64 protein-coding genes, 1 pseudogene and 3 riboswitches (2 of these 68 only partly in view) are annotated in these 57,671 nt (G+C 46.4%); of the genes and pseudogenes, 14 read left to right on the plus strand and 51 right to left on the minus strand.

The features are described 5' to 3' along the window. From MHI54_RS06245 to ddlA, 16 genes are all read right to left on the minus strand, one after another. Positions 1–139, minus strand: partial view of a VanZ family protein gene (locus tag MHI54_RS06245; protein WP_095217042.1) — the beginning only. 434 nt of this gene lie to the left of the window's left edge; 139 of the gene's 573 nt are visible here — the first part of the coding sequence; its start codon is at positions 137–139; the stop codon falls past the left edge of the window. Between the two features lie 148 nt (positions 140–287). Next, positions 288–1,238, minus strand: a complete 951-nt coding sequence (gene argF / locus MHI54_RS06250; protein WP_095217041.1) for an ornithine carbamoyltransferase — start codon at positions 1,236–1,238, stop codon at positions 288–290. Beyond that, positions 1,235–4,438, minus strand: coding sequence for a carbamoyl-phosphate synthase (glutamine-hydrolyzing) large subunit (gene carB / locus MHI54_RS06255; protein WP_340082648.1), 3,204 nt, complete (start codon positions 4,436–4,438; stop codon positions 1,235–1,237). Before carB ends, argF begins: the two co-directional genes overlap by 4 nt. Further along, positions 4,431–5,516, minus strand: coding sequence for a carbamoyl phosphate synthase small subunit (locus MHI54_RS06260; RefSeq protein ID WP_340082649.1), 1,086 nt, complete (start codon positions 5,514–5,516; stop codon positions 4,431–4,433). The genes carB and MHI54_RS06260 overlap by 8 nt, the downstream gene beginning before the upstream one ends. 89 nt (positions 5,517–5,605) lie before the next feature. Beyond that, positions 5,606–7,021 carry an argininosuccinate lyase gene (gene argH / locus MHI54_RS06265; protein WP_340082650.1) on the minus strand — a complete coding sequence of 472 codons (1,416 nt, stop codon included), beginning with the start codon at positions 7,019–7,021 and terminating at the stop codon, positions 5,606–5,608. After that, the gene (locus tag MHI54_RS06270; RefSeq protein ID WP_340082651.1) at positions 7,018–8,277 is read right to left on the minus strand and encodes an argininosuccinate synthase; all 1,260 of its coding nucleotides are present in this window, start codon (positions 8,275–8,277) and stop codon (positions 7,018–7,020) included. The genes argH and MHI54_RS06270 overlap by 4 nt, the downstream gene beginning before the upstream one ends. 185 nt (positions 8,278–8,462) lie before the next feature. Next, positions 8,463–9,194, minus strand: coding sequence for a 7-carboxy-7-deazaguanine synthase QueE (gene queE / locus MHI54_RS06275; RefSeq protein WP_095217036.1), 732 nt, complete (start codon positions 9,192–9,194; stop codon positions 8,463–8,465). Beyond that, positions 9,184–9,621: a 6-carboxytetrahydropterin synthase QueD gene (queD, locus tag MHI54_RS06280; protein WP_095217035.1), complete on the minus strand. Its 438-nt coding sequence runs from the start codon at positions 9,619–9,621 to the stop codon at positions 9,184–9,186. The genes queE and queD overlap by 11 nt, the downstream gene beginning before the upstream one ends. Next, positions 9,618–10,277 carry a 7-cyano-7-deazaguanine synthase QueC gene (queC, locus tag MHI54_RS06285; RefSeq protein WP_340082653.1) on the minus strand — a complete coding sequence of 220 codons (660 nt, stop codon included), beginning with the start codon at positions 10,275–10,277 and terminating at the stop codon, positions 9,618–9,620. The genes queD and queC overlap by 4 nt, the downstream gene beginning before the upstream one ends. A 105-nt stretch (positions 10,278–10,382) precedes the next feature. Continuing rightward, positions 10,383–10,427: riboswitch (PreQ1 riboswitch) on the minus strand. 226 nt (positions 10,428–10,653) lie between these two features. After that, complete coding sequence (locus tag MHI54_RS06290) at positions 10,654–11,370, minus strand: hypothetical protein (protein ID WP_340082655.1); 717 nt, start codon at positions 11,368–11,370, stop codon at positions 10,654–10,656. Next, complete coding sequence (locus tag MHI54_RS06295) at positions 11,363–12,091, minus strand: ATP-binding cassette domain-containing protein (protein ID WP_340082656.1); 729 nt, start codon at positions 12,089–12,091, stop codon at positions 11,363–11,365. The genes MHI54_RS06290 and MHI54_RS06295 overlap by 8 nt, the downstream gene beginning before the upstream one ends. Positions 12,092–12,096: 5 nt before the next feature. Then, the gene (locus tag MHI54_RS06300; RefSeq protein WP_340082658.1) at positions 12,097–12,873 is read right to left on the minus strand and encodes an ABC transporter permease; all 777 of its coding nucleotides are present in this window, start codon (positions 12,871–12,873) and stop codon (positions 12,097–12,099) included. Beyond that, positions 12,860–13,804, minus strand: coding sequence for an ABC transporter ATP-binding protein (locus MHI54_RS06305; protein WP_095217031.1), 945 nt, complete (start codon positions 13,802–13,804; stop codon positions 12,860–12,862). Before MHI54_RS06305 ends, MHI54_RS06300 begins: the two co-directional genes overlap by 14 nt. A gap of 37 nt (positions 13,805–13,841) precedes the next feature. After that, the gene (locus MHI54_RS06310; RefSeq protein ID WP_340082659.1) at positions 13,842–14,744 is read right to left on the minus strand and encodes a hypothetical protein; all 903 of its coding nucleotides are present in this window, start codon (positions 14,742–14,744) and stop codon (positions 13,842–13,844) included. Between the two features lie 6 nt (positions 14,745–14,750). Beyond that, positions 14,751–15,896: a ThiF family adenylyltransferase gene (locus MHI54_RS06315; RefSeq protein WP_095217029.1), complete on the minus strand. Its 1,146-nt coding sequence runs from the start codon at positions 15,894–15,896 to the stop codon at positions 14,751–14,753. 874 nt (positions 15,897–16,770) lie between these two features. After that, positions 16,771–17,877: a D-alanine--D-alanine ligase gene (gene ddlA / locus MHI54_RS06320; RefSeq protein WP_095217028.1), complete on the minus strand. Its 1,107-nt coding sequence runs from the start codon at positions 17,875–17,877 to the stop codon at positions 16,771–16,773. Between the two features lie 284 nt (positions 17,878–18,161). On the opposite strand from ddlA, the gene MHI54_RS06325 reads away from it, so the two are divergent. Next, positions 18,162–18,788: a metal-dependent hydrolase gene (locus MHI54_RS06325; protein WP_095217027.1), complete on the plus strand. Its 627-nt coding sequence runs from the start codon at positions 18,162–18,164 to the stop codon at positions 18,786–18,788. Between the two features lie 13 nt (positions 18,789–18,801). Beyond that, complete coding sequence (locus MHI54_RS06330) at positions 18,802–19,932, plus strand: MBL fold metallo-hydrolase (RefSeq protein WP_340082663.1); 1,131 nt, start codon at positions 18,802–18,804, stop codon at positions 19,930–19,932. Between the two features lie 34 nt (positions 19,933–19,966). Here the strand turns inward: MHI54_RS06330 and MHI54_RS06335 are convergent, their stop codons facing one another. Next, entirely contained in the window at positions 19,967–21,145 is a 1,179-nt protein-coding gene (locus MHI54_RS06335) for a pyridoxal phosphate-dependent aminotransferase (RefSeq protein ID WP_340082664.1), read from the minus strand. A 107-nt stretch (positions 21,146–21,252) separates the two neighbouring features. Then, a riboswitch (SAM riboswitch) is annotated at positions 21,253–21,355 on the plus strand. A 78-nt stretch (positions 21,356–21,433) separates the two neighbouring features. Between MHI54_RS06335 and MHI54_RS06340 the strand changes: the two genes are divergently transcribed. The 3 genes from MHI54_RS06340 (at position 21,434) to MHI54_RS06350 (ending at position 23,695) form a co-directional block, all read left to right on the plus strand. Further along, on the plus strand, positions 21,434–22,528 hold the full coding sequence (locus tag MHI54_RS06340) for an iron-containing alcohol dehydrogenase family protein (RefSeq protein ID WP_095217024.1): 1,095 nt from the start codon (positions 21,434–21,436) through the stop codon (positions 22,526–22,528). Further along, positions 22,525–23,307, plus strand: a complete 783-nt coding sequence (locus MHI54_RS06345) for a carbon-nitrogen family hydrolase (RefSeq protein ID WP_095217023.1) — start codon at positions 22,525–22,527, stop codon at positions 23,305–23,307. Before MHI54_RS06340 ends, MHI54_RS06345 begins: the two co-directional genes overlap by 4 nt. 94 nt (positions 23,308–23,401) lie before the next feature. Further along, positions 23,402–23,695, plus strand: coding sequence for a DUF3817 domain-containing protein (locus tag MHI54_RS06350; RefSeq protein ID WP_095217022.1), 294 nt, complete (start codon positions 23,402–23,404; stop codon positions 23,693–23,695). 113 nt (positions 23,696–23,808) lie between these two features. Here MHI54_RS06350 and MHI54_RS06355 read toward each other — a convergent pair whose 3' ends face one another. The 3 genes and pseudogenes from MHI54_RS06355 to MHI54_RS06365 all read right to left on the minus strand — a co-directional run bounded on the left by MHI54_RS06355 (position 23,809) and on the right by MHI54_RS06365 (position 26,085). Next, entirely contained in the window at positions 23,809–24,291 is a 483-nt protein-coding gene (locus tag MHI54_RS06355; RefSeq protein ID WP_095217054.1) for a DUF456 family protein, read from the minus strand. A 69-nt stretch (positions 24,292–24,360) separates the two neighbouring features. Beyond that, positions 24,361–25,379, minus strand: a pseudogene (locus MHI54_RS06360) (glycosyltransferase family 2 protein). Positions 25,380–25,596: 217 nt separating this feature from the next. Continuing rightward, complete coding sequence (locus MHI54_RS06365) at positions 25,597–26,085, minus strand: NUDIX hydrolase (RefSeq protein WP_095217020.1); 489 nt, start codon at positions 26,083–26,085, stop codon at positions 25,597–25,599. Between the two features lie 70 nt (positions 26,086–26,155). Here MHI54_RS06365 and MHI54_RS06370 point away from each other — a divergent pair, with 70 nt between their 5' ends. Beyond that, positions 26,156–27,199 (plus strand): metalloregulator ArsR/SmtB family transcription factor, encoded by a 1,044-nt coding sequence (locus tag MHI54_RS06370; protein WP_158221582.1) that lies wholly within the window; start codon positions 26,156–26,158, stop codon positions 27,197–27,199. Positions 27,200–27,203: 4 nt separating this feature from the next. Beyond that, positions 27,204–28,400: an MFS transporter gene (locus MHI54_RS06375; protein WP_340082667.1), complete on the plus strand. Its 1,197-nt coding sequence runs from the start codon at positions 27,204–27,206 to the stop codon at positions 28,398–28,400. A gap of 54 nt (positions 28,401–28,454) precedes the next feature. Here the strand turns inward: MHI54_RS06375 and MHI54_RS06380 are convergent, their stop codons facing one another. The 3 genes from MHI54_RS06380 to thiE all read right to left on the minus strand — a co-directional run bounded on the left by MHI54_RS06380 (position 28,455) and on the right by thiE (position 31,994). Beyond that, entirely contained in the window at positions 28,455–29,717 is a 1,263-nt protein-coding gene (locus MHI54_RS06380) for a S8 family peptidase (RefSeq protein WP_095217017.1), read from the minus strand. A 241-nt stretch (positions 29,718–29,958) separates the two neighbouring features. Continuing rightward, a complete protein-coding gene (locus tag MHI54_RS06385) occupies positions 29,959–31,023 on the minus strand; it encodes a CopD family protein (protein ID WP_095217016.1) in 1,065 nt (354 codons plus the stop codon). A 332-nt stretch (positions 31,024–31,355) separates the two neighbouring features. Further along, entirely contained in the window at positions 31,356–31,994 is a 639-nt protein-coding gene (thiE, locus tag MHI54_RS06390; RefSeq protein WP_095217015.1) for a thiamine phosphate synthase, read from the minus strand. A 173-nt stretch (positions 31,995–32,167) separates the two neighbouring features. Here thiE and MHI54_RS06395 point away from each other — a divergent pair, with 173 nt between their 5' ends. Continuing rightward, positions 32,168–32,491 (plus strand): YckD family protein, encoded by a 324-nt coding sequence (locus MHI54_RS06395; RefSeq protein ID WP_158221581.1) that lies wholly within the window; start codon positions 32,168–32,170, stop codon positions 32,489–32,491. Between the two features lie 41 nt (positions 32,492–32,532). Here MHI54_RS06395 and thiM read toward each other — a convergent pair whose 3' ends face one another. From thiM to MHI54_RS06445, 10 genes are all read right to left on the minus strand, one after another. Next, positions 32,533–33,351, minus strand: a complete 819-nt coding sequence (gene thiM, locus MHI54_RS06400) for a hydroxyethylthiazole kinase (RefSeq protein ID WP_304442501.1) — start codon at positions 33,349–33,351, stop codon at positions 32,533–32,535. Next, positions 33,317–34,153, minus strand: coding sequence for a bifunctional hydroxymethylpyrimidine kinase/phosphomethylpyrimidine kinase (thiD, locus tag MHI54_RS06405; protein WP_095217012.1), 837 nt, complete (start codon positions 34,151–34,153; stop codon positions 33,317–33,319). The genes thiM and thiD overlap by 35 nt, the downstream gene beginning before the upstream one ends. Beyond that, the gene (gene tenA, locus MHI54_RS06410) at positions 34,146–34,844 is read right to left on the minus strand and encodes a thiaminase II (RefSeq protein WP_095217011.1); all 699 of its coding nucleotides are present in this window, start codon (positions 34,842–34,844) and stop codon (positions 34,146–34,148) included. The genes thiD and tenA overlap by 8 nt, the downstream gene beginning before the upstream one ends. A 120-nt stretch (positions 34,845–34,964) precedes the next feature. Beyond that, a riboswitch (TPP riboswitch) is annotated at positions 34,965–35,065 on the minus strand. Between the two features lie 59 nt (positions 35,066–35,124). Then, entirely contained in the window at positions 35,125–36,153 is a 1,029-nt protein-coding gene (splB, locus tag MHI54_RS06415; RefSeq protein ID WP_095217010.1) for a spore photoproduct lyase, read from the minus strand. Continuing rightward, positions 36,146–36,388, minus strand: a complete 243-nt coding sequence (locus MHI54_RS06420) for a transcriptional regulator SplA domain-containing protein (RefSeq protein ID WP_095217009.1) — start codon at positions 36,386–36,388, stop codon at positions 36,146–36,148. Before MHI54_RS06420 ends, splB begins: the two co-directional genes overlap by 8 nt. Before the next feature lie 193 nt (positions 36,389–36,581). Continuing rightward, positions 36,582–36,776, minus strand: a complete 195-nt coding sequence (locus tag MHI54_RS06425; RefSeq protein ID WP_143594506.1) for a hypothetical protein — start codon at positions 36,774–36,776, stop codon at positions 36,582–36,584. Between the two features lie 104 nt (positions 36,777–36,880). Further along, the gene (locus MHI54_RS06430; protein WP_233135111.1) at positions 36,881–37,912 is read right to left on the minus strand and encodes an EAL domain-containing protein; all 1,032 of its coding nucleotides are present in this window, start codon (positions 37,910–37,912) and stop codon (positions 36,881–36,883) included. Continuing rightward, positions 37,912–38,325 carry a secondary thiamine-phosphate synthase enzyme YjbQ gene (locus MHI54_RS06435; protein ID WP_095216725.1) on the minus strand — a complete coding sequence of 138 codons (414 nt, stop codon included), beginning with the start codon at positions 38,323–38,325 and terminating at the stop codon, positions 37,912–37,914. Before MHI54_RS06435 ends, MHI54_RS06430 begins: the two co-directional genes overlap by 1 nt. Positions 38,326–38,602: 277 nt before the next feature. After that, positions 38,603–39,064 carry a flavodoxin gene (locus MHI54_RS06440; protein WP_095216788.1) on the minus strand — a complete coding sequence of 154 codons (462 nt, stop codon included), beginning with the start codon at positions 39,062–39,064 and terminating at the stop codon, positions 38,603–38,605. 78 nt (positions 39,065–39,142) lie between these two features. Further along, a complete protein-coding gene (locus MHI54_RS06445) occupies positions 39,143–39,343 on the minus strand; it encodes a hypothetical protein (protein WP_095216726.1) in 201 nt (66 codons plus the stop codon). A gap of 97 nt (positions 39,344–39,440) precedes the next feature. On the opposite strand from MHI54_RS06445, the gene MHI54_RS06450 reads away from it, so the two are divergent. Together MHI54_RS06450 and crcB are read left to right on the plus strand one after the other, a co-directional pair. After that, positions 39,441–39,833: a CrcB family protein gene (locus MHI54_RS06450; protein ID WP_095216727.1), complete on the plus strand. Its 393-nt coding sequence runs from the start codon at positions 39,441–39,443 to the stop codon at positions 39,831–39,833. After that, on the plus strand, positions 39,830–40,174 hold the full coding sequence (gene crcB / locus MHI54_RS06455) for a fluoride efflux transporter CrcB (protein WP_158221567.1): 345 nt from the start codon (positions 39,830–39,832) through the stop codon (positions 40,172–40,174). The genes MHI54_RS06450 and crcB overlap by 4 nt, the downstream gene beginning before the upstream one ends. Before the next feature lie 37 nt (positions 40,175–40,211). On the opposite strand, the gene MHI54_RS06460 is transcribed toward crcB, so the two are convergent. The 7 genes from MHI54_RS06460 to MHI54_RS06490 all read right to left on the minus strand — a co-directional run bounded on the left by MHI54_RS06460 (position 40,212) and on the right by MHI54_RS06490 (position 45,516). Then, complete coding sequence (locus tag MHI54_RS06460; RefSeq protein ID WP_095216729.1) at positions 40,212–40,637, minus strand: DUF4064 domain-containing protein; 426 nt, start codon at positions 40,635–40,637, stop codon at positions 40,212–40,214. A gap of 21 nt (positions 40,638–40,658) precedes the next feature. After that, positions 40,659–41,072 carry a DUF4064 domain-containing protein gene (locus MHI54_RS06465; RefSeq protein ID WP_095216730.1) on the minus strand — a complete coding sequence of 138 codons (414 nt, stop codon included), beginning with the start codon at positions 41,070–41,072 and terminating at the stop codon, positions 40,659–40,661. A 26-nt stretch (positions 41,073–41,098) separates the two neighbouring features. Next, positions 41,099–41,524, minus strand: a complete 426-nt coding sequence (locus MHI54_RS06470) for a DUF4064 domain-containing protein (RefSeq protein ID WP_095216731.1) — start codon at positions 41,522–41,524, stop codon at positions 41,099–41,101. Between the two features lie 17 nt (positions 41,525–41,541). Continuing rightward, complete coding sequence (locus MHI54_RS06475; protein ID WP_095216732.1) at positions 41,542–42,462, minus strand: ABC transporter permease subunit; 921 nt, start codon at positions 42,460–42,462, stop codon at positions 41,542–41,544. Then, positions 42,455–43,381, minus strand: coding sequence for an ABC transporter ATP-binding protein (locus MHI54_RS06480; protein WP_340082673.1), 927 nt, complete (start codon positions 43,379–43,381; stop codon positions 42,455–42,457). Before MHI54_RS06480 ends, MHI54_RS06475 begins: the two co-directional genes overlap by 8 nt. A 125-nt stretch (positions 43,382–43,506) precedes the next feature. Next, positions 43,507–44,859, minus strand: coding sequence for a processed acidic surface protein (locus MHI54_RS06485; protein WP_340082675.1), 1,353 nt, complete (start codon positions 44,857–44,859; stop codon positions 43,507–43,509). A gap of 150 nt (positions 44,860–45,009) precedes the next feature. After that, positions 45,010–45,516, minus strand: a complete 507-nt coding sequence (locus MHI54_RS06490; RefSeq protein ID WP_095216735.1) for a GNAT family N-acetyltransferase — start codon at positions 45,514–45,516, stop codon at positions 45,010–45,012. 160 nt (positions 45,517–45,676) lie between these two features. Here MHI54_RS06490 and MHI54_RS06495 point away from each other — a divergent pair, with 160 nt between their 5' ends. Further along, the gene (locus MHI54_RS06495) at positions 45,677–46,057 is read left to right on the plus strand and encodes a hypothetical protein (protein ID WP_340082677.1); all 381 of its coding nucleotides are present in this window, start codon (positions 45,677–45,679) and stop codon (positions 46,055–46,057) included. Continuing rightward, positions 46,006–46,788 carry a membrane protein insertase YidC gene (gene yidC, locus MHI54_RS06500; RefSeq protein ID WP_340082678.1) on the plus strand — a complete coding sequence of 261 codons (783 nt, stop codon included), beginning with the start codon at positions 46,006–46,008 and terminating at the stop codon, positions 46,786–46,788. The genes MHI54_RS06495 and yidC overlap by 52 nt, the downstream gene beginning before the upstream one ends. 44 nt (positions 46,789–46,832) lie before the next feature. Here yidC and MHI54_RS06505 read toward each other — a convergent pair whose 3' ends face one another. The 7 genes from MHI54_RS06505 to MHI54_RS06535 form a co-directional block, all read right to left on the minus strand. Further along, on the minus strand, positions 46,833–47,249 hold the full coding sequence (locus MHI54_RS06505; protein ID WP_095216737.1) for an organic hydroperoxide resistance protein: 417 nt from the start codon (positions 47,247–47,249) through the stop codon (positions 46,833–46,835). Positions 47,250–47,348: 99 nt separating this feature from the next. After that, positions 47,349–48,293 carry an ABC transporter permease gene (locus tag MHI54_RS06510; RefSeq protein ID WP_340082681.1) on the minus strand — a complete coding sequence of 315 codons (945 nt, stop codon included), beginning with the start codon at positions 48,291–48,293 and terminating at the stop codon, positions 47,349–47,351. Then, positions 48,286–49,206 carry an ABC transporter ATP-binding protein gene (locus MHI54_RS06515; RefSeq protein WP_095216789.1) on the minus strand — a complete coding sequence of 307 codons (921 nt, stop codon included), beginning with the start codon at positions 49,204–49,206 and terminating at the stop codon, positions 48,286–48,288. The genes MHI54_RS06510 and MHI54_RS06515 overlap by 8 nt, the downstream gene beginning before the upstream one ends. Before the next feature lie 43 nt (positions 49,207–49,249). Next, complete coding sequence (locus MHI54_RS06520; protein WP_095216739.1) at positions 49,250–49,939, minus strand: ABC transporter ATP-binding protein; 690 nt, start codon at positions 49,937–49,939, stop codon at positions 49,250–49,252. Continuing rightward, positions 49,932–50,309 carry a GntR family transcriptional regulator gene (locus tag MHI54_RS06525; protein WP_095216740.1) on the minus strand — a complete coding sequence of 126 codons (378 nt, stop codon included), beginning with the start codon at positions 50,307–50,309 and terminating at the stop codon, positions 49,932–49,934. Before MHI54_RS06525 ends, MHI54_RS06520 begins: the two co-directional genes overlap by 8 nt. Positions 50,310–50,312: 3 nt before the next feature. Further along, on the minus strand, positions 50,313–51,098 hold the full coding sequence (locus tag MHI54_RS06530) for a hypothetical protein (protein ID WP_340082682.1): 786 nt from the start codon (positions 51,096–51,098) through the stop codon (positions 50,313–50,315). Between the two features lie 123 nt (positions 51,099–51,221). After that, positions 51,222–52,331 (minus strand): glycerol dehydrogenase, encoded by a 1,110-nt coding sequence (locus MHI54_RS06535; RefSeq protein ID WP_095216742.1) that lies wholly within the window; start codon positions 52,329–52,331, stop codon positions 51,222–51,224. Between the two features lie 155 nt (positions 52,332–52,486). Between MHI54_RS06535 and MHI54_RS06540 the strand changes: the two genes are divergently transcribed. Further along, positions 52,487–53,389, plus strand: a complete 903-nt coding sequence (locus tag MHI54_RS06540) for an SDR family oxidoreductase (RefSeq protein WP_198946056.1) — start codon at positions 52,487–52,489, stop codon at positions 53,387–53,389. A 42-nt stretch (positions 53,390–53,431) separates the two neighbouring features. On the opposite strand, the gene MHI54_RS06545 is transcribed toward MHI54_RS06540, so the two are convergent. Both MHI54_RS06545 and MHI54_RS06550 read right to left on the minus strand, forming a co-directional pair. Continuing rightward, positions 53,432–54,598, minus strand: coding sequence for an iron-containing alcohol dehydrogenase (locus MHI54_RS06545; RefSeq protein ID WP_095216744.1), 1,167 nt, complete (start codon positions 54,596–54,598; stop codon positions 53,432–53,434). Positions 54,599–54,700: 102 nt separating this feature from the next. Further along, positions 54,701–55,558: a dimethylarginine dimethylaminohydrolase family protein gene (locus MHI54_RS06550; RefSeq protein ID WP_340082687.1), complete on the minus strand. Its 858-nt coding sequence runs from the start codon at positions 55,556–55,558 to the stop codon at positions 54,701–54,703. Positions 55,559–55,680: 122 nt separating this feature from the next. Here MHI54_RS06550 and MHI54_RS06555 point away from each other — a divergent pair, with 122 nt between their 5' ends. After that, on the plus strand, positions 55,681–56,106 hold the full coding sequence (locus MHI54_RS06555) for a pyridoxamine 5'-phosphate oxidase family protein (RefSeq protein WP_340082688.1): 426 nt from the start codon (positions 55,681–55,683) through the stop codon (positions 56,104–56,106). 298 nt (positions 56,107–56,404) lie between these two features. Here MHI54_RS06555 and MHI54_RS06560 read toward each other — a convergent pair whose 3' ends face one another. Continuing rightward, entirely contained in the window at positions 56,405–57,643 is a 1,239-nt protein-coding gene (locus MHI54_RS06560) for an MFS transporter (protein ID WP_095216746.1), read from the minus strand. Positions 57,644–57,661: 18 nt separating this feature from the next. Beyond that, positions 57,662–57,671: the 3' end of a MarR family transcriptional regulator gene (locus MHI54_RS06565; protein ID WP_095216747.1), read on the minus strand. The gene runs 395 nt beyond the window's last position; only the last 10 of its 405 coding nucleotides appear in the window; its start codon lies off the right edge, out of view; its stop codon occupies positions 57,662–57,664.

The raw sequence follows: 57,671 nt of genomic DNA on the forward strand, positions 1-57,671 counted from the left end.
TGACGGCAATCACATAAATGGCAAAGGATGCCATCAATAAATGCTGTTTCTTGGTAATACCGAACGTCTGATGAAACGGAATGATGGACAATAGATAAACAAACGCCAGGAAAATAGCCGGCGCTACGTAAGTTAACATAGTAATTACTCTCTCCTGTTTGCTAGAAGTCCCTTACGTAGAGTAAGTGGACATATACCCTTTAGTCTACATGATTTTTCCTATATTGTGAACGCATAGACGCAGAAAAGAAACCGCCTTTTTATTGGCGGTTTCTTTGTCATTCCCTTTATTTTCCCATGACAGCAAGCATAAGTGCTTTTTGGGCATGTAATCGGTTTTCGGCTTCCTGGAAGACGGCCGATTGCGGACCGTCAATGACAGCAGCAGTGACTTCTTCTCCCCGATGTGCAGGCAAGCAGTGCAAGAAGATGGCATCGGCAGCTGCTGAATCCATGAGTGCTTCATTCACCTGATAGCCTTGGAAAGCCGCAAGCCTCGCTTGTGTCTCCTGTTCCTGTCCCATGCTGGTCCAGACATCTGTATAAATGACATCCGCTCCGGCGCAGGCGACTTCCGGACTCTCCGTAATAAGCAGGAATCCCGGATCATTGCTGATCGCTTTTGCCTTCTTCACAATTTCTGGCAGCGGCTGATAACCGGCAGGGGATGCAATCCGGATTTGCATACCTGTTTTTGCAGCAGCAATCATCAAGCTGTTGGCTACATTGTTGGCATCTCCGATATAGGCAAGCTTCACGCCTTCCAATGTTCCTTTATATTCCAAAATCGTCTGCATATCAGCCAATGCTTGACAGGGATGGAACAAATCTGTCAAACCGTTGATCACCGGAATCTCGGCATGGGCTGCCAGCTCCTCGACCATCTTATGTGAATTGGCACGAATCATGATTGCATCCAGGTAGCCGGACAGCACCTTGGCAGTATCTGCAACCGGCTCGCCGCGGCCGAGCTGCAGGTCTTTCGCATTCAGGTACAGCCCCATACCGCCAAGCTGGTAGATGCCGGTTTCGAATGAAACTCGTGTCCGTGTGGAAGATTTCTCAAAAATCATCCCCAGGGTTTTCCCATTCAGCGGCTGGATCAGCTCGCCTTTTTGTTGCTGACCTTTCAGCTCAGACGCCAAGTCCAGCACATAAAGAATCTCTTCCTTCGTCAAATCCTGCAGGGATAAGAGGCTTTTTCCTGCCAGGGATTGCTCTTGTGTCAATTGTCTCATTGCACATGCTCCTTTTCCGCTTCTTCCAGATAATCTGACATGGACAGGCTGTTTGCCAGCTTCTCCTGCCCGGCCAGCCAGTAGCTCTGCATCGTTGGCAGACTCGTCATACACGGGGTCTCCGTCTTCCAAGCTGCTTCACGGATGGCTTGGAATCCTTTTCTTGTGCTGCATACTGCTGTCATCTCTTGATCTTCAATCAAATCGACTGCTTCTTCATCAGAAACAATCCGGAATGAACCAGGATCCGGCAGCAATGCCGCGGTCCCCTCTGTCAGGACAGCGTTCGATCGCAGCTTGCCAAGTAACGCTTCCAGCTGGGATAGGTCGGAAGCTTCGACATCCAAAAGAATCTGCGAATCCTCCGTCAGAGATCTAAGCGTCTTTTCCTTCCAGCCAAATGCTTTATTCAGTGCTTCCGGCACCGTTCTCCCCAATCCGATTGCTTCTCCTGTCGATTGCATATCCGGGCCGAGGAGCGGATCGACACCTGCCAATTTTGTTGTGGAAAAGACAGGCAGCTTCACAGCATAGAATGGTATCTCTTTTTGCAATCCGAGCGGGTAACCTGATTGCCGCAGTGATTCCCCCATCTGGATCCTGGTTGCCAGATCCACCAATGGAATACCTGTCACCTTACTGGAAATAGGCACTGTGCGGGAGGCCCTTGGATTGACTTCCAGGACATACAGGATCGATCGGTCCTCACTGAAGACAAATTGAATGTTCATGATGCCTTTCACCTGGAGCGCATCAGAAATCCTGCTCGCATAGGAGACGATCGACTCCTTCTCCGACTCACTTAAACCAGGGGACGGGAAGATCGCCGTACTATCTCCGCTATGGACTCCGGCTGGTTCGATATGTTCATAGATGCCCGGGATAAGGATGTCTGCACCATCACATACAACATCCACCTCTACCTCCATGCCCGGAACATATTTATCCAGCAGCAGCGGGAATAGGCGGGAGCTATGGATCTGATGCTGCAGTCCTTCCAGATAAGACTCCAGCCTATCTTCGGAATGGAGGATGACCATCCCTTGCCCTCCAATCACGTAGGATGGACGGATGAGGATCGGATAGCCGATACGGCGGGCTTCGTCTTTCAAAGAAGCTGTATCCATCACCGTCGTGCCTGGAATATGCGGGATGTTCAAAGAATGCAGCAAATCATAGAAGGCTTCCCTATTCTCTACCCGATCTATCGAGGCCGTGCTGGTTCCGGCAATGGTCACGCCAGCCGCCTCCAAATCCGCAGCTAAATTGATTGCCGTCTGCCCTCCGAACTGGACGAGCACTTCATCGGCTTGCTCCTTTTCGATGATGTGCAGTACATCTTCTTTTGTCAGCGGCTCGAAGTATAAATGATCGGCTGTATTGAAATCGGTACTGACCGTTTCTGGATTATTATTGATGACGACCGATCGGATCCCTTGATTCCGTAAAGACAAAGCGGATTGGACAGAGCAGAAATCGAATTCCACTCCTTGCCCGATCCGAATCGGACCAGAGCCGAGCACCACGACTTTTTTTGCTGCCTCCGGCAATGGCTCGACCTCATCTTCTTCCTGCCAGCTCGAATAGAAATATGGCGTTTGTGCAGAAAACTCTGCTGCACATGTATCCACCATCTTATAGGATGGTTTGGCTCCCAGCTCCCTGATCAGTCCTTCGACTGCAGCCAATGGCTGATCGAAAATCCTGGCCAGGGCCACATTGCTGAATCCAAGTGTCTTTGCTTTTCGAAGCAGCACTTCGTCCGGCTGCCAACCTCCATCTTTTAATTCCTGCTCGATATCGATTATCCGTTTCATCTCATGGAGGAAAAAGGTCGTGATTTCTGTCCATTCATGAATGGTTTCAATCGTCATCCCGCGGCGCAATGCTTCTGCCAGCAGGAACAGCCGGCGATCATCCGCAGCTTTGAGGCCCTGTTCCAGCTCGCTATCCGACAGCGCTTCAGCAGCTGGCAGACGGAATTCCTCCAGCCCCACCTCCAAGGAACGGATCGCTTTATGCAAACCTGCCGGCAGGTTGCGGGAAAGCGCCATCACTTCCCCTGTCGCTTTCATTTGCGTACCGAGCAAGCGATCGGCCTGCGTGAACTTATCGAATGGCCAGCGCGGAATTTTCACCGCCACATAGTCGATGGCCGGCTCAAAGCTGGCAAATGTATCACCAGTGATCGGATTCGGCACCTCATGCAGATGGTAGCCAAGCGCAAGCTTTGCAGCAATCCGGGCTATCGGATAGCCTGTCGCTTTGGAAGCCAGTGCACTGGAGCGGCTTACCCGGGGGTTCACCTCGATGATGACGTACTCGTCGCTATCCGGATTCAGTGCAAACTGGATATTACAGCCCCCAACGACACCAAGTTCACGGATGACCTTGCAAGATACCGTCCGCAGCATTTGATACTGTCTGTCTGTCAGTGTCTGGGAAGGAGCGACAACGATACTGTCTCCTGTATGTATGCCGACAGGGTCGATATTTTCCATATTGCAGACGATGATGCAGGTATCATTGGCATCGCGCATCACTTCATATTCGATCTCCTTCCAGCCTTTCACGCTTTGTTCGATCAATACTTGATTGATCGGGCTTGCCTGGATTCCGCTTTTCACGTATCGCAGCAGCTCGGATAGGTCATTGGCGATTCCCCCGCCGGCTCCGCCTAGTGTGTAAGCTGGACGGATGATGATGGGAAATCCTGTTTTTTCAGCGAAAGCTTTCGCTTCCTCGATGGAAGTGATCGGCAGGCTTTCCGGGACTGGCTCATTGATATCCTGCATCATCTGCTTGAACAATTCACGGTCTTCCCCACGCTGGATGGCATCCAATGGAGTGCCTAGGAGCGTGACATTGTATTCTTCCAATACCCCGGCTTGGTCCAGACTTACAGCAAGGTTAAGACCCGTCTGACCGCCCAGGGTGGGCAGCAGGCCATCCGGTCTTTCCTTATCGATGATGTTCGTCAAGGATTCACAAGTGAGCGGCTCCAAATACACTTGATCGGCAAAAGCCTGATCCGTCATGATGGTCGCAGGATTATTATTGACGAGGATGACCTCTATTCCCTCCTCCTTCAAGGCAAGACATGCTTGTGTACCTGCATAATCGAACTCTGCCGCCTGCCCGATGACAATCGGACCAGAACCGATGACTAGGACTTTCTTGATGTGCGGGTGTTTAGGCATATGCTGTCACTCCTCTGTTCCGTACCGATTTCAAGAATTGTTCGAACACATCATACGTATCGCTCGGACCGGGATGCGCTTCCGGATGGAATTGGACACTCATGATCGGTTTGGAGCAGTGCTGCAGCCCTTCGATCGAACCATCATTCACATTGCTATATAGGATATTCCAAAGCTCCTGGGAAATAGAAGCTCCATCGACGACATATCCATGATTCTGGGAAGTAATCGATACCTTCCCGCTAGGCAAGTGCTGAACCGGATGATTGCTCCCCCGGTGTCCATAAGGAAGCCGCATCGTATTCCCCCCGAACGCAAGGGCCAGCAGCTGATGACCGAGACAGATTCCCAAAGTCGGGTAAAATTCCGCAATCCGTTTTACTTCTCCCGCTAAATACTCCAGGGATTTCGGATCTCCAGGACCGTTGGACAGCAATACACCATCCACTTTTGCTTCCTGCAGTTCTTCCAGCGTCACATCGAAAGGAAAGATGGTTACGTCACAGTCATTTTCCAGCAGCATATCCCGGATCGAATGCTTATAGCCATAATCTATGAGTGCTACGTGGGCCGCTGATGGGCCATCTGCCTGGTGGAACTGTGCTTTTTTAACGGAGACCTTCTCCACAATTTTCTCGGACACTTTTGCTTTTTTCGGGATGGATCCCGGCGTCTTAGTCATTTTTCCATAAACGTCACCATGCTGACGGATTATTTTCGTCAGTTTCCGTGTATCCACCTGTGCCAATATCGGAAAATCATATGCTTGGGCAATATCCTGCAGTGTCTGGGTTGCCTGATAGTGAGCTGGTGTTTCACAAGGTGTCGAAATGACAAGTCCATGGATCGCGGGTGTGTGGCTTTCCTTATCCTGCGCATTGAAGCCATAATTTCCGATCAGCGGATACGTCATCGTGACAATCTGACCAGCATAGGAAGGATCCGTCATCACTTCCTGGTAGCCAGTCATCGCTGTATTGAACACCATTTCCCCCTCTGATTCCGTGATCTTCCCGAGCCAGATGCCTTCCAAGACATCTCCTGTGCTGAGCATCAAATAACCCTTTGTCTCTTCCATTCATGCTGCTCCTTTCCGAAACGAGTTTATCTTTATTCTGATAAACTAATAATTATGCATCCGTAATAAAAAGAAAGGTGAGCAGCTGCTCACCCCTCCAGTTTGGCAGCCTGCTCCTCTGTCCACTTTCTATTCGTTTCCAGCAAGGCTTCTATATTGTCGACTTGTTCCCGGACCCGCGCTTTTGCCGTACCTCCCGGGATATTCCTTGCTGCTACGACGGTTTCCGGTGCAAGTGCCTCGTAGATATCTTCCTTTATCAGACCCGAAAACTGCTGAAACTCTTCCAGGCCGAGATCCAGCAAATATTTTCCCTGTTCGATACTATACAGGACTGCCTGACCGACAACTGCATGTGATTCCCGGAAAGCCATGCCCTTTGCCACCAGGTAATCAGCAAGATCTGTCGCATTGGAGAAATCATTGCGGACAGCCTGATACATATTATCCTGCTTCACATACATCGTCTCGATCATCGGCGCAAAGAGCCCAAGCGCCCCCTTCAATGTCTCCACTGTATCGAACATGCCCTCCTTGTCTTCCTGCATATCCTTATTGTACGCAAGCGGCAGGCCTTTCAAGGTCGTCAGCATTCCCATCAGATGACCGAAGACCCGGCCGGATTTACCCCGGACAAGCTCTGCCACGTCAGGGTTCTTCTTCTGGGGCATCATGCTGCTGCCAGTCGAAAAGGCATCATCCAATTCGATGAAATCGAACTCGGCACTGGACCATTGCACCAATTCCTCTGATAGACGGGACAAGTGCACACTGATCAGGCTGGCTGCCGACAAGAATTCCACGACGAAATCACGATCACTGACGCTGTCCAGACTGTTTTCGGTAATCCCGTCGAAATGCAGCTGCTCCGCCACAAAATGACGATCAATCGGGAATGTCGTGCCGGCCAAGGCACCTGCTCCGAGCGGCATTTTATTCACTCGCTTCCAGCTATCCTGCAGACGCTCGACATCCCGCTGCAGCATATAAGCATATGCCATGAGATGATGGCCGAACAATACGGGCTGAGCCCGCTGCAGGTGGGTATAGCCAGGAAGGATCGTATCCAGATGCTGCTTCGCCTGTTCCGTCAATGCGGTCTGTACGGCTCCCAGCAATCCGATAATGTCCACGATTGCCTCACGCAAATACAAACGCATATCCAGTGCCACTTGATCATTACGGCTTCTTCCGGTATGCAGCTTGCCGCCTACCGGGCCGATATGGTCGATCAGCAGCCGCTCTACATTCATATGGATATCCTCGTCTGCTTGCGTGAGTGTTGCTTCCCCTGCCTGGATTTTGTGCAGCACCTGCTTCAATCCCTCAGCAATCGTTTCCGCTTCATCCCGTTCGATGATGCCGCATTTACCAAGCATCGCCACATGCGCGAGGCTGCCTTGGATATCGTATTCAGCCAGTTTCTGATCAAATCCGATGGAGGAAGTGTAGGCGTCTACTAATTCATTGGTCGGCTTCGTGAATCTTCCTCCCCAGAGCTTCATTGTTTTACAGCTTCTTTTTTATTTATTTTCAAAAGTGACGGCACTTCCGTTTGCACTGTCTGCTGACGGGCAACTTCAGCCTGCACCTTCGTTGGCAGACCCCAAAGCTGGATGAAGCCAAGCGCTGCATCATGATCGAATTTATCCTCTGGCTTATACGTTGCCAAATCAAAGCTGTATAGCGATTCAGCTGATTCTCTGCCGACGACGAGTGCATGTCCTTTATACAGCTTCACTTTCACATTGCCGGAAACCGTCTGCTGTGTCTCTTCAATGAATGCCTGCAGCGCTTTTGTAAGCGGGGAATACCATAGACCATCATAAATTGTCTGTGCCAGTTTTTGCTCGATGATCGGTTTGAACTGGGAAATTTCACGTGTCATCGTCAAAGCTTCCAATTCCTGATGCGCAGCAATCAGTGTCACTGCAGCCGGGCATTCATAGATTTCACGCGATTTGATCCCTACCAATCTATTTTCGACATGATCGATACGTCCGACACCATGCTTGCCTGCGATTTCATTCAATTTCAGGATGAGCGCGTCCAGTGGATAAGCTTCGCCATCGATTGCGACCGGTTTTCCTTTTTCGAAAGTGATAGTCACGATCTGTGCTTCCTCAGGTGCCTCTTCGGGATCAACAGTCAAACCAAAAGCATCACTTGGCGGCTGCTCCCATGGATCTTCCAAAATACCGCACTCATTGGAACGTCCCCATAGATTCTGATCGACACTGTATGGGCTCTCCTTCCCTACCGGGACCGGAATGCCATGCTGCTGTGCATATTCGATTTCTTCATCACGGCTCATTGCCCATTCACGGACAGGCGCTACAATTTTCAAATCCGGATTCAAAGCTGTGAAACTCACGTCAAAACGAACCTGATCATTACCTTTTCCAGTACAGCCATGCGCTACTGCCACGGCTCCTTCTTCTTTCGCAATATCGACCAGCACCTTGGCAATCAATGGACGGCTAAGTGCAGAAACGAGCGGATATTTGCCTTCATAAAGCAAGTTTGCTTTCAAAGCCGGAAGCACATATTCCTCTGCATACGCAGCTTTTGCATCCACTGTATAGGATTTGATTGCACCTACCTGCAATGCTTTCTCCTGAACGAAATCCAAGTCCTTTCCTTCCCCAACATCCAAACCAACTGCGATGACATCATAATTATATTTATCCTGCAGCCACTTGATTGCCACAGAAGTATCCAAACCACCAGAGTATGCGAGTACGATTTTATCCTTTGCCATTATGAATCTCCCTCTCCGTGCTGAATGCTCGATTTATTTATGTGAATTATTATGCATTATAACTAATATAAATTCAAGCACTTTTTATTAATTCATCGACTAGGTATCCTATTAATCTGGCAAATATATAGTGCCTGCCTACTTTCAAGCATGAAAAAAGACGAGCCCTTGGACTCGTCTTCCTTTTATACACCGCGTTTATTTCCCCATACAAGCGTATGAAGCTGCGGCAGGACACGCACATGATTCAATTCGCTGGAAAGAGATACCTGATCGATCAGCCACTCATACTTGGCAAGCAGCGCATCCCTCAATTGCGCATCATCCAACGTAGCTGTATCATGATTGCCGACTTGTACGTAGAAACTTACATCCGGGTAGCGTTTATGGACATTCGTCGCATACTGCAAGTCTTCTTCATCAAAGATGACAACCTTCAGGCTGACATTGGCAAGGCGTCCTGCATTCTTTAGGTTATCGATGATTTCATCCAGCCGATGAAAATCGGTTTTCATCATGGAGCTCGGTGGCTTCGGGGAAATCGTCAAATCATCGATTTCCAGGAACCACGGCTGGTAGCGGCTGCCTTGCGTTTCAAGTGCAATCCGGATACCTTTCTGCTTAAGGAACTGGGTGAATTCCCCCAGATTCTTAAGCAGTGCCGGGTTCCCGCCAGAAATGGTAACGTGACCAAATCGATCTCCGCCCACTTCCACCAAGCGATCCCATATCTCTTCGGCAGTCAGCTGCCGGATGTCTTCCTTGGCCGATCCATCCCATGTAAAGGCTGAATCACACCAGCTGCAGCTGTAGTCGCAGCCGGCGGTACGGACAAACATCGTCTTCTGTCCGACAACCATCCCTTCTCCCTGCACGGTGGGACCGAATACTTCTAAAACCGGAAATTTACTTGCCATTTTCTGTTCCTCGCTTTGGTCGATACACACAGTAGCTGGTCGGTGTCTCACGCAAGAAAACTTGCAGGCATTTCGGCTTGTGAGGCAGCTGATCCAGTTCCTGCTGAATCAATTCATAGATTTTTCGGGCCATCACTTCCGTCGTTGGAAAATCATCTTTTCCAAGTACATCGGTATGGTCATTTAAAAGCGTGTGATCGAATTTTTTATGAATCAATGCTTTGATTGTGGAGAAATTGAATAAAAATCCACTGTCATCCAATTCATCCCCCGCAATCGTTATATTGGCGAAATACGTATGACCATGCACCTGCTGGCATTTGCCCGCATCCGGATGCTGGATGCTGTGTGCCGCTGCAAAATGCAGATCCTTGTTCAATTCATAGCAGTAGTCATGCTGCACTTGCGGGTAAATTTGCTGTATCATGCTCGCTCCGCCTTTTTCGCTTCATATTGATCAAGCCCGTTTTTACGCAGCTTACAAGCTGGGCATTCTCCGCATCCATCGGCAATGATCCCGTTATAGCAAGTAAGTGTCTTTTCTTTCACATAATCAAGCTGCCCGAGCTGATCCGCCAATTCCCATGTCTCGGCTTTATCCAGCCACATCAGCGGTGTATGAATGACAAATTCTTTGTCCATTGATAGGTTGAGAGATACATTCAGCGATTTCACAAAGATATCCCGGCAATCCGGATAGCCGCTGAAGTCTGTTTCACATACCCCCGTCACAAGGTGCTTGGCACCTACTTGATGTGCCAAAATTGCTGCAAAGGAAAGGAATACCAGATTACGTCCTGGAACGAACGTGGACGGCAGCTCCCCTTCCTGCTGCTCGATTTCGATATCATCTCTCGTCAATGCGTTTGGAGCAAGCTGATTCAATAAAGACATATCCAATACATGGTGTCTGATTCCTTGCTCTTTCGCGATTTGCTCTGCCACTTCAATTTCCAGACTGTGACGCTGATTATAATTGAATGTGACAGCTTCCACTTCCTCGAACTGCTCCATTGCCCAAAATAAACAAGTTGTACTATCTTGGCCGCCGCTGAATACGACGATGGCTTTATCCTTCTTCATTATGCTTCTCCTTTTATCCAGACTATCCCGATAAAAAAGCCCCTTCCCAAAGGAAGAGGCTGCCAATTATCCATAAAAAATAAAAAAGACTATACCCAAGGATATAGTTCCTTAGTTTTTTATAGAGGGTTGTGCTAGAACCTCTCCCAGGATGGCCTGGATTTTTTTATACTTTTCTGCAGTCCATTGTATCACAGCTGGGCGCTTTTGCATACGATAAGACGAGTCATTACATGCCAAGGATGGAGAAAACTCAAAAAATAGATATCACAAACCCTCCTTCCTGTACAAAATGCTCGTTTTTAACATCACTCATTTGGGTCAAGGGACTCAAGTATTAACACCCAAGTCTTTTTGAATACAATAAAATATCTTCTCACTTCGAAAGCACTTCATCCTTCTCAATCTTCGCCCCGGTAATTTTAATGCAGATTAAAGTTATGAGGAGGATAAAAATAGCTGAACTTAATGTAACTAATAACTGACTGGCAAAAGCCATCGCTACTATATTACCGAACACAGCTATTAGGATAATTCCCGTTACAATGGTTGCCACTGTTGAGTTTAAATATATACCCGCCATTCCCGAAAAAAATATCAAAGAAATAGTTAATATTACTGTGGCTATAGAGGTGACCAAAAAATGCCCGATGGAATATAGTGCCGTATTGGATGTAACAAGGATGGGAGCAACTGACTCCATCAGTAAATAGAGGATGTTCGCTACAGACATCCCCAACAGTTGGACGCCAAAGAACATACCACAGAATGACATCACTTTATCATAAAATAATTGTGATCTTCCATTAGGGTATAAATATGTCCTCAGCTTATCTTCTCCGATATAATTCTTGACCAAGCACCTATTGATTATGATAGATCCATATATAACCAAAATACACATACAAATAGTAGAAGCCAATCCTGAAAGGCTTACGTAATTCTTAAGGATATTATCCGATTCAGCAGTATCGAATCGTCCAATGACAGTAAAAAAATAAAGTGTAAGGAGCTGTCCGAGAAAAGCCATTGAAAAAATGACTTTTCTATACTTTTTTAGCTTGGATGATTCAAACTCATAATTTTCACCCAATGTTTTCACCCTCCATCTTTAGAACCTTATAGTATTCTTTAAGACCTCCTGAATAAGCTCTAACAATATCTTTAACTGGCTTTTTTTCATAAGTCTCACCGTTAAACATAAATACTACACTAGTCACAAAGTTTTCGAGCTCTGACAATGAGTGACTTGTAATTACTACACAAACCCCTTCTTTTTTCAAGTCGGTAAGGATACGCTTCATTAAGTCTATACCATCAAAGTCAAGCCCATTAAATGGTTCATCCAAGATAAGTATTTTAGGCCGGTGAGATAAAGCTATTGCCAGCTGAAGGCGCTGTTTCATCCCTAAAGATAATTTTTTTATCTTTGTTGTCAATGGCACATTTAATTCGAGCAATTCCAACATTCCGGTATATGATTCACTGTTTTTTAATTGCATGTAATGATAGTGTTCATCAAACAATTCAGAGATTGTCATATCAGAAACACTTGGTGGAAATTGAATTACAGCTCCGATCAGCTTTAATATTTCTGGACGTGTTGATTCAGACAATATTTTATTATTTATTTTGATGGACCCTTGCTCCGGAAAAACCAGGCCTAGTAAACATTTCAATAAAGTGGTTTTCCCCACCCCATTCGGTCCAATGAATGCACAGATTTCCCCTTCATGCATGGTTACATTTGCGAGCCTTATAATTTCTTTTTCATTCACAGATTTACTTAATTTATCTATCGATATTAGGCTCATGATACTCATTCCCTTCTTGAAAGTACAATAAGAGATATAAAAAATGAAAAAGCTCCCCAGAATAACACTATAAACAAATCGGTCACGGAAAATGTTCCGAATTCAAATAGTGTTGAACGTAATAAATTTGTTGTTGGAACGAATGGCAGTGTTTGATGGATGAAAGATGTCCACTCCGGCAATCTATCCATAGGATAAGTAATAGGAGAAAATAGTAATCCACCAATCATTATCAACTGTGTAACTAATGCCATAACGTTCGGCGGGAAAGTATAGGCAATAGCAAACCCTATGCAAATCATCGTTACCTGAGCTATCAATATAATCAAAAAGCTCCAAGGTGTTATATGTAGAGTGATATCGAATCGAAGCATCGCAGCTAGGCATCCCATAAATACACCGGGCAATGATGCAACACACCAGATGATAATATCCGCAAATATTATCGAGCTGCGCGAAACTGGTAATGTTCTTTGGTATTTAAAAATACCGTCTTGTTTTGCAGTACTGACTATTTGTGGAGCCAATACACACCCTACGGCAATTACCCCTAGTGAAACTGCCCCTGATGAAAGATATAAAGCTAGTGTTTCATTTATATCCGGAATCAACAGCGCAAGACCATAGACAATAGCTAAAGCAAAAGCCACTTGCACAATACTGAATACCGGTAGAAGATATTTATGTCTCACAAGGCTCCAACGAACCAATCCCCAAAACTTTCTTATACTAAGTCCCACCTCACTGTACTTACTGATTGATTTACCTTCATACATTTCCATCCGTCAATCCTCCGTATGACGCTTCCAGTGATGCTGAAGTAAGTCTGTAATTAGCGACTCTTCTTTCCTCAATTTGTTTTAGCACCCAATTAATCGCATCAGGTACTTGTTCGGCCGAAAGATCAAAGATAACTTGCATCTCTTCTTCAATATATCTAGTTTTCAGTGATTCAGGCGCATCAGAAAATGAATTCCAATCGCTGACGGCCACGTAAAGTACATTGGTTGAAAATTGTTTTTGCTGACCCGTGGTTAATTCATCTTGAATTAGCTTGCCATGATTAAATAATAAAAAACGATCAGCGTATTGCTCAACTTCCAGTAAATTATGAGTAACCACAATAACTATATGACCTTTATTAGCGAGTTTCCTCATATAATTCCACACCAACTTCCTTCTAACGGGGTCTACGTCGTTTGTTGGCTCATCTAAAAGAATTATAGGCGGAGGGCATATCACTGCCATGGCAAACGAAGCCAACCGTTGCAACCCTCCGGAAAGTTTTTCACCCGGTCTGTCTGCCCATTGCTCAACCTTCAATTCTGCTAATATTTCTTTGCTCAACTCTTTGTTCTGACTACCGGAAATACCGCGTATATGTAAAATTGATTCTATGGACTGACGTAATGTAACACCCGATAATGGAGCATGGAACTGCGGCATCATGGATACAAGATTTCTAGCAAATTTTGTGTCATCAATCAACGATTTACCTTGATAATCAATCTGACCTTGATCTGGCTTAACTATGCCAATGATTTGATTTAATAGCGTGGTTTTGCCAGCACCATTATGTCCTATAATTGCTACTATCTCTCCTGCATATAGTTCGACTGAAATATCACAGTTTGCTTTTACACTTCCATTTTTATAGGACTTGGATATAGAGCTAATTTGCAAACTCCCTTTAGATTCTTTTATATCCTTCATAGTCAAACTCTCCATTTACTTAATCTAATCTGATGAATCATTCAAAAAAATTAAAATACACATTCGAGAATAACATCCATAGAAAAGGTAAAAACCAGTATGCAATTAAGATCAGATTAACAACGTAACCCACTTTTTTCAATATAGACCATGTTCTTACATTCGCAACATTGCTATTTCCTTCATCTACTGCAAGCATTGGATTATCTAATAGACTCAATACAATAAAATGTCCATCGCAATTCTTATGAAATCTAAATTGCCAAGCAATTCTTAACCATAAGATTGAAATAGCTGCTGCTAACATCCAATCTGTTATGAAGATATTGAAAATCAACAAGCAAGACAGCAGAAAAAAATCAAATATCAAACCGGCTGATAAAGCTGCTAATCTGGGGAAGAAAGACCAGACCCATATATGGGTCATGGATACAGTCGCATTGGCTTGCAAAATATTTAATCGAAGTCCTCCTGTCCTTAGCTTATAAGACCGTGCAAATATGATATGCATCAATTCATGAATTAAAGTTGTTATCAAAGCGAAACCTATGAGTAGGGATATATTGAGTGGCAGGGAGATTGAATTGTTAATGAGAATGCTGCCATTAGGCACTCCATTAAACAATGTTAATATAACGACAGACAATATAGAGAGTCCGCCCATTATGAAGAGAAACATCCTCTTAATATTCCATTTTAAATTATTTTCCTCGTCCGGAAGGGACTTAATTTTATCAGATGAAGAATTACAGAAGTCATTATCTTTAAGTATATTCGCTATTTCCTCATCATAATCCTTTAAAGAACTATTATTATAAATTAAAGATTTAGCTAATTCCTCATTTACCACAAGAGGATCTGCATCCCTCGCTACAACTATCCAATCTCCACTCCTCAATTTTCTTCCTTGTATGGATTTAAGGCAACCTTCCATTGTCATTAACAATCACACCTTATTGGTCCTTTCGTAATAACGAAATATTTCCCAATCCTCTGTGCGTCCCTTACCACAAGTTGGACACTCATCATATCTATCCCAGCTTGGGTGAGTAAAGGAAGACCCGTCTTCAAAATTAATTTCATATTGGGTGCTTAAACTTCTTGGTTGCGCGTAACCTGTTATGACTCTAACCGCTTCGTCCACAATGGCAGATGTTAATTGATAAATTGCAGGTGCATAGGCAATTGAAGGAGGGGCAAAGTTTATATTCCTAAAGCCAACGAATTGCTCTATAAATTTTGGATCATTCACACTAAAATGCAGATTCAAACAATCGAAACAGCCTGTTTTTCCCGGTATTACAGTAAAGACTCTTCCGCGACTTACTTGGTGAGCCCCGAAAACACAAGGGATATTGGCTTTAATTACGGCCTGATTAACAGTTCTTTGTGCTTCAAATGGGGGCTCATCTATAGCACAGATTACTAAATCAACCCCCTCTGTAAACTGTAAAACGTCTTCAGTCGTTTCAATTTTCTTATTATGTGCCTCAATTATTATATGAGAATTCATCTCAGAAATTGCCTTTGCAGCCACCTCACATTTAGGTAACCCTATATCGGATTCTTTATATAACAACTGTCTTCCTAAATTACTCTCTTCTACATTGTCATAATCAACTATAATGATTTTCTTTGGACCCAATCCCGATAACAGAGTGAGTATGTTTGATCCACCCCCACCAAGCCCTAAAAGAAGAATTGTTGTTTCGTTAATTTTCTTCTGGTAATCATATCTATTACCATCCGTTCCAGTGTATCTACTAAAATAATTAACATTTGCTATGTAACGTTCTTGAATAGTGCTTTCATGCCCATTAAGAGTTTCTTCAAGAAATTCTTCGTTATCTAATATACTGATCCCTTCTAACACGTCTTCTTCAGATAACTCCGGAAATATTTCTACCATCTCTTTTATAACATCCTCAACTTTTCTTCCATCTAAACGCGAAGCCAGTTCCCATAGGTAACCATCGGGATCACCAAGCTCAGCGGTGATACCTAGTTGCGCGCCAATTCTAAACTCATTCTTATTAAGTTTATATAGCGGATATATAGCTTTAATTCGAGGTCTATCGTACTTATTGATCATATTAATCTCCTCCATAATTTTAGCTTTATAGAGCAAAGCCGAGACTGTATAAAAGAAGTCTCGACTTTGCTTGTTTAAAAGAAATCAAACAATAATCCACCATGCTGTAGCATCAACTTTTACTGCTCTACGAACTGTAACGTTTTTCATATTGTCACCTCCTTGAACAGCAAACAATGACAGAATATAAAATATAGTCTGATTATTTGCCTTTTATTGAATCAATTGCAATTACCATTTTGTTAGTAATAAGTTTCTAATATGTAATTTAATTACAATTAATTCTATCAATAGTATACTTATGATTCCGACGAATACGATACGTTCGAACTATTTTTATGTAAAAAACAATCAATTTTACGATTTATTTACAGAAAAACAGTCACTATGTATTACACGCAGTTTATTGAATTAGAGTCAGATAAATTCATATATGCGTAGCTGCTCTGATTTGTCTCTCCGCTAAAAAACTAATCAAATGATTACAACATTCATGCATAATGGCTTTGTGAAAGGAAAAAACGTTGCAGCCAATACCATTATGTCTAGTAGTACGATGTTATAGTTCGGACTGTAAAAGGAATCTATTATGTAATCAATGAGTTAAAAAAGGAACAATCCTATAACCATGCCATAGGCGTGTCCGGAACACTTCTAAGTGGAGAATGAATCCATGATCCAGCAAGGGGACATAAATGACGTACTCAAAGTACATGAGCCTTGAATATCGACCAGTCCTTTGTTTTTTACAAGGAGACAACAGGACTGGGCACAGAAGGATGTCTGGGGGCTTATGAATAAAATTAAAAATCCGAACCAGGAAATCATTCCTGGTTCGGATTTCTTTTTGGTTAAACAACTACAATCCGAGTAATCAGAACTGCTCAAAAGCTGCGTTGCTTAGTTCGTTATCTCGTTTATGACGTTCAATGGCAAGCTGGATCAAACGATCGATCAACTCCGGATAGGAGATGCCAGTGATATCCCATAGCTTCGGATACATGCTGATTTTTGTGAAGCCTGGCAATGTGTTCACTTCATTCACAACGAATTCCCCTTCCTCTGTCAAGAAGAAGTCTACCCGGGCAAGTCCCTCGACATCCAGTGTCTGGAATACTTCTACCGCAAGCTTTCTCACTTGTTCCGTGACAGACTCGGAAAGCTGGGCCGGGATGGCGAGATCCGCACCAGATTCGTCGATATACTTGGACTCATAAGAGTAGAATTCCGTTTTTGGCAGGATTTCTCCAGGCAAGGACGCCATCGGCTCTTCATTGCCAAGCACCGCCACTTCGATCTCGCGGCCTGCGATGGCTTCCTCCACAAGTACTTTCGTGTCATAACGGAATGCTTCTACCAATCCTTTGTAGAACTCTTCTTCTGTCTTTGCTTTGCTGACGCCGACAGAGGATCCTTGATTGGCAGGCTTAATGAATACTGTGCTGCCCAGCACTTTTGCCACCTCTTCATATCGAATGGATCCAAGCTGACGCTTTTTGAAGGTGAATCCATTCGCTACCCGGATGCCCGCTTCCTTCAGTAGACGCTTTGCAATATCCTTATCCATGCAGACTGCCGAGCTGAGAACATTCGGGCCGACATACGGAAGATTGGCGATGCGCAGCATGCCTTGCATACTGCCATCCTCCCCGAGTGTACCGTGAAGGATGCTGAAAATGACATCCACTTGATCGAGGACAGCACCTTGACCAGGGCTGACAAGCTGCCTCTCCTTCACACCAGGTACAACGGCAATGCCTTGCTCGGATGGTTTCAATTCAATATGCTTCGGATCATGTGCATTCAGCAGATAATCCGCTTTATCATTAAGCTGCCATTTTCCATCTTTGTCGATCCCGATCAGGACAACATCGTATTTATCTTTATCAATTGCATCGGCAATATTTTTTGCTGATTGTAAGGATACTTCATGCTCCGCGGATTTTCCGCCGAAGATGATGCCTACTTTTGTTTTACCCACCTGTAACCATTCCTTTCTGACGTGAAACCATTACTTTCATTTTATCACAAACGAATGCGGCTGCCCCCATGTCCATAAGAAAAAATCGTGTTTCACAGGCAATGCATTCGGTAACTATATAAATTAACAACAAAGGCAGGATGATGGATATGGGCTATTTCGGTCATTTTTGGGAAATGAAGATTATCCATCCTGCAAGAAAGCACATCCTAAGCAATACGGATAGCCATGACATAAAGATTCTAGTATGCTTTTAAAGACTAACTTTTGGAGGCACAGCTAGAATGAAAGGGATCACACATTTATTAATTGGAGCAGGAGCTGGATTCGCCAGCGCAACCGCCTTGGATGCAGAAGGTGCCGTCACCGTCACGATGACCTGTACAGCAGCAGTCGCAAGCTTGGTACCCGATTTGGATACAGGGGGCATCCTCTCCAACCGCATCACTTTTTCACACAAAGCTATCCGCAATATTACAATTTTCATCGGATTATTGCTCATCCTGTATAGTATGTGGAATTTATTTGGCCAAGATCGTTATATCGGGTTGGCGATCGGAGCAGGAATTATGGTTCTCTCCCGCGTAATCAATAAGAAGTTCATGCTGCTGATCACCGGCATCGCTGTGCTGCTGACAGGGTTGTATGCCGGGCATACATGGGTTGTCATGAGCGGATGCTATATCGGGATCGCATCCTTCCTTGCTCATAGAAGTTACACGCATTCCTTGATCGGGCTGATCTATTTCTACATATTGATGACATTCTTCGAACAAGAGACAGCCCTTTTCGGAACCCAGCTTGCCGGCACAGCCGGCTATGCTAGCCATCTGCTTGCTGACAGCAGGATATTCCCTGTCAATAAGAAAGGAGTCAAATTACTCCTTCCTATAATAAAAAAAGATTTCTAAAGGAGACGATTGCATGAATCCATTGCACACAGCAGAGCTGGCAGAAAAAATCAAAAAGAAAGAAACCGTCCATCTGCTGGATATCCGGCAAACGGCGGATGTACAAGATTGGGCCATTGATGCCGGCAGCGTCAAAAGATACGCCATTCCATTTGCCGACATCAAAGCTGACCCGAATAAAGCCCGCAGACAGCTGCCAGAACAAGAGCCTGTCTATGTGATGTGCTATCGGGGCAAATCAGCCCAGACAGCTGTCTCTCTTTTAGAGTCGGCTGGCATGGATAATGGTGTCCATGTGGTCGGCGGTATGCAAGCATGGGGAGAAACAATCAGTCCAGCGAAGATCGGTGACCTTACGTATGGCGGATCGATTTACCAGTTTATGCGCATCGGGAAAGGCTGCCTATCCTATATGATCGTCTCTGGAGGCGAAGCAGCCGTAGTGGACCCGGCCAGATTCACGGAAGCCTATGTTTCTTTCGCAAAGGAGAATGGATGGGAAATCAAACATGTATTGGATACCCACCTCCACGCAGATCATTTATCCGGCGGACAAAAGCTCGCAGAGGAAACCGGGGCGACCTATTGGTTCCCTGCCAATGATGGAAAAGAAGCAAAGTTCAGCTTTTCCCCGTTACAAGACGGGACCAAAATACCCTTGGGCAAGCCCGAGGAAGGCATTCGCTGTGTTGCCTCACCAGGTCATACAGAGGGAAGCATCAGTTTTGTCGTTGATGACACATACCTGTTATCCGGGGATACGCTCTTTACCGAGTCGATCGGACGCCCGGATCTGGCAGGTCAGGCAGAACAATGGGTACAAGATTTGTACAGCACCTTATATGAAAAATATCCATTATTGTCGCTGGACTTGATCGTCCTGCCTGCCCATTTCTCGGAGCTTTCGGAAATCGGACCAGATGGAACGGTACAAGCACGAATGGAAGATCTATACCGAAAGAACCCTCGTCTGCAGATGAAAGATTCGAGCGAGTTCACTGCTTCCGTTTTAAACAGCATCCCTGCGCGTCAGCCCAATAGCTATCAGCTGATCCGGGAAGCGAATCAAGGAAACACAACCATAGATGAAACAGAGGCAGCAGACATCGAATCCGGTCCTAACCGCTGTGCAGTCACCAACTGACCAAGAAGAGCCAGTCCCCTTGACTGGCTCTTTTCTATGCCTTCGAGAAGATGCCGAGCCTTTCGATTCGCTTTGCAGCCTCCAGCAATCTTTCTTCCGTATCCAATAGACCGGCTCGAACGTATCCTTCACCATGCTTCCCGAAACCATTGCCGGGAGCAACCGCCACATGGGCCTTTTCAAGCAGCAAATCCGCAAATTCCTCCGATGTGAATCCGTTCGGAACAGGCAGCCAAACAAAGAAAGTCCCCTTTGGTTCAGGTACATCCCAGCCGATTGCACGCAAATGGCCGATAAAGGCATCCCTTCTGGCTTCATATGTGTGAATCAGCTCTTCCACACAGGTTTGATCTGACGTCAGGGCATACGCTGCCGCTTCCTGCATGGCTCCGAACAAGCTCACATAAAGATGATCTTGAATCAAATTCAGGCTTTCTATCACGGAAGCATTGCCGACAGCAAAAGCGATGCGCCAGCCTGCCATATTATAGGTTTTGGATAAGGTGTACATCTCGATGCCGACTTCCTTGCTGCCCTCGGATTGCAGGAAGCTCTGCGGTTTTTCTCCATCAAACCCAAGTGCACCATAAGCGAAATCATGCAGGACACAAATTTTATGTTCCTTTGCCAGTTCCACTGTTTTATCGAAGAACTCCCGATCTGCTGTAGCAGCAGTCGGGTTGTTCGGATAATTCAGGAACATTAGCTTTGCTTCTTCCAGATCACCCGCAGAAATAGCATCATACTCAGGCAGGAATCCATTCTCAGCAGTCAATGGCATGAGCGATGTCCGTGCTTGTGCAAGTTCGATTCCGGACATATAATCGGGATACCCCGGATCCGGAAGCAATGCCAAATCACCCGGATTCAAAAGACATTGACTGATCTCCACCAAACCTGTCTTAGAGCCGAACATGATGGCCACTTCTGTTTCGGGATCTAGTTTCACGCCGTATTCCCGGTCATAAAAGTCACAGACTGCCTGTTTAAGAAAATCAAAGCCTCTGAATGGTGAATATTTATGATAAGCCGGATTATCAGAGGCTTCTTTCAATTTATCTACGATATGCTGCGGTGTCGGCAAATCAGGGTTCCCCTGCCCGAGCTTGATGATATCGTGCCCCTGTTGCTCCAGCAAACCCACCTTGTGTACCAAGCCGGCAAAAAACTGTTCCGGCAATTGTTTCAGCGCATCTGAAAACGGAAAATCCATTTGACTCACTCTCCTGTCACCTTGCATCCATCCATTCTGACTATTGACAATCTTGACAGTCTTGGAAATACAATGTAATAATGAACAAATCATACATGATTCACTCACTCTTATCAAGAGAAGGCGGAGGGACTTGGCCCGATGAAGCCCGGCAACCGGTGCGTAATGCACACGGTGCTAATTCCAACAGCAAATGCTGAGGGATAAGGGGACGGATGCGTTGGCCTTTCCCTCTTCCAATTTCGCTTGGAAGAGTTTTTTTGTATAAAAAATCAATGAGGTGACAGCATGACGATCAACATTAAAGGTGCACCAAACTATTATGCGTGCGAAGAAAATATATTGGACAGCCTTCCCGCAAGGCTTGCAGGATTGAATTGGACAAACGGCTTGCTTATTCACGGTGATGCATCCTGGAAAGCCGCTTCTCCATTCCTGGACCACATCGATCTGCCGGTTAAACGTGTTGCCTATAATGGTCAATGCACACATGCGGAAGCAGCTAGATTAGCAAATATCGCAACAGGAGAAGCTGCTCAATTCATAATCGGCGTAGGCGGCGGAAAAGTGTTGGATACCGCCAAAGCCGCTGCTGATGAGGCAGGGCTTCCCGTCATATTGATTCCTACAATCATATCCAACTGCTCCCCATGGGCTTCCCTTAGCGTCTTCTATGATGAGGCAGGCAATTTTGTCGAATATACAATCTTCCCTCGCAGTACATTCATGCTCCTGGTCGAGCCAAGGCTGCTGCTCACGACACCAGCACCTTATCTGATTGCCGGCATTGGCGATACATTGGCAAAATGGTATGAGGCAGATGTGCTGACCGAAAATATGACCGATCAGCCGCTAGCTGTCCAAATCGCTCGCAATGCTGCCAAATTATGCCGTGATATCCTTATTGCTGAAGGTGATGCAGCGATTTGTTCTTTACAGGATAAGCGAGCAGACAGTTCATTCCTCAGAGTTGCGGAAACCATCATCATGGCAGGCGGTATGGTAGGCGGATTCGGGGACGAGTACGGCCGTATCGCCGGTGCTCATTCCATTCACAACGGATTGACCAGATTGCCAGAAACACATGAGCAGCTGCATGGGAATAAAGTGGCTTACGGCATTCTTATCCAGCTTGCGTTGGAGGGGAAATTTGACGAGATTCTCACTTTGCTGCCATTCTACCGTAAGCTCGGCCTACCTACCGTATTGAAAGAGCTTGGCGTGAAAGGGGATCTTGATAGAGCAATGAAAATCACCGCAGACGGCGCAGTAGCTCCAGGGGAATCGATTCATTTCATGCATGTTTCCTCTTCGGATCGAGTAGTGGAGGCAATGCACCGTGTAGAAACATTCGTTGCGGCAAATCAGGGAGTGACACAATGAAGCTTGCATTGATTCAGCATGATATCATTTTTGGCGATCCAGAAGCCAATTATGGAAAAATGGAAGCATTGATAAATGAGGCACAGGAAAATGCTGATGTCATTGTGCTGCCCGAGCTTTGGACCACTGGTTATGATCTGACAAGGCTTGATGCCATCAGCGATGATGAGGGAGAAACGACGAAGCGGTTCATCAGCAGGCTGGCCAAGGCCCATCAGGTATATATCGTCGCTGGTTCCATCGCCAAGCAAACGGAAGCAGGCATCCATAACACGATGCTTGTCTTCGGGCCAGCAGGCGAATTGCTGCATGAATATGACAAGGCACATCTATTCCGGCTGATGGATGAAGAGAAGTTCCTCACCCAAGGCGACAGGTCTGCCTCTTTCTCCATCGGAAACAAGCAAGCGGCCGGGGTCATCTGCTATGATATCCGTTTTCCGGAATTCATCCGCACGCATATGATACATGATCAGCAAGTATTATTCGTCGTCGCTGAGTGGCCGAAGCAGCGGCTGGACCACTGGCGCGCACTCCTGCTCAGCAGGGCCATCGAAAATCAATGTTTTGTAGTCGCTTGTAATCGCGCAGGAAGTGATCCAGCTAATGAATTCGCCGGGCACAGCCTGATCATCGGGCCGTGGGGTGAAGTAATTGCTGAAGCAGGCGAAGAAGCGACCATTCTATATGGGGAAGCGGATCTGGGCCAAGTGGACGACGTACGCAGCCGTATTCCGGTCTTCCAGGATAGACGGCCTGCCATCTATGATGTGAAATGATATTTTGACAATGTTATGACAAGTTATCCCGAGTTGTGGTAAAGATAGGCTGGCTTGCTTATACTATTTACAAACGGTTTCTGGGAGGGCTTTCATGCAAGCGACACTGAAATGGTTCCGAACGATCGGATTTCTCGAAGGGACTTCTTTGCTTTTGCTGTTAATCATAGCGATGCCGCTGAAATACATGATGGATATACCGATTTTCGTCACCTATATAGGTGCCATCCACGGCGGCCTGTTCGTCCTGTATGTGATTTGGACTGGCTACACAACATTGAAAGTCGGCTGGGGATTGAAATGGGCGATCTTTGCCTTACTCGCATCCGTCATTCCATTCGGCTATTACATCTTCGATATGAAATTGCAGAAAACACAATATGCTTAAACAATATTATCTCAAACTCAAACCAACACCCTGTTCCTGCAGGGTGTTTTTGATTTCTATATAAACGGGAAAGAGTGACCTCACACATGGAGATCACCCTTGGTTGTTCCATTTTATACGAAGGCTGCTATGAAGAACCAAACGATCATGATCAATTGAATGACGATTTTAGCTATCGATCCGCCAAGGAAACCAAGCAGTGAGCCAATGGAGGAATAGATAGCCTCCCTTGGTGTCCTTTTTTGAACCAACTCCGTCACAAGCACAGCAACAAACGGCACGATGATGATACCAAAAGGCGGTATGATGAAGGAACCTACGATTACGCCGATTGCCGCAATTCGCTCTCCCCATTTACTGCCGCCGAACTTCTTGACAAAGTAACTGTTCGCGATGATATCCGAGATGATCAGAATCACCGTCAGGATGACCATCGCAATCCAGAAGAAGACAGATAAATCTCCATCGCTCAGCATGAACTGAAAAACCAAAAATCCAATCCAGAGCATAAGCGGCGATGGGATGACAGGATAGATGATCCCCGCAAAACTTGCGATGAATGCCACCGCAATGATAATCCAAGCTATTATATCCAGTGCCACAACCAATCCTCCATATCTTTCCTTGATAGTACGTATTATGACACAGGAAGCAGGAAAAGGAAATCAAAGCGTAAGCTTCTCAAAGAATGCTGTGTTATGGAGGATACTCGGGTGATCCGGGTGATAAGACACAGCTTTTTCATGAGCGGATTTTGCCTCCTTCAGCAAGCCTAGTCTGGAATAACAAAGTGTCAGCTGCAAATAAGGATACCATGTCGTATAAGCAGGTACACTGAAGCCCGGCAGCTCCTTGCCTTCATAGTCCAAAGCCTGCCGATACCAATAGGCAGCCGCCTCATAATTCCGCTCCTCCGTCAGCAGGTCCCCGATCAAACAGCAAAATTCAGGGCGCGGGCGATCATATCGGAATGATCGGAACAAGTGCATCCGATACCCTTCCATATCTCCTTCTGCTTTGCAGCATTCCGCCAGATATTGACATGCACGGATATTATCCTCCACCCACCCTTGTTCTGATTGAAGGAATCCCGTGTACCAGATTTTGGCACGTTCGAATTGTCCATGATCTCTCAGCTCGTTCGCATAGTAAAACATATCGCGCGGCGTCAGCTGTCTTCCCGAGGCAATGTAAGACTCATAGATATTTCCGAGGCCACGATATTGCCGCCGAATTCCAAGTATTCATGAACGGCACCATGCCAGCGGAAATTTTTGCTGCGCCTCACAATGCGATTGCGCCGATAAAGATATAACGGGCGACCTTTCTCATCCAGTGCAGTATGATAATACATCGAAATAACATCCACATCTCCCGCCAGATTTCCCCACAAATCCCGGAAGGCCTGCTGATCCTTCGGCAGCAGCACATCATCCGCGTCTAGCCACATGATATACTCACTGGTTGCTTTACTGAAGCTGTAATTCCTGGCAGCCGAAAAATCATCTATCCAGTCAAAATCGTAGATATGTGATGTATACTTTGCTGCGATTGCCTTCGTTTGATCAGTCGATCCAGTATCCACAATCACGATTTCATCAACCAGATCCCTAACACTTTCCAGACAGCCAGCCAATACCTCTTCCTCATTTTTAACAATCATGCATAGACTGATGGTACGCATACGTCACCTCGACATACATTGTTGTACTCAAACCTATGCAAGCGGAGCTTGAATATGCCAGAACAAGCTTATGGATGAATTCATCCCATAACCCTCTCCGCACCGGATAAGGATGGATCGCTTGGTTTCTCCCACCCCCGCGGAGACGCTTGCCAGGAGACAGACGGCAGCATCTCATGCAAAATCCAGCCATGCAATACAGCAACTCCTAATCCCCTCACTCGAAAATTCCCTTCCTAATTTCCCAATGCGGATAGACAACAGTCTCAAGGGGCAATTCGGATGAAGATAGCCACTTGATTGCCTGCATGACCAAAGGCGAGCTGTTCTTACTGGATAGACTTTCAATGGGAACCCATTCAGCCGCAGATGCATCCTGCCCCGCAAATTGTATAGGAAGTTTCAATTGCCCCGTTACCTCCCCTGTATAAAAAACAGCAGTATGGTGCAAGTCGGTAAATTGCTTCCACTGCCAGGGAAGCTTGAAATCAATCACGCCAATCTGTTTTTCAACTTCCGCGGTCAGGCCCGTCTCTTCTTTCACCTCACGGATGACAGCTTCCAGTAACCCCTCCCCATTTTCCGGACTTCCCCCTGGTAAGTCATAGCGATTGATATATGGACCGCGGCTTTTATGGATGACAAGCAGTTTGCTGTCGTTCTGTATGACGGCATACACACCGAATGCTTGATGATGATTAGTCATGCTTTCACTCCATTCTACTTTTATTGAATTATATATTCTATTATTATAGAATTACAGTGAGGTGATGAATATGCAGATAATTCAGACTGGATTTAAGGCAAAACATGATTATACCATTTTGTTCGAAACATCGTTATTATGGGAAGCTGCCTTAGGAATAGCCGCAGTTACAAACAAATCACTGAAAGGGACACTCGAGCATGTGGATAAGATGTGGGATAACCCGGAAAACGGCTTTTCGCCGGCGCTTCAGCACGATTTACAAATTGTTCATGAGCATAATACATGGAAAGCACTGCTTCAATTGCTCCATCATTCCAATGTCCGTACCTTGACAGAGTGGATAGGTGAAATTTCTGACATGTCTGAACAGACAATGCGGGAGCGTTGCCTTCCTTACATCGGCAGCACATTCGAAAAGCATCGGACCATGGCTGCCCAGGGAAATGCCAGCTCTTTGGCCTTGCTGCAAGAAGTTACCGCGGACAACCCTTTCTTCCCGGATTATATCGATTATATGGTGACAGCAGATATTTCCTTCCTGAAAAACCACTTGATCTCGACTATGACCAATTGGTTCGCATCGGTGATTGAGCCGAACAAAAAGCGATTAGAGGATATGTTGAAACGGGATATCGCCGAAAAAAAACAAAGACTAGCGGCAATGGATAAACTTGCTTTCATTCGATGGGTAACCAACAGCACCAGCTATAAACCGGATGAGTCTATCCACACCATTCTCTTCATTCCGCATTACCATTACAGACCGTGGACAATCCTCGCTGATTTGCCTGGTACTAAGGTGTTTTATTATCCAATCCATGCAGGCAGCATCGATCCCGAAAACAAATATAATCCGGATACGATGCTTGTAAGAAAGTATAAAGCATTGGGGGATGCAACGCGGCTTAATTTATTGAAGCGTTTGATGGAGGGGGAACATGCGCTCCAGGAATTAGCCGAACAGCTTCCCGCTGCAAAATCCACTCTTCATCATCATTTGAAAATGCTCAAATCAGCCGGGCTTATCGGTTCAAATAAACAAATCTACTATGCAAACAAGGATATGATTGCCTCTTTGGATCATGAACTGCAGACCTATCTGGAAGGATGATTAAATGCCCGCTCAAAAAATCACTCTGACCCATCCGTTATCGCGCCTGATGATGAGTACGACAATGGCGGCCATGGCCGGCCAAGTGTACAGCATCCTGCTGCCATTGCTCGTATTGGAAGTGACCTCTTCGGCTATCGCCGTTACGATTGCCTTGGCTGCAGAGCGGGCGACAATGCTGCTGCAGCCTCTCATCGGCCCTTTGCTTGATCGCGCGAACTGGAAGCACGTTCTGTTGGCGGCCGATTTGGCACGCTTTCTTTGCTTTCTTCTGTTAAGTGTCCTTGCCATGAATGGACAGTTTAGTCTAGCCCTCATCTGCTTCCTATCTGTATGTATCGGTTTTGCCGGGCAATTCTACCAAGGCGCACAATTCACTGCCATACCTTATCTGGTTTCCGAACGTCAGCTTCACTATGCCAATAGCTTGGAAAGCGCCTTATATCAGCTTACTATAGTGATTGGCCCAAGCCTTGGCGGCACTATTCTTTTGTTTTTCAGCATCTACAACAGCTTGATAGCCGTAAGCATTTTATCCTTACTCGCTGTATGGCTAGTCCTCATGCTGCCATATGAGCAGCATACTGCCAGCGCACGCACATTTTCCATTTCCACCTACATACAAGAGCTGAAGGAAGGTTTCACATTCTTATATCATCAGAAAGAAATTTGGTACACTAATCTCGTTTTACTTATTTCCAATTTCGGCATTCAATTTCTCATTGTCTTACTGGTCATCCATGTAGACAACCTCACAACTGACCCCGTGCTTATCGGCGTCGTCCTATCCTCAGGGGGGATTGGAGCCATTCTGGGAACTTCGCTAGGTTTTCTTGCAGATCGCTTCTCCACATATAGACAGATACTATTCGCTGCCAAAGTGATTGGCGGATTATCCATCATCCTGGTCGGCCTAACAGATACCATATGGCTGGCAGCCTGCTTCAATATGATCGGCACAGCAGCTGCCGGGGCTGTGAATCCAATCATCAAAACAATTCGACAGCGTCATACACCTCGCCATTTATTAGGACGAGTCCAATCCACATCCCGCTTCATCACATTCACTTTACTACCGGCAGCCTCAATATTTGCCGGCTTCCTATCAGAGTGGATCGGCATCGGAACTACGATAGTGCTCGGCGGATGTATTGCCAGCTTAGCCAGTCTTCTAGTGTGGAGATTGCCTCGAAAACTATAAAAAAGAAGGCTCCTCGAAAAAGGAGCCTTCTTCCTTCCATCCATTACCTTTGCATCATTGAACCAGTGGGAATCCGAAACCGGAGGCATAATCATCTCCGCGTGCTGCACCATAGCCTCCAAGGATATCATTTGCTCGTGCACGCGACTGCAGCGTCTGTCTTACTTGAGAGCTGCTGAGGCTTGTATTTTCAGACCATATTTTTGCTGCCAGACCGGAGATATGCGGTGTAGCCATGGATGTACCAGTAAGTGTTGCATACGTATTTCCCGGGTATGTGGATAGGATTGCTGATCCAGGAGCTGACACTTCCACATCACCCTGCTGGATGTAGTAGTCGCCATCCGTACGGCTGTAGCCCCTGGAAGAAGAATCGGCGACACGGTATGTTCCATTTTGCTGACGGTTCTCTAAGTTGGCGACTGCCACGGCTTCCGGCAGTGCAGCAGGATAGCCGATGGAGCCTTCATATGGACCTGAATTCCCGCTGGCTGCAATCACTAGTGCCCCGCTGCTGTTTGCATATCGCACCGCACTGGAGATGAGGGAATCCTGTCCGCCGCCAAGCGACATACTGATAACCACTCTTTCCCCGCGATTGGCTCCCTCGTCGGCAGCTTTCCGGATTGCGTTGGCAATATCATCGGAATAACCGCGGCCATCATCACCAAGTACCTTGTACGCCCAAAGGTCAGCTTCCGGCGCTACACCATAGATGCCCGAGCCATTACCGCCATTGGCAAGTGCAGATCCGGAAACATGCGTACCATGTCCATCACGGTCGACACAAGTGCCATTCACCTGTCCGCTGGATGCTTGTGTAAAGTCGATGCATTGCTCCACATTGGCAGCCAGATCAGGGTGATTGACAGATGTTCCTGTATCGAGAACGGCAATGTTGATATTATCCCCGCCGCTTGTCCTCGTTATGGATGGATTGTCATAGATTGCTTGTATCCCCCATGGTGTCCGATCGGATACCGCTTGGGTCGAAACATCTCGTTTGGCTGACACTTCCTGCTTCGAATACACCGTTACTTCGGTTACTTCCAAGTCCTTATCAGCTTTCAATTCCTTAAGCTCTTCTTTCGATACTTCGGTAGTGAAGCCCTCGTTGCCAAAGCTGTTACGTACACCATGCTCTTCCTTGACCTCGTCAGTGGCTTGTGTGGAGAAGACCCCATCCTTCTGCTTGACAAGAACACGGACTTCCCCATTTTTTGCCGTTTCATCAGGAGCAGCTGAAGCTTGCAGTGGCTGGAATGCAGATAATCCTATCATTGCGACAGCAGCGACACTTACCAGTTTTCTTTTCATTCGATCACCTCGCTGGTTTTTATAGTCACTGAGGTGGTGTCCAATCCTCTGCTCGAGACTCTCAGAAACTATTAAAGTAAATCTAGCATAGGCTTCCAGCAAAATGTATTGGGAAAACAGCCGACAGCAGCATACAAAAAAAGACATCATTCCAATTTCTTTTTCCTTTTTCCAGCAGAATATTTGCGCAGGTGAAAATTTCTGTGAGAAAAGTCGGAATAATGTCTTTCTGTCTAAGCTATCAGAATTGCAAACTGGTCATTATGGCTGTGTACAAAAGACCCGAAGCAGCGAATGCTGCCGCCAATGCAAAGCTTGCTGCTGCTCTTTTTTTGAAAAAATATACAATACTGGCCAAAAACAAGCCAAATCCGATGAAGCAAACAACTCCAAGTCCACTTAAATGCCAGGTTGCGACACTTTCAGCCGTCACTTTAGGAAATATGCTGCCGAAAATCAGCGCAGAGCCTTCATTGCTTAACGCGCTCTTTATGTTGTCCGGCGGGGCAGATGTATTGAGTATCGCGGTGCAAATGAAGACAATCGCCAGCAAGACGGCTTGGGCACGTATCCAATTAATCGGGCGGAATCCAGGATCGCGCTGGGCCTTCTTTGCCAGAAATCCATTGATGACAGCAAAAACAAGTACCGGAATGAACACGATATGCTTCACGAACAGCATTTGTCCATATGTGAGCATCAAAGCATTTCCGTAATCCCGTATGTCCATTGCAAACAGCATAACGACGATGCCGCTGGCTGTCACTGTGATGACGAGCAGGATTGCAAATGGTGTGAACCACTTCAGGAAACTTTCCCAACTGAAGTACTTGGGAGCATAAAAACAAACATGAATCAGCACACCAACCCAGAGGACAGCGGCACTTACATGTATGAAATAGGCGAATGCCCCCATCAAATCCCTCTCTGTGTGGCCGCCATACACATGAAGAAACAGCATACCAAGGAACAAGAGGAGTGTCAGAACCGGAAGTTTATCGAAATAAAGCAGCACCCAGACAGTGATGGCCAGGATAAAGATGCCTATCCAGACTCTTCCGGCTGTAAACTGGAAGAGCACCTGCCCCAATGCTTGTCCATATCCATCCTGTGCACCATGCAGCGAGACAAGATTAATGACCGGTCCGCTCGTGACCAGCGCCGCCGATGCCGCAGCTGCCAAGACATCACTTCGCGGCGTCCGGATAGCTGCTTCTTCCTTGCGCACAAATCGGAAAACAAGATGACCGGCAACAAAAGAGAAAGCGATATACGACAGCAACTCCAATAATGGAATGAGAATCACGGATATGCCCTTCTATATTTACAAAATGCCAGCATAACCAACATCGTTTCTTTCATTACTCTACAACTCCATTTTTTCCTTTATCTTTCTTCCATCGTATAAAAGAAATGTACTAGCGTATAGAAGAAAATGTGACCAAATCCGTACACTTAAGCATGAGAAACAAAAGATATGCATTGACTGGGATATGTCTCCATCCATATATTTTCCCATGCCGCATTGCTGTCAGCTGTGCAGGATTTTCTGTCCGCTATCAGGAGTTTTTCGTAGTGAAGCAGGTGTCTTGAAGCGGGAATCTTATTTCAGGGTGGCATTATAACAAAAAGGCGCACTCATCCGTGCACCTTCCCCGCTTTCAGCATATTCACTGCCTCTTGGATATCGCTCGCTTTGGTCAAAACCGAGATGAACGAGATTCCATCCGCACCAGCCTGACGGACAGCTTCTGCATTTTTCTGATTGATGCCGCCAATTGCGACTATCGGAAATTCACCGACTTGTTTCCGGATTTCCCGCAGTCCCGTGAGTCCGATCGGGAACTTGGCATCTATTTTTGTCCGTGTGGCAGCAATGGGACCGACACCAATGTAATGTGCCCCGTCCTGGATTGCCTTTTTGGCTTCTTCGGCATTTTGGGCACTTACACCGATGATGAAATGCTCTGGACAGCGTGCCTTCACCAGCTGCATCGCTTCATCCGTCTGTCCGATATGCACACCATCTGCGCCAATCGCAATGGCAAGATCGACATCGTCATTCACGATGAAAGGAATACTATGCGCACGGCACCTAGCCTGGAGCCGTTCCGCCAGCTGTCGTTTTGCTTTTCCAGTCCTTGCCCCCTCCCCTTTTTCACGAAATTGAAACATCGTGATGCCCGCATCGAGCGCTTGCTCCAATATATCCTCCGGATCCTTGTCCGGGCAGTTTTGACTGCCCATGATGAAATAAAGCTCCAATTCCTCTTTCATATTACTGCTCCTTTGCCATTGATACTTTTCACATCCCAAACCTGTATTGAATTTGCTCTCATTCCTCAGATAGAAAAATCCCTTGCTCCTAATTTAGGAAAAAGTGTGGAAGATGGATAGTAATCCCAAAACTGCGTAAAGTAAGCCCAAGCTTGAACAAGGAGTTGATAAAGTTGAAATGGATAAAAGCTGGGGCTGTCATTATCGCTCTATGCCTTGGATTGGTGGTTGCCAATCCTGCCGCTTCCTTCGCCGCTGACAAAGCTGTTGCAGATGTACTGACAGATAAGCAGAAGCAGGAAATAGCGGCGCTGCAGAAACAAGCATTGGAGCAAGAAAAGCAAATCATCGAGAAATACGTTGAATTCGGTGTCTTTTCTGAAGAAAAAGCCGACCAAATCGTGAAGCATTTGGATCAGCGATTCGAACAGCTGGAGCAGGATGGCTTCATCCCGAAACCGCATCGGCATGGACATCCTGCGCATCCAGATAAATGACTGTCCACAATCAGCAGGCTGGAATCCTGCTGATTGTTTCATTACACTTCTACCGGAATTTCATCCACTCGTTCCAATCCACTTACGTCATTCCCCAAAAGATAAAGCTGATCCAGGAAAGCAGCCTGAAAACTTCCCGGAGCTTGCGCAAGCTCGGCTGCAGCCTCTGCTGCGATACCATAGAAACTTAGTGCGCCGATGCATGCTTTCATCACATCATCCGCAGCTCCTGCAAATGCCGCAACGACTGCACCGAGAAGGCAGCCGGATCCTGTTATTTTCGTCAGCATCTCATGGCCATTCGACACACTATACGTATGGTTCCCATCCGAGAGGACATCTATTTTGCCTGTTGCGATCACAATCGTATCCAGCTCTCTTGCAATTTGCTGGACGTGGCCTGGGGATATACCTTCACCAGAACCATCCACACCTTTTATTTTAGCCGATATACCGCCGAGGACAGCTATTTCACCCGCATTCCCCCGTATGACAGTGACATCCACCTCTGCCAAAATACGACGGGCTGTTTCTGTCCTGTAGGTCGTCGCACCCACACCGACAGGATCGAAAATCACCGGGATACCGAGTCTGTTCGCTTCTTTCCCAGCTAAGATCATCGCTTCCGCATCGGCAGCAGCCAGGGTGCCGATATTGATCAGCAGCGCCTGTGCATGCTGCACCATCTGCGCTGCTTCTTCCTTAGCGGATGCCATAACCGGAGAAGCTCCGAGTGCAATCAACCCATTTGCAGTAAAATTGATGACCACATTGTTTGTAATACAATGAATCAGTGGGTTCTTTGTGCGGACTTCCTTTATCACATCAGTATACTTCATTATGCTGTCCCTCCTGTACAGGCACACTTTTCAGACGGTAGCCCCAATGGTTTGTCGGCCCGTTCCCTTTGCCTAGCTGCAGCGAATAACGAATCGCATCTGTTACAAACTCCTTGCCGATTTTGACTGCCTCCTGCAACGATCTCCCCTTCGCCAATTCCGCTGTGATTGCCGCCGAATATGTGCATCCTGTTCCATGAGTATGCTTTGTCGGGATTCGCTCGGCTGTGTAGGACGTAAAGTTTTCCCCATCATAAAGCCAATCTGCAGCTAAAGCATCTTCCATATGCCCGCCTTTCATAAGGACAGCTTTTGCCCCATATTCCCTGACGATTCTTTTTGCCGCTGTTTTCATACTGGCTTCGTCCTCTATCCGCATTCCAGTTAGTTCTTCCGCTTCCGGTACGTTCGGCGTAACCAGTGATGCCAGCGGCACGAGATGTGTCTTCAGCGCATCTCTCGAATCTTCTCCCATTAGGGCATGCCCGCTTTTGGCATACATGACAGGATCCATGACATAAATGGTATTTGCATCATTCAGCATAGCAGCGATACAGCGCATCATCTCTTCCGATGCAATCATTCCGGTCTTTACAGCAGCCGGGATGATGTCCGAAAAAATGGATTCCAGCTGCTGCTTTAGAAATTCGACCGGAACATGATGAATTGCCTGCACACCAGTCGTGTTCTGGGCGACAAGGGATGTTATCACGCTCATGCCATATACCTCGCGCTCTTGGAATGTCTTCAGATCAGCCTGGATGCCGGCACCGCCTGAAGGATCCGTACCGGCAATCGTCAAAGCACTCTTCACATCAGGCATGAAGGGACTCCCCTTTCAATGGTATCATCCAATCTTGCTCGGTGGTTGCCATCTCCCAAAAGGCATGTTCCAGCATACAGCTTTTCAGGAATGCTTTACGCGCTCGTTCCTTGGCAGCAGATCCTGCTGTTTCCGCCCATTTGTCCAGCCGCTTGCAAAGCTCGGCTGTCACATCCGGCATACCGTCTTCCCTGCTGGCATAGAACTGGATCCATTCCAGGAACGGATTGGATTCATCCGGCTCCTTCGTCTCGATAATATGGGCAGCCAGCGCTTGATACGTCCACGGGCAAGGCAGGAGTGCTGCCATCAGCTCCCCGATATCACCATGTACAGCACTATTCATCATGTGGGAAATGTAATGATCTGCTGCCGGCGGCGGTGTCATACGCTGCAAATCCTCGTATTTCACACCAGCCACCTTACAGAACACATTATGCGGATGAATTTCACTATGCAGGACAAAATTAATCTGGGACTGATAGAAATCCATCTCTTCCCTTGTCTCACATTTGCTTACTGCCAAGCCATAAATACGAGCGAATGCAGTCAGGTACTCATAGTCTGCCTTCACGTAATGGATCAGCGCCTCTTTAGGCACATGGCCATTTGCAACTCCTTCGACGAAAGGATGCTGATAGATTGCTTCGAAAACCGGGTTTGCTTCTTCTCTCAATTGTGCAGAAAACATGTAAATTCCTCCCCTTATTGGAGAAAGCCCTGATGAAGAGTGATTGGCGCCGGCTAAATAAAAAAGCCGCTCCAGAAGTATGGAGCGACTCGTATACATAGCGATAGTGTCAAAGTTCACACGAATCCGGCTCCACTTCCCTACGCTGGTGTTAACCAGATCAGGTTCAAAGGGATAAAGATCTCTCTTATCTCAGCCGAACGGCACCCCTAGTGGACTTCCTCAAATTCAATTGTCCCTTTAACTATCACATGCATGGATAAGATTGTCAACCGATGCATCAAGTGAAATATTCAATCCGTGAATGCGGGAACATTTTATAGATCGTGCTCCCAAGAATGTCTTTGATTTCTTCCTGTTCCTCATTCTGATAAACATACTTCCCGATACCGTAGCGGCCCCATTTATATTTCCGCTTGTTTTCATCGAGTTCCAGCTTTGTCATCGGGTAATTTTTCTGGATGACACGTTTTGCCGGCTTTGTGAAACGGTGCTGGATCAATTCAAAGGTAAGGTTCTTTTTGGCATGAGCGGGCAGCGCTGCTTCCAGATGCTCCAGCATTTCCGGATAGCCCTTCTGCCAGCCCTCATGCAGATAAATCGGAGCAACGATGAAGCCAAGCGGATAACCTGCTTCTGCAACTTTCACGGCAGCTTCGATCCGATCTTTCAAACGGGAGGTTCCAGGTTCGAAGTATTTGATCACATAGTCATCATTGATGCTGAATCGGAACCTTGTCCGTCCCTGATGATCTGCGTCCAGCAAATGATCCACATGGGCAAATTTCGTCACGAAACGCAGCTGTCCATGTTTGGATCGACCGAAGTATTCTATTGCATGTTTCAGCGTGTGCGTCAGATGGTCGATGCCGACAATATCCGAAGTACAGGAAGCCTCGAAACGCGTCTCTTCAGGCGCCCTCTCCTGCATATATTGCTCTGCCGCCTCGAAAATCTCATCTGTATTCACATACGTACGGATATAAGGTTTGGATCCCATCGTTGTCTGCAGGTAGCAATAATGGCAATGTCCCATACATCCTGTCGCAAAAGGAATCGCATATTCCGCAGATGGTTTGGACGTATCGAATTTCAATGTTTTCCGTACGCCGACGACCAATGTCGATTTGGCAGTGCGATACTTCTGGAACTCATTTTCCCCCGGCAGATTACGAACCTGGTTATGGGAAGTGGTCTCACGGATTTCCACTCCCATGTCCTGGAATTTATCCCGAAGTTTCACGCCAAGCGGATACTCCAATGCCCTGGGCTCGATATAGACGAGCTGCGGCACGAACGGTTTAACCATAATACCCACCCTCGGTCAGGCCGAAAGCAGACACATACGCCTCCTCCGCCTCGCCAAGATCCTGATAGACTGCAACTTCATCCGTCAGCGGATAATACGTTTCATAAATGAACAAAGCAAGTTCCCCGGGCTTTTCCGGATGATGGACGACTGCTGCTTCCTGTATATTTGCCACTCCCTGTGCATGAGGATTGCGAATGATCACATAGACGATATCCCCTGGCTGAAATGCCATACCGTTGGCCTCCTTTTTTATACATACTGGGGGTAGTATGCACAAATTGCAGACAAAGCATGTAAAAAAATGAACCCTTTTCCAGGAAGTATTCGTCTACTTCTTAAGGAGGGGTCCATAGTGAAAATCTTTATATATATTTTTCTGTTCATCATCTTGTCTTTTATCGTTTACTATCTGCTGGCCAATTGAATCATATCCGGAAACGGGCCACAGAGGTTTGCAGCTCTTCCGCAAGATACGAAAGCGAACCGGATGAGGCAGCTCCTTCTTCAGTTGCGTCATCTTCGACAAACAAATCATAAGCTTCTTCATTCTGATTCGCCTTTGTCCGGATGTCATTCAGCTTTACCCGCGCTTGTTTATAGATTTCATAAATACTTTCCACCTGCATGCACATCGTATTATGTCTTAATTTTTAAAAAAACTCGTCAACAAAAGCCCTGCCACTTCAGCGCAATGATGCCGCCTGGTATCAGGACTTTCACACAATTATCTCAATGGAAACAATGAACCGCCAGAAACTGCTTCCGGACTTGGTTTCCCCACATAGTAGCCTTGGGCTAAATCAATTCCAATACGCTTGCAGAAGCCAAATTCTTCTTCTCTTTCAATCCCTTCTGCCAGAACCTTCGAACCAAGTGTCCTGGCAACATCGATCACATTATGGAGAAATTCCTGTTTTTCGGGATCCGTATCGCAATCGGATATATATGCCCTGTCTATTTTGACGATATCTGGCTCCAGCTCCCTGAACAAATCAAGTGTGGAATAGCCTGCTCCCACATCATCAAGCGCCACCATCATCCCCTCTTGTTTATAGCGTTTGAAAATACGTTTCAAGCGGGACACGTCATCCAATTTCTCCGTTTCGACCACTTCAAACACTAGATCACCGGGAGCAATCCCATATTCATTGACCATATGGAAAGTCTGCCTCAGACAGTAATCAGGATTATAGATAGTGGATGGCAGGAAATTGATGAAACTCTTCACTCCAGCCGGTATACCTTCCTTTGCCCTCTTCCTGACTGCCGTCTGTCTCGCTTGCTGATCAAGCATGGCGGTGAGTCCTGCTTCAGCAGCGAAATGAAACAAGACATCTGGCGTTACTTCCGATTTGTCCGCGCGCAATAAGTGCTCAAAACCGAAAATCGCCTCATCCTTCATGGAAATGATCGGCTGCAAAAAGGAACGAAATGCTCTCTTATCGATGATCTCCGTAAATTGGGGGAATTGAATCCGATGAAGCAGCACCTCGACTGGCACCATTGGATAACTATGCGTGACTTTCTTGGCAACGGAACACATTGCATCGGTTATGCTTTGGCTTCGGATGGAGAGCAGCATCTGCTCCAGCTGATGTTTATTGAAATATTGATAAATCGTATATCTATCTTCCTGCCTGAGCGGATTGCCTAAAGGCGGATTTTGATAGGATCCCGGCAGCCTCAGCAGTAATTCCCCCTTCTCCGGTATAGGGAGGATAGTACCGCACATCGCACAAACAGAGGGCTGCTCCATCACGATACACCCTTTCCGCATGGCAGGACTTGAACTGCATACTTCCGTGATCTGGGTCCATCGAATTCACAAAAATAAATGCCTTGCCATGTCCCCAATACTAATTCCCCCCCTGAAATAAGGACTGTCTGCGCATGTCCGACGGTACTGGTCTTTAAATGGGCTGCAGTATTTCCTTCTGCATGGCGGTCCAACTCATGTTCCCAAGGAAATACCTCCCTGAGCCGGCGAAGAAAATCCCGTTTCACATCGGGATCGGCATTCTCATTTACAGTGATCCCCGCCGTCGTATGCAGGGAAGAGATGACTGCAATCCCCTCCAGGATGCCTGCGGACTGTATATAGCGCTGAATGGAGTCGGTGATTTCAATCATATCATCATGCTGGTTTGTTACTATTGGGAAAATGTCCATAGTCCTGCCTCCTGTTCTGATCCTATACCCAAAATTATTCGACATTGTTCTACATAATCCTTTTTAAATCCAAAAAAGTGTCTGAACCAACTTTGACAGCGTTATCATAAATCATTCAAAATGGCATGACCCAGTAACTCTTCTTCATATATTTCTATTGCAGAGACAGAAGCGCCTAAAGTGGGGATAGGAGATAAAGAGCTTCACTTAGTGCCAGGAGGAACAAACGAAGAAAAAATCTCATGACAAAAAAGCAGTCTGCATTTGCAGACTGCTTTTATATGTGCTGTTTTTCCACTATCGAAGCAAACGAAGCCGCGAATTCCTGACAGTTGCGGATATCCTCGTCTTCCGGGGATAGGTCGACTTTCAGGTTTTCTAAAACGATTTCCGCTCCTCGTTCCTTGAATTTCTCCTCAAACGAATCGATGGCCGCACCGAAACTTGCATATATCGAATCACAAGATCCAAAAAGAGCTACTGGCTTGCCGTCCAGTTCGATGTCATCCAGCTCATCATAGAAATCCTCGATTTCGTAAGGGATGTCTCCGTCTCCCCAAGTATAGGTACCCATCAAGATGCCATCGTAATCCGGCATCGTAAATACATCTAGTTGATCTATATCAATTTGGACCTTCGTTACCTCGATCCCTTTTTCCTCCAGAGTCTGTTCCATAATGTCAGCCATCTCTTCTGTGTTGCCCGACATACTGGTGAATGCTATCAGTACACTTGCCACCTTCATTCACTTCCCTTCATCTGCTCTCATTTTAATTGATAACAATTCTCAATGTCAAATGGAGCAATCAAGGAAGCATCATTTCCTTTTGACTGCCTGGTAGGCAAGCTTAAAGTTCTTTTTCGTCTCTTCGCCGAAGATATTGAGGTCACCTTCGAAAATCTGCTCAACTGTAAGCTGATAAGCTTCTTCCAGGGTACAGTTGCGTGTATTCAGCAACAGGCGAAAATAGGATATGAAATATTCCTCACTAAGAATCGCCGCGTTTTTCATCATCATACTACCTTTCCTTATGAATCCATCATACTAGCGTAACATAAATAATGGGGTATAATACAGACATACAGCAGTATATGCAGAAAAAGAAGGTTTGTGTATGAAAGTGTATATCGCCATCGGCTGCGGCGGCAGTATCGGGGCACTTCTGCGTTATCTTGCCGGGGTAATAGTGAATCAGGACGGCAGTTTTCCCCTGGCCACGCTTTGCATCAATATCGTTGGTTGTTTCGCTATGGGGTATTTGACTAACTTCGTCAAACGGCGCTTCTTCGGGGATAATCCTGCCCTGGCCAAAGGACTGACTACCGGCTTGGTCGGGGCTTTTACGACCTTTTCCACTGTCAGCCTGGATACAGCCCTGCTTTTCCAGGATGATCTGATCCATATCGGATTGCTCTATCTTGCATGCAGTACCGCGGGCGGCCTGGGCGCTCTGCTTCTCGGACTGCGCTTTTCCCCGGATCCGGCTCAAAAGGAGCGTGGAGTATGAGCATTGTTTTTATTTTGATAGGCGGATGGCTTGGAGCGGTGATTCGGTATGAAATCAGCAGACGGATAGAGACATTCTGGAAATGCGGCTTCCCGCTGGCAACCTTCCTGATCAATGTGATGGGTTCTTTTCTGATCGGACTGGTGTTCCAGTCGGATTGGGGAACGGACTGGCATAATTTCCTCGCAGTTGGTTTCCTTGGATCGTTTACGACTTTCTCTACTTTCCATTTGGAAATTGTCCAATTAAGCAGCCGGAAGCAAATCATCATCGCTGTCACTTACTTGCTATGCAGCTATGCGGCTGGTATCATGCTGGCCCTGATCGGATTGACCATTTAAAAAGGGACACCGCTTCTCCAGAGCGGTGTCCCTCTTTTCAATAGCTCTCTATCGTGTTGTCGTTTGTATCGAAGGGTTTCCTGACGATCGCAAGGATCCCTGCGACAAGAAGTAGAATTGACGGGATAAAAGAAACGAAAAGTGTCAGCAAAGCAGAGAGTACGGCAGTTACAATAAAGATGACACCAGAAGCTGTGGATCTGTCGTCACGGCGTAAAAGCACGATTCCCACAACACCCAGAATAGCCGATATCACACTGACAACGACGAAATACCATCCCATACCGCCTAAAATACTGCTTATCAAATCTGCATCTTCAGCCGTAAGTGCAGGATCATTATACATCTCCTCGCGCATGACATCTCCCGTTGCCGCGATGAGTAATCCGACTAAAATGGCAGCCAATGCATGAAAAGCCACACCTATAATCCCTAATACCAATTCTGCAGTACGTTTAATCAATCTGTTTCTCCTCCCTGACCATTAAGCGCCGCTTTCATCCAAGGGCCTTCTAGCCAGCACCAATATACCTGCAATAGTGTACAAGACGCCGCCGATAAAGCCCGATAGGAAAGTAGCGATCGAACCCACCAACGCAACGATGATCAACATGACACCCAGTCCTACCTGCTTACGATCTGCCTTGAGCCTGAATGCAGCCACAATACCTAAAATGGCACAAATCACACTTACAATAATGACGAATATCCCGATGGAACTTGCCATATCGGCTATCATATCCGTATCAACCGGCCGGTCCACTCCGCTATCCACAATCTCTTGGCGGGCAGCTTCCGGATCGTATCCAGCAACCTGGACTGCCGTCATGACCGCAGTAATGAGGAAGACAATTGCACCAATGATGGCAAGTACCTTCTCCGCTGTTCGTCTCAACATGTCAAACCTCCTTCCTGCGTTACTTCTTAATAAGTTTCTCCTCTATCATTATATTGCTCGACAGGCTTGCGCACAATCGCCATGATACCCGCGATCAAATAAAGAACACCACTGATGAAACCGGAAAAGATAGAAAGAAGTGTACCAAGCACCGCTGTTACGATCAGAAGGACGCCTGCCCCTGTTGCCTTCTTATTTGGTTTCAGCATTGCAAGCGAAACAAAACCAAGAATTGCACAAATCACATACAGGATGATCAGCCAAATGGACATCCCAGTCACGATATCAGTAAACATAGAAGCATCCTCTTGCGTAAAACCTTGGTTTACGAGTTCATTCGTTGCTGCTTCATCCGCTCCTCCAAGCCCTATAGCCGACCAGACCGCAAAGATAAGAAATAAAACCGCTCCAATGATTGCCAATACTTTTTCTGCTGTTCTTTTTACCATCATAATTCCCCTCTCCTATTTTATTGACCCGCTACATCACGTTTGGTGAACAATACCCAGCCTATGACAAGGAAGATGAGATAATACACAATGATAGTCACAATCGAGAATGTAAGCGTTAAATCATCAATCATCTTATACCCTGTCGTAAATTGCGTCAAATCCAGATTTGCAAACAAAATATATTTTGCGAACGGTTTATCTGCTATGAAGCTGACAACCGAGGTGCCGACGAACATCAAGAAGATGGCAGTCCCGATGGCTAAGGCACTATTGCGGAAAGCTGCTGAAATCATGAAGGCGAATGTCGACCAAACTGCCAGTTTGACCAGCTGCAGCCCGTAGTCCTGGGCAATCCTCGTCCAAACAGAAACCTCTACGATTTCCCCGTCCTTCATTTGCAGTACAGAACCATCCCCTCCCAATCCGAAGAAGATCATACCGAATAACCAAGCGGTGATAAATAAAATGATCAATGCCGTCAAAGCAAACAAAAGCACGCTCGCATACTTCGCGAAGAATATCTTTGTTCTCGTTGCAGGTCTGGTCAGCAATAATTTGATCGTTCCCCAGCGGAATTCATTCGCAAGGATTCCTCCGGCAACGATGATTGTAATCAGACTGAGCACGCTTGTCAGATAATGGCTCTCATAAAGGAATCCCCATGCCGACATTCCTTCCGGCTTCAAATCGTTTTCGATCCGATAATTGTTTATTGCGATATTTGGATCGGAAGGATCTATTTCTGCATACATTTGATTTTCTTCCTGCAAACTCTGCTTCCATGTCTCATCATCGTACGTCATGATACCGTCAGCTGTCCGCATTAATATTGAAAAGCCGAGCACGATGACTACAAGGATACCAAGCAATATCCATGTCGACAGCTGGCTGTACAGCTTCGTCTGTTCGTTACGGACAAGCTGGAAAAAGTTACTCAATGCTATTCTCTCCAATCACATGTAAGAATTTATCCTCCAGTGTCTTCCGTTCCACTGCAAAGCCGTACATTTCAATATCGGCGCGTGCCAGTTCCTTGATGATGGATGGGATGGCCTCACGCTTTATCGGGAATGTCAATTTCCCGCTGCTCGCCATTGCAGTTATGCCGAATTGTTCCTGCAGGAGACGCTGTGCTTTTTCGTGATAGTCTGAAGGGCAATCGATCTGAACGACTTCAGCCGGTGTTTCCCCTTCCGTGTTTTGGATTTGCTGGATGGAGATGAGCTCGCCGTTTTTCAGGATGCCGATTCGATCACACATCAATTCCATCTCAGAAAGCAAATGGCTCGAAACGATGACTGCCACATTTTCCTGTTCTGCCAATCTGCGTATATATTGGCGGATTTCACGTATTCCTGTTGGATCCAATCCATTGGTCGGCTCATCCAGAATCAAAATGGATGGATTATGTAATAAAGCCTGTGCGATGCCCAGCCGCTGCCGCATACCTAAAGAATATCGCTTTACTTTTTGGTGAATGCGTTTTTCCAATCCGACGAGCTTCACCACTTCATCGATTCGCTCTTTCGTAATCCCGGGAATCATCCTCGAAAATACAAGCAAATTCTTATAACCTGACATGAATCCATATAATTCCGGGTTCTCGACGATGGCGCCTACATGGCGGATTGCTTCTTTATAGTCCGTCTTGATGCTTTTCCCCAGTATCCGTACATCCCCTTCCGAAATACGGATCAAGCCTACCATCATCCGGATTGTCGTTGTTTTTCCCGCTCCGTTCGGTCCCAGGAATCCAAATACCTCGCCCGGCTGAATGTCGAAGTCCAATCCCTTCACAATCAGTTTGGAGCCGATCTGTTTCTTCAGACCGATCAGCTGCATAGCCGGTTCTGTCATTCCGTTCACCCTTTCCTTGTCACGAATTTGTCACTTTCCATAATATGTACGCAGCACCTTGCCAGATTGTTTCATTTTTATTCAGAAAAAAACCATGAATCATACGACTCATGGTTCAGCATGTATTAATTACTATGTGTCTTGCGACGGTTCCATGCGTAAAGCGCTGCACCGGCAGCCATCAATACCGTACCTGCTGCGAGAATATTACCAATCGGAGAAGCTGTGTCCGGCAGACGCTTCCCTTCTTCTTTCACTGTTTCTGCGGCAGTCTTCGTCGGTATGGCTGCTTTCTCTTTTACAGGTGCTTCATGTTTTGGAGCTGCTGGTTCCACTGATGGCTTTGGCTGCTCGACTGCAGCCGGGATTTCGAAAATTTCATGGTTCACCAGATCACCAGTCAAAGAAAAATTCATCAGCAGGTTCCCGCTCGCATCATACAGCTCGACAAACAATATTTGATTGCCGATATCCTTTATACGGGATAATTCCTCGATTGTTACTTCTTGCTTCGTCGTTCCATCCGCCAGGTAAAATTTAGCTTTTAACTGGAATAAATCCATTGCTTCGTGCCAGATGGACACTATCTCTTCACGCTGGCTGTCATCCAATTCATTGATCGTTTCAAAGTCACCGAATGATTCCAAGCGATCGTACAATGCAAACAGTCTCTCAAAGAACGCATCATCCATTCCACCCAAGACTGTATTTAAATGATCATAGAAATTCCGATATTCCTCTTTGCTGATTCCGATTGCCTGAAGCAACGGACTCATGGATTCCCATTCCATGTCGAAATCATAGCCGCTCTCCGTATAAATGAAAGATGCCAATTCATCGTAGCTGGCGAAGTCGTCCATTGTTACGCCATTATCAGCCAAAAGCTGATCTAATCCTTCTTTGCTCATGTCAACATCCTGCAATAGGAAATGCAAGGACACGCCATTGATATCGTTGTAAATCACGTCATATAAATCATCCATAAAAGCATAGCTGTAAATGTCTAATACACTCTCAGCAAACAGATCGGCCAATTCCTTCTCGGTCATGCCAAGATCATCGGCCAGCATCTGCAGGTTTTCGGCATTTACCGGTTCACCCATCACATAATACAGGTCCGTGACAAGCAGAATATTCTCGGCAGTGTAGCCCTTATCAGCATATCCTTGATCTGCCAATCTTTGATCGAATTGTTCGGCAGTATAATCATTTTCATCCAAAAAAGCTTGGAAGTTTTCCTTCGTTACCGGTTCACCGAGAAATTCACGCAATTCTTCCACAGAATCAGCATCGATCTCCTCCAGGGTCCCCCAGTCAAAATCGACCAAATAACGATTCAGACCTTCTGCATCTGTACCGAGCTCAGCTGCATAGGCTTCCAGCTCCTTCTCCTTAATGGCAGCAAACACAGTCCGAGGGGCCGCTGTTTGCAGGCAAAGCAAAACCATGATCATTCCAACCAATAGCTTCTTTATCACGTATGTTTCCTCCTGGAAATATATTTATATAATTCCAGATTATTATAAATACAGTAGGGAGTCATGACTAGATAATTATTTAAAAAATGAAAACTTTTTTACTTGACATAGAAAAAACCCCTCAAAAAGGGGTTTTTCGAATTCATTTTCTTATTTCAATGATATCCCCATTCGTTTGGAACGGGGCTGCATGCCCATCTTCACATAGAAATCTTCAGCTCTGGTATTGAAATTCCACACATTCAACTCGATTTCTGTAGCTCCGATTTTCTTGCCATAGCGCTTGATTTTCTCGAATAGATGACCGCCGATTCCTTTGCCTCGCATATCGGACCGGACGCAGAATTCCTCGATGAAGATATGCGCATGATGTGAAATCGTTTCATTTTTTATCCTTATCGTAGCAAATGCCATGACTTCCTTTCCTTTTTCCACTAGGAACACTTTTTTATTATCCAAATAAATATTGCTTTCAAACACATGCCGATCCAGCGGTTCCGCCTTCTTGGCGAAATACTCCGGCTGATTTTGATAATGTGTATTGTATAATTCCTTGTACAGGACAGCGACTTGGTCGTAATCAGAGACCTTTGCCTCGCGGATCTTGAACATCGGCTTCACCTCTGCAGCTTGTAGTCTTGTTAACCAGTTTATCATGTTCGTCCCCCTCCGTCATAAAACTGTTCAAATAAACTGCTGTCAGCAGAGAAAACGTTCCTTCTAGCCATTTCTCCAAGCGAATCAAGAATCCCTGCGTAACTTTGACAAGTTCCTGTATCTATAGGAAAATAGAAGGAACGAAAGGAGGTGTATACAGATGCTGTATGCTTTTTGGAATATGTTCGCTGATGATTTTACATCGCTTGTATTCTATATCGGCTTGACGATGACCTTCATCCTGGCACATCGGACCACAACGAAAGTCGCGAGCCGTTTTCATGCCAGCGATATGATGCAATGGCAGCATGTCTGTGCATTGGACAGCTGGAAATCGCATGCTCCTGCTACCATTACTTTCAGCAGGCCGATCGTTCATTGGCTCGCCCGCACTACCATGCGCAAAGACGGCCCCGATGATGATGGCGAAACTGCTCCTTGTCTGTATCCAAACAAGATCCAATCGATACAACAAGGAGGAAAAACAATTTGCAGCGCACATCTGTATCCACTTTCTTTAAAAAGTACGGTATCATCTTAAGTTCCATCATTCTGATTGCATTACTTTCCGGATGCCAGGGCTCCAGCGGAGGAGCATCCGATGAGGGATGGTTCAATCATTATTTCATCAGTCCGTTCTCTTATCTGATCAAGCTGATTGCCAGTAACTTCAATGACGATTACGGAATAAGCGTCATTTTGATCACGTTGGCTGTACGTCTCATCTTGATGCCTTTGATGCTGATGCAGCTGAAAAAGGGCTACGAAACACAGGAAAAAATGAAGCTGTTCAAGCCAGAGCTGGATGCCTTGCAGGCCAAATACAAAAATAAAACGGATGCCGAGTCCCGCCAAAAGCAGCAGCAGGAAATGATGGAGCTTTATCGGAAGCACGGCATGAATCCTTTCTCTGCAATGGGATGTCTTCCTCTTTTGATCCAGATGCCGTTTCTGATCGGCTTCTATTCCGCCATCCGTAATACACCCGAGATTGCCACACATGATTTTCTTTGGTTCAATCTTGGGACACCCGATATTGCCCTAACAGTGATCGCCATGGCAGTTTACTGGCTGCAATACCGCGTTTCCCAGATCGGCGTGGACCCGGCAAGAAGGCAGCAAGCCCGTATGATCGGTATCATATCCCCGCTTATGATTGGCTTCATTTCCTTCAGCTCCCCCGCTGTACTGCCGCTCTATTGGGCTGTCGGAGGTTTGTTCGTGATCTGCCAGACCTTGCTGGCAAAGTTTTTATTCCAACGGAGAAAATGAGTACAAAAAAACCACTTCCTTAATGGGAAGTGGTTTTTTGGTCATTATTCTGTAACGTTCACTTTCAAATCGACATCGATGTTGCCGCGAGTCGCTTTGGAGTATGGGCAGAACTGATGTGTCTTTTCCAATAGATCTTCTGCTTCTTCCTGGGAAACGCCTTTTACGTCCACAGTGATAGCTGCGGCGATTTTGAAACCATCGCCATCTTTCAATAGGCTGACATCAACAGAAGTTTCTGTCTCCACGCGTTTGCGTTCAAGTCTTGCTACATGGTTGAAAGCACCGTCGAAGCATGCGGAGTAGCCTGCTGCGAATAGCTGTTCCGGATTGGAACCTTCACGGTCACCTTTGCTTCCTGGCTGGACAAGATCAAGATCGATCAAACCATCATCAGATTTTACATGACCTTCACGACCACCGGTTGCTTTTGCGTGAGATGTGAACAATACATCACTCATGTCAATTCACTCCTATTTCGTTTATTGGTTTGAAAAAACTGCATACAGTATTACTAATTCCTTTTTACCGTTCTTTTAAACATAAAGCAAACGAATTGCTTAAGCTGTGACATCCCGTTTCATGAAACTGAACCAGGTGATGCCATTGATGATGATGAAATAGACAGCCAGTACAGCAATGGAGAAGCCCAATGTCATGCCATCCACCGGCGGAACATTGCCCGGATTATATACCGTCAAGTCCACGTTGTTAAACAAGATATATTTTGACCAGTCATATCTGGAAAGTATGAAACTGATGGTCGGGAAGAACAAGGAAATAAAGATAGAGAACCCGATTGCCAATGCTGTATTGCGGAATATGGTCGAGAGTGCAAATGCGATAGTCGCATAGAACAAGGTCTGGACAAAGTAGAGCCCGTAATCCCTCATTGTGGAGGCCAATATATTACTTGTCACAACATCTCCATTTTCCCAAACCACCCGCTTCGCATCGAATCCATTAAATCCGAAGAAGATACCTCCTATGAGGAAAGACAATCCTATAAAGAACGCAAAGAAAATGATGGTGGTAAGGATCATGCTGGCATACTTGGAAGTCAATACACTGAATCGGGAAGGTGTCTTTGTAAGCAATAGCTTGATTGTGCCTGTGCCGAATTCAGATGAGACAATCCCCCCGGCAATGATGGCAAGGAACAAAATGAGAAACGGTGCACAATTATACAAGACGTCTTCCATATAAGCCGCAAGTGAATCATCTTGAACCGGCGCGATGTCGTGATCCAGCTGATACTGAAGTGTGGTCAGATCCTGCTGTGCAGTGGCGGTATCCAACTCGCCTGCTTCGACCTGTTTTTGTATATCCTGTATCTGCTGTTCTGTATCCGTCCGCCAATCACTGGTGCTTCCTTCCGTGTAATACGCTATGAATCCGGCGATTGCAATCAGTAAAGCTGCTGCGATCCCCATCATGATCCATGTCGATAGACGGCGGAATGTTTTCATATGTTCATTCCTTACCAGCTTAATGAATCTAGACAATTTCTTTCCCTCCAGTCAATTCCAGGAATGTTTCTTCCAATGTCTTCGTTTCTGCTTGGATGCCATAGATACTGATCGCTTCCTTCGTCAGCTTGGCAGCAGCGGCAGGTATCTCATCGCGTGTCAGCTCCATGATGACTTGCTTGTCCTTGATCTGTGGTTTCTTGCTGCCCATATCACCCAGGACAATTGCCGCTTGCTCCACCGGTTCGACCTGGAATCTGACCATTTGAGTTTGTTCATCCGACATTTCATGTACTTGCTGTACCCCAAGCATCTTGCCATGCTGCAGGACTCCGATCCGATCACACATCAGTTCCATTTCGCTCAATAAGTGACTGGATACGATGACAGCCAGCCCCTCCGCCTCGGCCAGGTTGCGGATATATTCACGCATCTCGCGGATCCCGGCAGGATCCAACCCATTCGTCGGTTCGTCGAGGATGAGGACAGCAGGACGATGGAGCAGTGCCTGGGCAATGCCAAGACGCTGTCTCATCCCAAGGGAATAGGTTTTTACCTTGTCATGAATTCGTTTCTGAAGGCCCACAAGCTCGATGACCTCATCAATCCGTTTCCTATCCACGCCATCGCTCATTCTTCCAAAATGCATAAGATTCTGGTAACCGGTGAGATACTTATACATCTCCGGATTCTCCACGATAGCGCCGATATGCTTCATGGCCGCACCATGGGAGGTCTTGATGCTATTGCCTTTGATGAGGATATCTCCGTCCGTCATCCCCATCAGTCCAACAATCATCCGGATCGTCGTTGTCTTGCCGGCTCCATTCGGCCCTAAAAAGCCGAATACCTCCCCGGGATAGATGGAAAAATTGATGCCGTCGATGATCTTTCGGCCGCGTATCACTTTCGTAACCTGCTTTATTTCAACTGCTGGCTGCTTTTGCATGCTTTTTCGCTCCTTTGCCTTCATTAAGAGTTCCAATGCTTCCTTACTCATAAATCGAACTCATCCATTCCAATATGCCTTTCTGCTCATCATAGCGAAGATCTTCCACATTCCGATGATCGACCAATGCACCGTCCTTGATAGCGACCACTTCGTCGAGGATCATCTCCACTTCCATGATCTGGTGTGTGGAGAGGAGAAGCAGCTGCTTCTCGGTATCCACGAATGTAATCAGGCCTTTCACAATCGAATCCCGCACAAGCGGATCCAGGCCGGATAGCGGCTCATCCATCAGCAAGACCGGCACTTCCCTGGACAGTGTGAGGATGATTTTCAGTCTGCCGCGATTCCCCTTGGACAAATGCTTCACCTTTGTGTTGGCATCCAGGTTCATATAAGCCCGTATTTCCTCCGCTTTCCCTTTATTGAAATCAGGGAATTGTGTCGCATGGAAATCGATTGTCTGCTGGACGGTGTAGAAGGAGTAATACTCATCAAGCTCGGAAAGATAACTGACCTTCGATGCCACCCGGCGCGTCACTTTCTCTCCATCCAGTTCCACAGACCCTTTGGTCGGACTGATCAGCCCCGCAATGAGCTTCATCGTCGTTGATTTACCCGCTCCGTTCAATCCGACAAGACCGACGATTTTGCCTTTTTCCAACTTCAGATTCACGTCTCTTAATGCCGTCTTCGTCATATAACGCTTTGTCACATCTTTGAATTCAATCATTGCGTGCATCCCCTTCCAAGTAGGCCTGGAGCCCTTTTGTTATTTCTTCATTCCGATAACCCAAGTCATGCATGACTTGGATGAAAGTCTCGATTTGTTCTTGCTTCAGCTTCTCACGTATAGAAAGGAGAATGTCTTCATTTTCCGTGACGAATGTCCCTTGCCCTCTTCGTGATTCCACGATTCCCGATGCCTCCAGTTCGCGGTACGTCCGCTGTACCGTATTCGGATTTACTTTCGATGAAACTGCCATCTCCCGTACTGAAGGCAGTTTGTCGCCTGGCTTCAGCTCGCCGCTGACTATCTGTCTATTCAGCCGTTCTGCCAGCTGCAGATAAATTGGCTGGGATGATTGAAATGTATCGGCCATATGCTACACCTCTACCTTTTTGTCTAATAGCCAAGATGCAATGAAATAGATGATAAGAATGATGATCAGCTCTATTACGTATTTACCCGCATAAAGAGACAAACCTTCCCCTTGAAAACTGACCAACGCTTCCCTGGCACTGATGTCAAAATGCAAAGAATTGGCAACAGCACCCAAATTGATTCTCCCCCATTCTGTAATGGCGGTGTAGAATTTGGATTGGCTGAAAAGACCGAAATATAGATAGACGAACACCCACCAGCCAAAGAAAACCACTGTTCCGCTAAGAAATGATGGCATGTATCTTTCCAATAACAGAAAAACCACATACGCAAGAATGACGTAAACAGAAAAATCAATCGAAAACGAAACTACATGTACGAATGCAAGCATACCAATCTTGAACCACGTACCATCTGATAATGGTACAAAGTGCAACCCGCCCAGATATGCAGCAATACTCACGATGAACAAAGAGATCATCATGTACACGGTACCTGTAACCAACTTTGCTGCAAGAAGCCCGGAAGCATGCATCGGATTATGAAGCCAGAGATGCAATCTTTTTCTCTCGACCCCCAGACTGTAAAGCATGTAAATAGCCATGAAGAAGAAATGACCGCCTCCCCAGGCTAAACCGATGATGCCAACAGCATCCCAGGCATATCCGAATCTATAGGCACTCACTGTGACTATGATCAGCCCGACCAGGAATAACACAATCGCCAAGAGCAATATCGGCAAACCGACCCGGAACTCCTTCTTCACTAATGCAAGCCATGCTTTCATAAAATAAAACCTCCTGATGTATTACTGTATTAATTAGATAGTACACTAGTACAGAGATACACGTCAATAGGCAAAGAAAAAAAGCTGGAACATTTTTTCCTGTTCCAGCTTTTTCATTTCCTATCAGGCCTCGTACCCAATCGATTCCTTGTAGGCTTTGGCATATTGATCCGCTGCTTTGATAGCATCCACGACTTGATCTGCCGTGATCGTACCAGGGAGATTGTGGATGGATTCCCCTTCTTGAACAGCCAGTTCGGCTACTTTCAGCAAATCTTCATCCGAAACATCTTTCAGCTTGATATCCTCCAATGTAACTGGAAGCCCTAAAGCGAGATAGAAATCAATGTATGTGTTGATTTCATCCAGTGTGCGATCCTCCAAGGCCAGCTGCGTCAATGTACCGAAGGCGACCTTTTCCCCGTGAGTGAGATTATGGATTTCCCCGTGCAGGGCGGTAAAACCGTTGTGGATGGCATGCGCCGCTCCCAGCCCTCCGCTTTCAAAGCCGAGTCCGCTGAGCAGTGTATTTGCTTCGACCACTGCTTCCAATGCTGGTGTGACAATCTGACGCTTGTTGGCCTCATAAGCAAGCAAACCGTACTCAAATAATACTTCTTCCGCTTTCTCGGCAATCGCTTGCCCGGCGATGGTTGCCAGCCCGCCAGCCATATTAGTGCCGCGGCCTTCTATGGAAGCGCGTGCTTCCACCCAAGTGGCCATCGCATCCGCAATACCGGAAGCCAGGAAACGCGGAGGCGCTTGAGAGATGATTTTTGTATCGACCAGGACAAGGTCCGGATTCTTGTCATAAAACTTATAGCTCTCGAATGTTCCCTCCTCGGAATAGATGACGCTCAAACCGCTCGTCGGCGCATCAGTCGATGCTGTCGTCGGCATGATGACGACTCCAGCCCCAATCTCGTCCGCGACCGCCTTGGCGGTATCAAGTGTCTTGCCGCCTCCGATCCCGATGACAACATTACTTTCCTTGCCTTCATCCGCAATCCGTTTGATTTCTTCCGTTGAAGCTTCCCCGCCGAATACGATCTTTTTCGTCTGGATACTGTTCTGCCCCAGATTCTCTACCACTGTATCACCTGCCAAGTCCCATACAAACTCATCAGCGAGAACAAGCGCATCATCCCCGATTTTTTTCACATATTCGCCAGCTTTCCGAAGCACATCCTTTCCTTGTACATACCGGCTTGGACTGATGAATACTTTTTCCATGAATAAGACCCCTCTCCAACTTTTGAATGGTCACTCTTTAAATCCTTTTCCCTCTTTGTTCTGTTCCCTAACGTAAAATACCTTTTCCTTGGCAAATTATCATCTCTATTTGCATATATTTCATCTGGAGCGAAGAATGCAGAGGAGGGCAAGAATTGACGCAGCAACCCAATCAAAAATACCGGCCGGTCCAACCCGGCACGAACTTTTACTTTCCGCCTCAGCATCAGGAGCAGCAGCCTGGCATAGAGGGGCTGATGCAGCCGAGGCCAATCATCGAGACAGATGCATATAAAGGATCAGGTAAGCTGGAAGGGAAAGTAGCCATCATCACCGGGGGCGACAGCGGCATCGGAGCGGCTGCAGCCATCGCTTTTGCCAAAGAAGGTGCCGATGTTGTCATCCCTTATTATTATGAGTACGAAAACGAAGATGCCGGACGAACAAAGAACCGTATCGAGCAGCTTGGTCAGCGCTGCACATTGATAGTTGGCGATTTGCGGAGTGAATCGCATTGCCGGGCTGTTGTCGAGCGTACCATCCAAACTTATGGAAAGCTGGATATCCTTGTGAACAACCATGGGGTCCAATTCCCTCAGGACTCCTTGACGGATATTTCCACCGCACAATGGGATGCAACATTTCATACAAATATTTTTGCTTTCTTCTATTTGACAAAAGCAGCACTCCCGTATTTGAGAAGAGGAAGTACAATTGTGAATACAACGTCCGTGACAGCTTATGAAGGCAGACCTGACCTGATTGATTATGTCTGCACGAAAGGGGCAATTGTCGGCTTCACCAGGGCGCTATCACAAAACCTTGCGACAAAAGGGATTCGGGTGAATGGAGTGGCACCAGGACCGATCTGGACACCGCTCATCCCTTCCAGTTTCTCTGCTGAGGATGTTGCCACATTCGGCCAGGATGTACCGATGAAACGTGCCGGCCAGCCATATGAGCTTGCCCCGGCATATGTATATCTCGCCAGTGAAGACTCTTCTTACGTCACCGGCCAGATCATTCACGTTAATGGCGGCACTATGGTAAGTTCCTAAAAGAAAAAGCCTGCGCAAATTCCATGCGCAGGCTTTTGATGATCAATAAGACGCTTTGTAGATGGCAAGCGAATCTTCTTTATTCAGTTTGCGATATCCGCCGAATTCACCGTTGGCATAAGCCTTTTCAGCCATCAATTCCAAGCTGTCCTCGGAAATATCGTAGTCACGAAGTGTTGCCGGGGCATCGATGCTGTTCCAGAATGCCCGTAATGCATCAATTCCCTCAAGCGCAACTTCCTTATCTGTTTTGCCTGCCGGATCGACACCGAAGACACGGACAGCAAGCTGCTTGAAGCGAGGTGCAGTCTCATCATCAAGCACATGCTTCATCCAGTTAGGGAAGATGATGGCAAGACCGCCGCCATGCGGGATATCATGGACTGCAGAAACAGCATGCTCCAGATTATGTGTCGCCCAGTCGCCGCGGAAGCCCATGTTCAGCACGCCATTCAATGCCATCGTGCCGCTGTAAAGGATGGTTGCACGGTAATCGTAATTTTGCAGATCCTCAAGCAGCTTCGGACCAGTTTCCATTACTGTCCGCAATAAGGATTCACAGAAACGATCCTGCAATTCGGTGTTGGTTGTCGTATGGAAATAATGCTCCAATACGTGTGACATCATATCGACAATACCGTAAATGGTTTGATCACGCGGAACCGTGAACGTGTTCTGCGGATCCAGGATAGAGAATCTCGGGAATGTATGCGGGCTTCCCCAGCCGTATTTCTCGTTCGTTTCCCAGTTCGTGATAACAGAACCGGAGTTCATTTCGGAACCTGTCGCCGCAAGCGTCAGCACTGTACCGAATGGAAGGGCATCGTCTGCGAATGCCTTCTTCGTAACGATGTCCCATACATCCCCATCATATTTTGCCCCTGCTGCAATGGCTTTTGTACAATCGATTACACTGCCGCCGCCAACAGCAAGCAAGACATCGATTCCTTCTGTTTTGCAGATCTCCACGCCCTTGCGCGCGGTAGAGACACGCGGGTTCGGCTCCACGCCTGACAGCTCGAATACTTCGGCGCCGATTTCTTTAAGTTCTTTCAATACTTTGTCGTATAAGCCGCTGCGTTTGATGCTGCCGCCGCCATATACAAGCAATACTTTCTTTCCGTATGCAGGAATTTCTTCTTTCAATTTATCTAATTGGTCTTTACCGAAAATCAATTTTGTCGGGTTATAAAACGTAAAATTATCCAATCTGATCGCCTCCACTTTTTATTATGCTAAAGGCCTGGAGCAGAAGTAAAGCAATCCGCTCAGCCTGCCAAAACTTAGGATATATAATTGCAACTATTTCATTCATTGCCGCAGCAGCGGCAGGGAACAGCAGCGGAATGATCCGCCGGATTTGATGATTTCCGAGAAATCCACCTCGATGACCGTGACTCCTTCCTTGCGCAAAGCTTCATTCACGCGTTTATTGGAAGGCAGGCTCAGCAGCTTATCCGGCGCAAAGGAAAGGATATTGGTCCCCATATAGAATTGTTCTTCTTCGGAAATCTCTATCGTCCTGTAAAGCTTTCGGAACCTGTCCAAATCCGCCTTTTCAAAAGCATCCGGATAAAGGATTGCCAGGTCATCCCGGACCAGATTGAAAACGCAATCCAAATGCAGGATATCCTCCCGGATCTTCACGCCGATCACTTCATAGTCCGGCAGCTGCTGCTGTACTTGCTGTACGGCATCCTTGTCCGTCCGTCTGCTCAGCCCGATCCAGACTCGCCGGCGATCGATGACAACATCGCCGCCTTCGATCGTCCCCTCGGTAATATCCTTGTATGTAAGTCCCTGTTCCTCAAGACATTCGCGGAATACTTTCGTTTCCCCTTTCCGTATATCGTCTTCCATATTCGACGCAAATAGCGTATCTCCTACACAAAAACCGATATCCCGGGTATAAACTTGCTCATTGAATGGTTCTTTCGCCGGCAATGATAGCACATCGACTCCATGATCGCGCAGCACGTCTACAAAATCCGTGTGCTGTTTCATGGCTAAATGCTTATCGATATTATGATTCAGATAATGCTTTTGTGTTTCATTGATCACTTTACGTATTTCCATGAAAGCCGGCGGGCAGACGACGACATGCTTAAGCTGGCCGAATTCCGTCTGGCACTTGATCTGAGGTTTTTTCCCTTCCTGCATCTTAGTCATATGATTCCCTCCATTGTTAGCTATCGGACAACACTCTCTGCCGCTCTTTATACCCTTCCCTATTTTCGTGTTTAATAAGCTGCCAAAAAAGGGATACTACCCTTAGACAGAAGGAGGAGAGCATGATGGAACAAGCAGAAGTCAGAAAACGCGTTGAACGAATTCTTGAAAATCAAAAAATCGGCACACTTGCCACCGTACAGGGAGGCAAGCCTTATACTCGATATATGGCCTTCTTCAATGAAGGATATACATTATATTGCGCAACCAGCGGCAGCTCACACAAAGTGGATGATATCGAGAGCAATCACAGCGTCCATATCCTGCTCGGATATAATGGTGATGGCGTCGGAGATGAATATGTGGAAATCGAGGCCGATGCCATTGTGAGTGAATCTCCCGAACTGAAGCAGCAGCTTTGGAAAGACAGCTTCCGAGCATGGCTTGATGGCCCGGATGATCCGGATTATGTCGTATTGGAAATCAATCCCGATAAAATCTACTTGAAGAATGTGAATAAAAGCGACGTTTATAACGTCGACCTATAAAGACAAGCAGAACCTCTTTGGAAGTCGCCCTATCGGCAGAGAGACTGAGCAGCTTGGCAGGGAAGATGATTCCTGTATGATGCAGGAATCATCTTCTTCACTTTCCGCTTTCCCTGAAAATGATCCTCATAGGAATCACAATTCGAAATCCGTCTCATCTTCCTTCTTTTCTGCAAGCAGTGCCTGGATTCCACTTTTTCCATGCAGTCCCCGGCAACAGGATGAATCCAATATGATTTCACTGGTGATCAAAGTCAACATACAAAAAAGCCATGATCGGATGATCATGGCTTTCCCTTTAATTCAAGCGATCCATTGCGCCTCTTCTGGCTGTGAATAATAGTAAACCGATTAGCACTGCTGCCGCAGCGACATAATACGGGGCACCAATCGAAATGTGCTCTGATACTTTCCCTGCAAGCCATGGCGATATCGAACCACCTGTGAAGCGGAGGAAGCTATATGCAGCCGATGCAGTAGAACGCTCAACCGGCGATACTTCCATAACGGCTGTTGTCATGACAGTATTGTTAATACCAAGCAACAATCCCATCAAGGCAATCATCACGATCAGGAACACCGGCCAATGGGCACCGATGCCCATCAAAGCCAACGTAATGATGATACCGACCATTACCAGACTAAGCGATTTTTTCGTGCCCAGCTTTGTTTCGAAGGATGGTGCGATAAAGATCGAACCGATTGCCAGCATGACACCCCAGACGAAGAAGACGAATCCGATACCGAATTCACCCAGATTCAAGACAAACGGCGAATAAGTCAATAAGGTAAAGAATCCGAAGTTATAGAATAAAGCTGTCAAGCCCATCGTCAGGAGTCCTGGATGACGGAGCGCCTGAAATGGCGCCGAAAGCGGAATTTTCTTCGCCGGTTTCGGTACATCGGTCAGCAATATCCATACTGCGAGCAATCCGATCAGCATCAGTACAGCGACACCGAAGAAAGGTCCGCGCCAGTGAATGGAACCAAGCAGACCTCCCAAAAGCGGTCCGACCGACATCCCTAAACCCAGGGCCGCTTCATAAAGCATGATGGCAACCGCCGAGCCGCCGCTGGCCACACTTACAATCACGGCAAGCGCAGTGGAGATGAACAAGGCATTGCCCAACCCCCAGCCGGCACGAAGTCCGACCAGTTCATTCACACTGCCAGCCAATCCTCCCAAGGTGGAGAACAAAATGATGATGATCAGTCCGGTCAACAGCGTCATTTTCGGACCGATCCGGCTTGATAACCAGCCGGTGATCAGCATCATGATTCCGGTAACAAGCAAATAGCTCGTAAATAATAACTCGACTTGACTTGGTGTCGCATCCATCTGGGCTGCGATGGAAGGCAGGATAGGGTCGACCAGACCTATCCCCATGAATGCAACCACACATGCAAAAGCAACCGCCCATGCTGCTTTCGGTTGCCGGAAAATCCGTTTTATACTATGTGCATCTTCCTGTAATTCTTTTTCCGCTTGTTCGATTTCGTGTCCATCGGGTATCGTTTCATTACGAATGTCCGACATACACTCATCTCCTTTCCTTTAATTAGCG

The organism is Terribacillus sp. FSL K6-0262, assembly GCF_037977385.1.
GTDB lineage: Bacteria > Bacillota > Bacilli > Bacillales > Amphibacillaceae > Terribacillus.

Coding starts and splice junctions, on each gene's coding strand:
- argF (WP_095217041.1), bottom strand. CDS start 1,238: ATGAGACAATTGACACAAGAGCAATCCCTGGCAGGAAAAAGCCTCTTA.
- carB (WP_340082648.1), bottom strand. CDS start 4,438: ATGCCTAAACACCCGCACATCAAGAAAGTCCTAGTCATCGGTTCTGGT.
- MHI54_RS06260 (WP_340082649.1), bottom strand. CDS start 5,516: ATGGAAGAGACAAAGGGTTATTTGATGCTCAGCACAGGAGATGTCTTG.
- argH (WP_340082650.1), bottom strand. CDS start 7,021: ATGAAGCTCTGGGGAGGAAGATTCACGAAGCCGACCAATGAATTAGTA.
- MHI54_RS06270 (WP_340082651.1), bottom strand. CDS start 8,277: ATGGCAAAGGATAAAATCGTACTCGCATACTCTGGTGGTTTGGATACT.
- queE (WP_095217036.1), bottom strand. CDS start 9,194: ATGGCAAGTAAATTTCCGGTTTTAGAAGTATTCGGTCCCACCGTGCAG.
- queD (WP_095217035.1), bottom strand. CDS start 9,621: ATGATACAGCAAATTTACCCGCAAGTGCAGCATGACTACTGCTATGAA.
- queC (WP_340082653.1), bottom strand. CDS start 10,277: ATGAAGAAGGATAAAGCCATCGTCGTATTCAGCGGCGGCCAAGATAGT.
- MHI54_RS06295 (WP_340082656.1), bottom strand. CDS start 12,091: ATGAGCCTAATATCGATAGATAAATTAAGTAAATCTGTGAATGAAAAA.
- MHI54_RS06300 (WP_340082658.1), bottom strand. CDS start 12,873: ATGGAAATGTATGAAGGTAAATCAATCAGTAAGTACAGTGAGGTGGGA.
- MHI54_RS06305 (WP_095217031.1), bottom strand. CDS start 13,804: ATGAAGGATATAAAAGAATCTAAAGGGAGTTTGCAAATTAGCTCTATA.
- MHI54_RS06310 (WP_340082659.1), bottom strand. CDS start 14,744: ATGACAATGGAAGGTTGCCTTAAATCCATACAAGGAAGAAAATTGAGG.
- MHI54_RS06315 (WP_095217029.1), bottom strand. CDS start 15,896: ATGATCAATAAGTACGATAGACCTCGAATTAAAGCTATATATCCGCTA.
- MHI54_RS06325 (WP_095217027.1), top strand. CDS start 18,162: ATGAAAGGGATCACACATTTATTAATTGGAGCAGGAGCTGGATTCGCC.
- MHI54_RS06330 (WP_340082663.1), top strand. CDS start 18,802: ATGAATCCATTGCACACAGCAGAGCTGGCAGAAAAAATCAAAAAGAAA.
- MHI54_RS06335 (WP_340082664.1), bottom strand. CDS start 21,145: ATGGATTTTCCGTTTTCAGATGCGCTGAAACAATTGCCGGAACAGTTT.
- MHI54_RS06340 (WP_095217024.1), top strand. CDS start 21,434: ATGACGATCAACATTAAAGGTGCACCAAACTATTATGCGTGCGAAGAA.
- MHI54_RS06345 (WP_095217023.1), top strand. CDS start 22,525: ATGAAGCTTGCATTGATTCAGCATGATATCATTTTTGGCGATCCAGAA.
- MHI54_RS06350 (WP_095217022.1), top strand. CDS start 23,402: ATGCAAGCGACACTGAAATGGTTCCGAACGATCGGATTTCTCGAAGGG.
- MHI54_RS06365 (WP_095217020.1), bottom strand. CDS start 26,085: ATGACTAATCATCATCAAGCATTCGGTGTGTATGCCGTCATACAGAAC.
- MHI54_RS06370 (WP_158221582.1), top strand. CDS start 26,156: ATGCAGATAATTCAGACTGGATTTAAGGCAAAACATGATTATACCATT.
- MHI54_RS06375 (WP_340082667.1), top strand. CDS start 27,204: ATGCCCGCTCAAAAAATCACTCTGACCCATCCGTTATCGCGCCTGATG.
- MHI54_RS06380 (WP_095217017.1), bottom strand. CDS start 29,717: ATGAAAAGAAAACTGGTAAGTGTCGCTGCTGTCGCAATGATAGGATTA.
- thiE (WP_095217015.1), bottom strand. CDS start 31,994: ATGAAAGAGGAATTGGAGCTTTATTTCATCATGGGCAGTCAAAACTGC.
- thiD (WP_095217012.1), bottom strand. CDS start 34,153: ATGCCTGATGTGAAGAGTGCTTTGACGATTGCCGGTACGGATCCTTCA.
- tenA (WP_095217011.1), bottom strand. CDS start 34,844: ATGTTTTCTGCACAATTGAGAGAAGAAGCAAACCCGGTTTTCGAAGCA.
- splB (WP_095217010.1), bottom strand. CDS start 36,153: ATGGTTAAACCGTTCGTGCCGCAGCTCGTCTATATCGAGCCCAGGGCA.
- MHI54_RS06420 (WP_095217009.1), bottom strand. CDS start 36,388: ATGGCATTTCAGCCAGGGGATATCGTCTATGTGATCATTCGCAATCCT.
- MHI54_RS06430 (WP_233135111.1), bottom strand. CDS start 37,912: ATGGAGCAGCCCTCTGTTTGTGCGATGTGCGGTACTATCCTCCCTATA.
- MHI54_RS06435 (WP_095216725.1), bottom strand. CDS start 38,325: ATGGACATTTTCCCAATAGTAACAAACCAGCATGATGATATGATTGAA.
- MHI54_RS06445 (WP_095216726.1), bottom strand. CDS start 39,343: ATGATGATGAAAAACGCGGCGATTCTTAGTGAGGAATATTTCATATCC.
- MHI54_RS06450 (WP_095216727.1), top strand. CDS start 39,441: ATGAAAGTGTATATCGCCATCGGCTGCGGCGGCAGTATCGGGGCACTT.
- crcB (WP_158221567.1), top strand. CDS start 39,830: ATGAGCATTGTTTTTATTTTGATAGGCGGATGGCTTGGAGCGGTGATT.
- MHI54_RS06465 (WP_095216730.1), bottom strand. CDS start 41,072: ATGTTGAGACGAACAGCGGAGAAGGTACTTGCCATCATTGGTGCAATT.
- MHI54_RS06470 (WP_095216731.1), bottom strand. CDS start 41,524: ATGATGGTAAAAAGAACAGCAGAAAAAGTATTGGCAATCATTGGAGCG.
- MHI54_RS06480 (WP_340082673.1), bottom strand. CDS start 43,381: ATGACAGAACCGGCTATGCAGCTGATCGGTCTGAAGAAACAGATCGGC.
- MHI54_RS06490 (WP_095216735.1), bottom strand. CDS start 45,516: ATGATAAACTGGTTAACAAGACTACAAGCTGCAGAGGTGAAGCCGATG.
- MHI54_RS06495 (WP_340082677.1), top strand. CDS start 45,677: ATGCTGTATGCTTTTTGGAATATGTTCGCTGATGATTTTACATCGCTT.
- MHI54_RS06505 (WP_095216737.1), bottom strand. CDS start 47,249: ATGAGTGATGTATTGTTCACATCTCACGCAAAAGCAACCGGTGGTCGT.
- MHI54_RS06515 (WP_095216789.1), bottom strand. CDS start 49,206: ATGCAAAAGCAGCCAGCAGTTGAAATAAAGCAGGTTACGAAAGTGATA.
- MHI54_RS06520 (WP_095216739.1), bottom strand. CDS start 49,939: ATGATTGAATTCAAAGATGTGACAAAGCGTTATATGACGAAGACGGCA.
- MHI54_RS06525 (WP_095216740.1), bottom strand. CDS start 50,309: ATGGCCGATACATTTCAATCATCCCAGCCAATTTATCTGCAGCTGGCA.
- MHI54_RS06530 (WP_340082682.1), bottom strand. CDS start 51,098: ATGAAAGCATGGCTTGCATTAGTGAAGAAGGAGTTCCGGGTCGGTTTG.
- MHI54_RS06535 (WP_095216742.1), bottom strand. CDS start 52,331: ATGGAAAAAGTATTCATCAGTCCAAGCCGGTATGTACAAGGAAAGGAT.
- MHI54_RS06550 (WP_340082687.1), bottom strand. CDS start 55,558: ATGACTAAGATGCAGGAAGGGAAAAAACCTCAGATCAAGTGCCAGACG.
- MHI54_RS06555 (WP_340082688.1), top strand. CDS start 55,681: ATGATGGAACAAGCAGAAGTCAGAAAACGCGTTGAACGAATTCTTGAA.
- MHI54_RS06560 (WP_095216746.1), bottom strand. CDS start 57,643: ATGTCGGACATTCGTAATGAAACGATACCCGATGGACACGAAATCGAA.